This is a genomic window from Microbacterium sp. MYb45 (genome assembly GCF_002979655.1).
In the GTDB taxonomy this organism is placed as follows: domain Bacteria; phylum Actinomycetota; class Actinomycetes; order Actinomycetales; family Microbacteriaceae; genus Microbacterium.
The window spans coordinates 57,672-99,370 of record NZ_PCPG01000013.1; the positions used below are offsets into that span (position 1 = coordinate 57,672).

The 41,699-nt window shown below is 70.5% G+C and carries 39 protein-coding genes (1 of these 39 only partly in view); 16 read left to right on the forward strand and 23 right to left on the reverse strand.

All coding sequences use genetic code 11. The features are described 5' to 3' along the window. The 3 genes in view from hpaE to CQ034_RS16185 are tightly spaced (each overlapping or abutting the next) and all read right to left on the reverse strand, a layout consistent with a single transcriptional unit that may run on beyond the window. A protein-coding gene (gene hpaE, locus CQ034_RS16175; RefSeq protein ID WP_105711863.1) for a 5-carboxymethyl-2-hydroxymuconate semialdehyde dehydrogenase crosses the window boundary here: on the reverse strand, positions 1–962 show its 5' portion. Its footprint begins 535 nt before the window's first position; only the first 962 of its 1,497 coding nucleotides appear in the window; its start codon is at positions 960–962; its stop codon lies beyond the left edge, outside the window. Next, positions 959–1,642 carry a GntR family transcriptional regulator gene (locus CQ034_RS16180; RefSeq protein ID WP_029262336.1) on the reverse strand — a complete coding sequence of 228 codons (684 nt, stop codon included), beginning with the start codon at positions 1,640–1,642 and terminating at the stop codon, positions 959–961. Before CQ034_RS16180 ends, hpaE begins: the two co-directional genes overlap by 4 nt. Further along, positions 1,639–3,159, reverse strand: coding sequence for a fumarylacetoacetate hydrolase family protein (locus CQ034_RS16185; RefSeq protein WP_105711864.1), 1,521 nt, complete (start codon positions 3,157–3,159; stop codon positions 1,639–1,641). The genes CQ034_RS16180 and CQ034_RS16185 overlap by 4 nt, the downstream gene beginning before the upstream one ends. A 155-nt stretch (positions 3,160–3,314) precedes the next feature. Between CQ034_RS16185 and CQ034_RS16190 the strand changes: the two genes are divergently transcribed. Beyond that, positions 3,315–4,694 (forward strand): MFS transporter, encoded by a 1,380-nt coding sequence (locus tag CQ034_RS16190; protein WP_105711865.1) that lies wholly within the window; start codon positions 3,315–3,317, stop codon positions 4,692–4,694. Between the two features lie 88 nt (positions 4,695–4,782). On the opposite strand, the gene CQ034_RS16195 is transcribed toward CQ034_RS16190, so the two are convergent. Continuing rightward, positions 4,783–5,493: an IclR family transcriptional regulator gene (locus tag CQ034_RS16195; RefSeq protein WP_105711866.1), complete on the reverse strand. Its 711-nt coding sequence runs from the start codon at positions 5,491–5,493 to the stop codon at positions 4,783–4,785. A gap of 145 nt (positions 5,494–5,638) precedes the next feature. On the opposite strand from CQ034_RS16195, the gene CQ034_RS16200 reads away from it, so the two are divergent. From CQ034_RS16200 to CQ034_RS16220, 5 genes are all read left to right on the forward strand, one after another. After that, positions 5,639–7,510, forward strand: a complete 1,872-nt coding sequence (locus tag CQ034_RS16200; protein WP_105711867.1) for an FAD-dependent monooxygenase — start codon at positions 5,639–5,641, stop codon at positions 7,508–7,510. Positions 7,511–7,593: 83 nt separating this feature from the next. Then, on the forward strand, positions 7,594–8,568 hold the full coding sequence (locus tag CQ034_RS16205) for an ABC transporter ATP-binding protein (RefSeq protein ID WP_105711868.1): 975 nt from the start codon (positions 7,594–7,596) through the stop codon (positions 8,566–8,568). A gap of 1 nt (position 8,569) precedes the next feature. Then, complete coding sequence (locus CQ034_RS16210; RefSeq protein ID WP_105711869.1) at positions 8,570–9,325, forward strand: ABC transporter permease; 756 nt, start codon at positions 8,570–8,572, stop codon at positions 9,323–9,325. Positions 9,326–9,364: 39 nt separating this feature from the next. Further along, positions 9,365–10,579, forward strand: a complete 1,215-nt coding sequence (locus CQ034_RS16215; protein WP_105711870.1) for a sensor histidine kinase — start codon at positions 9,365–9,367, stop codon at positions 10,577–10,579. After that, complete coding sequence (locus tag CQ034_RS16220; protein WP_105711871.1) at positions 10,576–11,205, forward strand: response regulator transcription factor; 630 nt, start codon at positions 10,576–10,578, stop codon at positions 11,203–11,205. Before CQ034_RS16215 ends, CQ034_RS16220 begins: the two co-directional genes overlap by 4 nt. Positions 11,206–11,208: 3 nt before the next feature. Here the strand turns inward: CQ034_RS16220 and CQ034_RS16225 are convergent, their stop codons facing one another. Then, positions 11,209–12,396 (reverse strand): hypothetical protein, encoded by a 1,188-nt coding sequence (locus tag CQ034_RS16225; RefSeq protein WP_105711872.1) that lies wholly within the window; start codon positions 12,394–12,396, stop codon positions 11,209–11,211. 125 nt (positions 12,397–12,521) lie between these two features. On the opposite strand from CQ034_RS16225, the gene CQ034_RS16230 reads away from it, so the two are divergent. Then, positions 12,522–12,902 (forward strand): VOC family protein, encoded by a 381-nt coding sequence (locus tag CQ034_RS16230; RefSeq protein ID WP_105711873.1) that lies wholly within the window; start codon positions 12,522–12,524, stop codon positions 12,900–12,902. On the opposite strand, the gene CQ034_RS16235 is transcribed toward CQ034_RS16230, so the two are convergent. Then, positions 12,899–13,315, reverse strand: a complete 417-nt coding sequence (locus tag CQ034_RS16235; RefSeq protein ID WP_105711874.1) for a VOC family protein — start codon at positions 13,313–13,315, stop codon at positions 12,899–12,901. The two genes, CQ034_RS16230 and CQ034_RS16235, sit on opposite strands and share 4 nt — an antisense overlap. Before the next feature lie 21 nt (positions 13,316–13,336). Beyond that, entirely contained in the window at positions 13,337–14,986 is a 1,650-nt protein-coding gene (locus CQ034_RS16240) for a thiamine pyrophosphate-binding protein (RefSeq protein WP_105711875.1), read from the reverse strand. 163 nt (positions 14,987–15,149) lie between these two features. Here CQ034_RS16240 and CQ034_RS16245 point away from each other — a divergent pair, with 163 nt between their 5' ends. After that, the gene (locus CQ034_RS16245; protein ID WP_105711876.1) at positions 15,150–15,659 is read left to right on the forward strand and encodes a phosphoribosyltransferase; all 510 of its coding nucleotides are present in this window, start codon (positions 15,150–15,152) and stop codon (positions 15,657–15,659) included. 17 nt (positions 15,660–15,676) lie between these two features. Here the strand turns inward: CQ034_RS16245 and CQ034_RS16250 are convergent, their stop codons facing one another. The 8 genes from CQ034_RS16250 to CQ034_RS16285 form a co-directional block, all read right to left on the reverse strand. Continuing rightward, positions 15,677–17,200 (reverse strand): ATP-dependent DNA ligase, encoded by a 1,524-nt coding sequence (locus CQ034_RS16250; RefSeq protein WP_105711877.1) that lies wholly within the window; start codon positions 17,198–17,200, stop codon positions 15,677–15,679. A gap of 46 nt (positions 17,201–17,246) precedes the next feature. Further along, positions 17,247–18,017, reverse strand: a complete 771-nt coding sequence (locus CQ034_RS16255; protein WP_105711878.1) for an enoyl-CoA hydratase/isomerase family protein — start codon at positions 18,015–18,017, stop codon at positions 17,247–17,249. Between the two features lie 12 nt (positions 18,018–18,029). Then, entirely contained in the window at positions 18,030–19,193 is a 1,164-nt protein-coding gene (paaE, locus tag CQ034_RS16260) for a 1,2-phenylacetyl-CoA epoxidase subunit PaaE (RefSeq protein ID WP_105711879.1), read from the reverse strand. 1 nt (position 19,194) lies between these two features. Then, positions 19,195–19,689, reverse strand: coding sequence for a 1,2-phenylacetyl-CoA epoxidase subunit PaaD (gene paaD / locus CQ034_RS16265; RefSeq protein WP_105711880.1), 495 nt, complete (start codon positions 19,687–19,689; stop codon positions 19,195–19,197). Continuing rightward, the gene (gene paaC / locus CQ034_RS16270; protein ID WP_105711881.1) at positions 19,683–20,534 is read right to left on the reverse strand and encodes a 1,2-phenylacetyl-CoA epoxidase subunit PaaC; all 852 of its coding nucleotides are present in this window, start codon (positions 20,532–20,534) and stop codon (positions 19,683–19,685) included. The genes paaD and paaC overlap by 7 nt, the downstream gene beginning before the upstream one ends. Continuing rightward, entirely contained in the window at positions 20,531–20,836 is a 306-nt protein-coding gene (gene paaB, locus CQ034_RS16275) for a 1,2-phenylacetyl-CoA epoxidase subunit PaaB (protein WP_029262355.1), read from the reverse strand. The genes paaC and paaB overlap by 4 nt, the downstream gene beginning before the upstream one ends. Further along, a complete protein-coding gene (gene paaA / locus CQ034_RS16280) occupies positions 20,836–21,810 on the reverse strand; it encodes a 1,2-phenylacetyl-CoA epoxidase subunit PaaA (RefSeq protein WP_105711897.1) in 975 nt (324 codons plus the stop codon). The genes paaB and paaA overlap by 1 nt, the downstream gene beginning before the upstream one ends. A 95-nt stretch (positions 21,811–21,905) precedes the next feature. Then, positions 21,906–22,325, reverse strand: coding sequence for a pilus assembly protein CpaE (locus tag CQ034_RS16285; RefSeq protein WP_105711882.1), 420 nt, complete (start codon positions 22,323–22,325; stop codon positions 21,906–21,908). A 93-nt stretch (positions 22,326–22,418) separates the two neighbouring features. Between CQ034_RS16285 and CQ034_RS16290 the strand changes: the two genes are divergently transcribed. Further along, positions 22,419–24,539, forward strand: coding sequence for a RecQ family ATP-dependent DNA helicase (locus tag CQ034_RS16290; protein WP_105711883.1), 2,121 nt, complete (start codon positions 22,419–22,421; stop codon positions 24,537–24,539). A 25-nt stretch (positions 24,540–24,564) separates the two neighbouring features. Here the strand turns inward: CQ034_RS16290 and CQ034_RS16295 are convergent, their stop codons facing one another. Continuing rightward, entirely contained in the window at positions 24,565–25,332 is a 768-nt protein-coding gene (locus CQ034_RS16295) for an IclR family transcriptional regulator (protein ID WP_091034617.1), read from the reverse strand. Between the two features lie 156 nt (positions 25,333–25,488). Between CQ034_RS16295 and dhaK the strand changes: the two genes are divergently transcribed. The 6 genes from dhaK (at position 25,489) to CQ034_RS16325 (ending at position 32,308) form a co-directional block, all read left to right on the forward strand. Beyond that, positions 25,489–26,481, forward strand: a complete 993-nt coding sequence (gene dhaK / locus CQ034_RS16300; RefSeq protein ID WP_029262361.1) for a dihydroxyacetone kinase subunit DhaK — start codon at positions 25,489–25,491, stop codon at positions 26,479–26,481. Continuing rightward, positions 26,481–27,125, forward strand: a complete 645-nt coding sequence (gene dhaL, locus CQ034_RS16305) for a dihydroxyacetone kinase subunit DhaL (protein ID WP_105711884.1) — start codon at positions 26,481–26,483, stop codon at positions 27,123–27,125. The genes dhaK and dhaL overlap by 1 nt, the downstream gene beginning before the upstream one ends. After that, positions 27,122–29,626, forward strand: coding sequence for a phosphoenolpyruvate--protein phosphotransferase (gene ptsP / locus CQ034_RS16310; RefSeq protein WP_105711885.1), 2,505 nt, complete (start codon positions 27,122–27,124; stop codon positions 29,624–29,626). Before dhaL ends, ptsP begins: the two co-directional genes overlap by 4 nt. A 148-nt stretch (positions 29,627–29,774) precedes the next feature. Continuing rightward, positions 29,775–31,070, forward strand: coding sequence for a sensor domain-containing protein (locus tag CQ034_RS16315; RefSeq protein WP_105711886.1), 1,296 nt, complete (start codon positions 29,775–29,777; stop codon positions 31,068–31,070). 112 nt (positions 31,071–31,182) lie between these two features. After that, the gene (gene paaI, locus CQ034_RS16320) at positions 31,183–31,611 is read left to right on the forward strand and encodes a hydroxyphenylacetyl-CoA thioesterase PaaI (RefSeq protein WP_105711887.1); all 429 of its coding nucleotides are present in this window, start codon (positions 31,183–31,185) and stop codon (positions 31,609–31,611) included. 52 nt (positions 31,612–31,663) lie between these two features. Next, a complete protein-coding gene (locus tag CQ034_RS16325) occupies positions 31,664–32,308 on the forward strand; it encodes a TetR/AcrR family transcriptional regulator (RefSeq protein WP_029262366.1) in 645 nt (214 codons plus the stop codon). A gap of 19 nt (positions 32,309–32,327) precedes the next feature. Here CQ034_RS16325 and paaZ read toward each other — a convergent pair whose 3' ends face one another. The 7 genes from paaZ to CQ034_RS16360 form a co-directional block, all read right to left on the reverse strand. Beyond that, entirely contained in the window at positions 32,328–34,412 is a 2,085-nt protein-coding gene (gene paaZ / locus CQ034_RS16330) for a phenylacetic acid degradation bifunctional protein PaaZ (RefSeq protein WP_105711888.1), read from the reverse strand. 11 nt (positions 34,413–34,423) lie between these two features. After that, positions 34,424–35,293 carry a 3-hydroxyacyl-CoA dehydrogenase family protein gene (locus CQ034_RS16335; protein WP_105711889.1) on the reverse strand — a complete coding sequence of 290 codons (870 nt, stop codon included), beginning with the start codon at positions 35,291–35,293 and terminating at the stop codon, positions 34,424–34,426. After that, entirely contained in the window at positions 35,290–36,045 is a 756-nt protein-coding gene (locus CQ034_RS16340) for an enoyl-CoA hydratase/isomerase family protein (RefSeq protein WP_105711890.1), read from the reverse strand. Before CQ034_RS16340 ends, CQ034_RS16335 begins: the two co-directional genes overlap by 4 nt. Beyond that, positions 36,045–37,235 (reverse strand): acetyl-CoA C-acyltransferase, encoded by a 1,191-nt coding sequence (locus tag CQ034_RS16345; RefSeq protein ID WP_105711891.1) that lies wholly within the window; start codon positions 37,233–37,235, stop codon positions 36,045–36,047. The genes CQ034_RS16340 and CQ034_RS16345 overlap by 1 nt, the downstream gene beginning before the upstream one ends. Positions 37,236–37,361: 126 nt before the next feature. Beyond that, positions 37,362–38,816, reverse strand: coding sequence for a dihydrolipoamide acetyltransferase family protein (locus tag CQ034_RS16350; RefSeq protein WP_105711892.1), 1,455 nt, complete (start codon positions 38,814–38,816; stop codon positions 37,362–37,364). Then, positions 38,813–39,841, reverse strand: coding sequence for an alpha-ketoacid dehydrogenase subunit beta (locus CQ034_RS16355; RefSeq protein WP_105711893.1), 1,029 nt, complete (start codon positions 39,839–39,841; stop codon positions 38,813–38,815). Before CQ034_RS16355 ends, CQ034_RS16350 begins: the two co-directional genes overlap by 4 nt. Continuing rightward, the gene (locus tag CQ034_RS16360; protein ID WP_105711894.1) at positions 39,838–40,962 is read right to left on the reverse strand and encodes a thiamine pyrophosphate-dependent enzyme; all 1,125 of its coding nucleotides are present in this window, start codon (positions 40,960–40,962) and stop codon (positions 39,838–39,840) included. Before CQ034_RS16360 ends, CQ034_RS16355 begins: the two co-directional genes overlap by 4 nt. 151 nt (positions 40,963–41,113) lie before the next feature. On the opposite strand from CQ034_RS16360, the gene CQ034_RS16365 reads away from it, so the two are divergent. After that, positions 41,114–41,551, forward strand: a complete 438-nt coding sequence (locus tag CQ034_RS16365) for an Lrp/AsnC family transcriptional regulator (protein ID WP_029262374.1) — start codon at positions 41,114–41,116, stop codon at positions 41,549–41,551. Positions 41,552–41,699: the final 148 nt, after the last annotated feature.

The following is a 41,699-nucleotide window of genomic DNA, read 5'->3' on the forward strand; positions in this document are numbered from 1 at the left end:
TTGACGCGCTTCGCCTGCGCCGCGTAGCGCTCGACGAACTCCTCGTAGATCGAACGCTCGACGAGGATGCGCGATCCGGCCGTGCAGCGCTCGCCGTTGAGGGAGAAGACGCCGAAGATCGTGGCATCGACCGCGGCTTCGAGATCGGCATCGGCGAAGACGACGGCGGGGGACTTGCCGCCGAGCTCCATCGACAGGCCCTTGAGGAAGGGCGCGGCGTTGCCGAAGATCAGCTGGCCGGTCGAACTCTCGCCCGTGAAGGAGATGAGCGGCACGTCGGGGTGCTTCACGAGAGCGTCGCCCGCGTCTTCGCCGAGGCCGTTCACGAGGTTGAAGACACCCTGGGGGAGACCTGCCTCTTCGAAGATGCCGGCCCAGAGCGAGGCCGAGAGCGGCGTGAATTCGGCGGGCTTGAGCACGACCGTGTTGCCGGTCGCCAGTGCGGGGCCGAGCTTCCAGGACTCGAGCATGAAGGGGGTGTTCCACGGGGTGATGAGCCCGGCGACGCCGATCGGCTTGCGGTTGACGTAGTTCATCTGGCGCCCGGGCACCTTGAAGGCGTCGTCGGACTGCGCGACGATCAGGTCGGCGAAGAAGCGGAAGTTCTCCGCGGCACGGCGGGCCTGACCGAGCGCCTGCGTGATCGGAAGACCGGAGTCGTAGGACTCGAGCTCAGCGAGGCGCGCGTCGCGGGACTCGACGAGGTCGGCGATGCGGTGCAGCACGCGCGAGCGCTCGCGGGGGAGCATCCGCGGCCAGGGTCCTTCATCGAAGGCGCGCTTGGCGGCGGCGACGGCGAGCGCGATATCGGCCTTCTTGCCGGCGGCGGCCGTCGTGTAGGTCTGGTTGGTGACCGGGTCGAGCACGTCGAAGGTGTCGCCGTCGACGGAATCGACGAACGCGCCGTCGATGTAGTGCTGGATGTGGTCGGGGAGGTCGGCGGGGATGCGCGAATCGGTCATGAGTGTTCTCCGGTCGTCTGGGCGGAACGGGTGTGCAGGGCGTCGAGGAACGCGTCCATCGTGCGCCAGCGGTGGTTGCGGGCGGCGAGTTCGATCTCGAGCGGGTCGGCGCCCGCGCGGATGAGCTCGAGGATCTGGGTGTGCTCCTCGACAGAGTGCTGGGCGCGTCCGGGGACCGACGCGAAGGTCGTGTCGCGGATGCCGGAGAGCCGAGACCAGCCGCGGTGCACCAGATCGAGCAGATGAGGGTTGGGGCACGGCTCGAACAGCACCGAGTGGAACTGGCGGTTGAGCTCGGTGAAGGCGTGGGCGTCGAGGTGGTCGAGCATCTGCGCCATGCGCTCGTTGATGCGGGCGGCCTCTTCGAGGGCCGACTCGTCGAGCAGGGGAGCGGAGAGCGCGGTGGCGCACCCCTCGACGAGGCCGAGCGTCTGCATCGTGTGTGCGTATTCGCTCTCGTCGACCAGGGTCACCCGCGCTCCGACATTGCGCTCGAACGTGACGAGCCCTTCGGCTTCGAGGCGGCGGATCGCCTCGCGCACGGGGACGACGCTCATCTTGAGGTCTTCGGCGATCGAGCCCAGCACCAGCCGGTAGCCGGGGCTGAACATGTGTCCCGTGATGCGCGAGCGGATCCATTCGTACGCGACCTCGGACTTGCTGGCCGTCGTCATCGTCATCGGGTGCTCCGATGGGCTGTGGCCTCCTCATAGCGGGCACGCCACTCGGCGTTGAGCGGGAACAGGCCGTCGACCGGGTGACCGGCGGCGACCTGCTCGGCGATCCAGGCGTCTTCGACCTCCTGCGCCACGGCGTCGGCCGCGACCTCGGCCGCCAGGGACGGCGGGATGACGATCACGCCGTCACCGTCGCCGACGATGATGTCGCCGGGCTGCACGGTCGCGCCGCCGCAGGAGATGGTGACGTCCACGTCCCACGGCACGTGCTTGCGGCCGAGGACCGAGGGGTGCGCGCCCTGCGAGAACACGGGGAGTCCGATCTCGGCGACCGCGTCGAAGTCACGGACCCCGCCGTCGGTCACGACGCCGGCAGCGCCGCGGGCCTTCGCGCGAAGGGCGAGGATGTCGCCCAGCGTGCCCGTGGTGGCGTCGCCGCGGGCCTCGATCACGATGATCTCGCCGTCATCCACGGCGTCGAACGCCCGCTTCTGGGCGTTGTACCCGCCGCCGTGGGCCTTGAACAGGTCTTCGCGGAACGGCACGAACCGCAGGGTCTTCGCGGTGCCGACGATCTTGCTGCCGGGGATGTTCACCGACACCCCGTCGATGAAGCAGGAGTGGTGTCCGCGCTTGCGGAGCTGGGCGGAGAGCCCCGCCGTCGGAGCTTCGAGGAGCAGGGCTCGCAGTTCGGGGGAGAGGCGTGAAGGGTCAGGAATCGCCGCGTCGGCAGGGGCGGGCGCGGCATTCTGCGACCCCTCACCGGTGGGGGGTGCGAGCCCGGCAGCCTCGGCCGAGCCCCACGCCTCGGTGCGCTGCAGGTCGTCGACGGCGGGAAGTGAGCCGAGGTCGCCGTCGAACGGGACATCGCCCTGGGTCACGGTGGTGACCAGACGGCCGGAGGTCGGTGCGCCGGGAGCATCGGGAGCATCCACCTCGACCTCGACGACGTCGCCGGGGACGATGACCGAGGAGCCGGCAGGGGTGCCCGTGAGGATCACATCGCCCGGTTCGAGCGTGAAGTGCTGGGAGAGGTCGGCGACGAGTTGCGCGAGCGGGAAGATGAGCCCGGCCGTGGTGTCGTCCTGGCGGAGTTCGCCGTTGACCCAGGCGCGCACGCGGAGAGCCGCGGGGTCGACGGTGCGGGCATCGATCAGCTCGGGGCCGAGAGGGGTGTAGCCGTCGCCGCCCTTGGAGCGGACGTTCGAGCCCTTGTCGTTCGCGCGGAGGTCGTACAGTCCGAGATCGTTCGACGCGGTGAGCCACCCCACATGCGCCCAGGCCTCGTCGAGCGAGACGCGGCGGGCTGCCGTGCCGATCACGAGGGCGATCTCTCCCTCGAAGGCGAGCAGCTCGGTGCCGGCGGGGCGTTCGACCGAACCGCCCGAGACGCCGACGGAGCTGGCCGGCTTGAAGAAATAGGAGGGGGAAGCGGGACGCCGGCCGCGTTGATCGGCGCGGGAGGCATAGCTCAAATGAATCGCGATGATCTTGCCGGGGCGGTCGATGGTATCCGTCACGGGGCGCCTCCTCGCGCTCGTCTGCGTGGTCGTGCAGGACGCCTTGTGCGTCGTATTCGAAATCATATATCATCGGTTCACCCCTCGGCAAGCACTCCGGATCCGCATCCGCTGCACGCCGTGACAATGCGGTCACAACCAAAGGAGACACCCCCATGAGCGGGCAGTCACAGGATGGGTTCACACCCACCGGAACCATCGCGACAGCGGCCGATCGGCGCCGCGTCGTGTTCGCCACCGTCGTCGGCACCACGGTCGAGTGGTACGACTTCTTCATCTACGCCACGGCCGTCGGACTCGTGTTCGGCCAGCTGTTCTTCGAGCCGCTCGGTGCGGACAGTGCACTCATCGCCTTCGCCACCGTCGGCGTGAGCTTCCTCTTCCGCCCGCTCGGCGCGTTCCTCGCCGGACACTACGGCGACAAGCTCGGACGCAAGACCGTGCTCATGTGGACGCTGATCCTGATGGGTGCGGCGACCGCCCTCATCGGCCTGCTCCCGACATACGAGACGATCGGCATCATGGCGCCGATCCTGCTGGTGCTCCTGCGCATCATCCAGGGCATCTCGGCCGGTGGCGAGTGGGGCGGCGCCGTGCTGATGGCGGTCGAGCACGCTCCGCGCAAGAAGCGCGGCATCTTCGGGGCTTCGCCGCAGATCGGCGTTCCCCTCGGCCTGCTGCTCGCCTCCGGTGTGATGGCGCTGATGACGGCGATCGCCCCCGGTGACCAGTTCGCGATCTGGGGCTGGCGTGTGCCGTTCCTCCTCAGCGTGGTGCTGATCCTCGTTGGCTACTACGTACGCCGCAAGGTTGAGGAGAGCCCGGTCTTCACCGAGCTCGCCGCGCGCAAGGAGAAGGCGCGGATGCCGATCGCACAGCTGTTCCGTAAGCACTCGCTGCTCGTGATCGTCGCGGCGCTCGTGTTCGCGGGCAACAATGCGGTGGGCTACATGACCACGGGCGGGTACATCCAGGGTTACGCGACCAACCCCGACGGGCCGATCGGCCTCGAGCGCGGTCCGGTGCTCTGGGCTGTCGCCGGCTCCGCGGTCACGTGGCTGCTCACCACGCTGCTCGCGGGCTGGGTCTCCGATCGGATCGGCCGCCGCTCGACGTACCTCATCGGCTGGGTGCTGCAGCTGGTCGGAGTCTTCACGCTGTTCCCCCTCGTGAACACCGGTGAGATCGGACTCCTGTTCGCCGGCCTCGCGATCCTGACGATCGGTCTCGGTTTCACCTACGGGCCGCAGGCGGCGCTCTACACCGAGCTATTCCCGGCGAGCATCCGCTTCTCGGGCGTCTCGATCTCGTACGCGATCGGAGCGATCGCCGGCGGCGCGTTCGCTCCGTTGATCGCGACGGCCATCGTGAGCAAGACGGGGTCGACGGCAGGCGTCACCTGGTACCTGGCCGGCATGACGGTCCTGGGGCTGGTCGCGACGCTCCTGCTGCGTGACCGCTCCGGCATCCCGCTCGGCCCGGATCACGAGGATGAGCAGTCGGCCAGCCCGATCCGTGGGCTCGCGAAGGCCTGAACAGGCACGCGGAATCCGATCGAGAGCGTGCGCCCCGGTGGGCGCACGCTCTCGTCGTTCCGCCCTCGCCCTCGCCTCGACCGGGTCGTCAGCCGTCGAGCGCCTCGCGGATGACGGCGGCCGAGCGGTGCAGTCGTGCGGCGATCTGGGCGTCGTCGAGATCCGTCGCGACATGCACCACGGCGATCGCGGCCAGGCGCTGACTCCGCAGGACCAGCGGCACGGCGACGGATTGCACGGTGGGGATGACCTCGTCATGGCTGGTGGCGTAACCGCGGAGCTTCGTCGCCGCCACGTCCGCGGGCAATGACGCGGGCGCTTCGGCGGGCCATTCGGTGCTCGGCAGCTGAGCGAGAATCGCTTTGCCCGGGGCGCCGACGGTGATCGGATGCCGGGCGCCGGGGCGCTGGGCGACGCTCGCGACGGCATGCCGCGGTTCGACGCTGGCCAGCGTGATGCACTCGGCCCCGTCGAGCACGGCGAGGAAGCACGTCATCCCGAGCTCGTTGGCGATCGCGGTGAGTTCGGGGAGTGCTTCGGCCTGCAGATCGTGCGCGACGCCGGCCGCGAGTGCCGCCATCCGTGCGCCGAGGCTCACCGCCCCGGCCGCGTCCCGCGTGACGAGGCCGTGGTCCTCGAGCGTGCGCAGCAGGCGGTAGGCGATCGAGCGATGCACGCCGAGACGGGTCGCGATCTCGTCGATCGTGAGGGGGCCGCGGGCGTCGGAGAGGACTTCGAGGATGCGGATGCCGCGGCTCAGCGTCTGCGATGCGGGGGAGGTGCTCGGGGTCTCGGACATGCGTGCGCTCCCTTGCGGTCACCGGCGCGGCGGTTTAGGCTGTGTTCAATAGTAGAACAGTGTGTTCGAATATAGAACACACACCCCCCGAGCGCAAGACCCGAAGCGCAGGACCGACGAAGAAGTCCGGAAGGAATCGACGACGATGCAGTTCCACCACCACGGCTACGTCTCCGCAGACCCGCGCGTGCAGGACGCCGCCGGCGTCGGGCTCGACCGGCCGACCGACCTCCCCGATGAGATCGACGTGCTGATCGTCGGTTCCGGGCCGGCCGGGATGCTCCTCGCCGCCCAGATGTCGCAGTACCCCGGCATCTCCACCCGCATCATCGAGAAGCGCGACGGCCGCCTCCCGTTGGGACAGGCCGACGGGATCCAGCCGCGCAGTGTCGAGACCTTCCAGGCGTTCGGATTCGCCGAGCGGATCATCGCCGAGGCCTACAACATCGGCTGGATGAACTTCTGGGGCCCGAACCCCGACAAGCGCGACGAGATCGTCCGCACCTCGCGCACCGCCGACTACGCGTACGACATCTGCGAGTTCCCGCACCTGATCGTGAACCAGGCGCGCGTGCTGGACTACTTCGCCGAGGCGGCCGCGAACGGCCCCGGCCGCATCGCCCCCGACTACGGAGTCGAGTTCGTGGGGCTCACCGTGCACGAGGAAGGCGAGTACCCGGTCGAGGTCCGCATCCGCTACGTCGCGGGGGAGCGCGCAGGGGAGGAGCGGACGATCCGCACCAAGTTCGTCGCCGGGTGCGACGGCGCCCGCAGCGGCGTGCGACAGGCGATCGGGCGCACGCACGTCGGTGCCTCGGCCGCGCACGCATGGGGCGTGATGGACGTGCTCGTCAACACCGACTTCCCGGACTGGCGGACCAAGTGCGCCATCAACTCCGAGGCCGGCAACATCCTGCACATCCCGCGTGAGGGCGGCTACCTCTCCCGCATGTACATCGACCTGGGCGAAGTCGCCGCCGACGACGACCACCGGGTGCGGCAGACGCCGATCGAGGAGATCATCCGCCGCGCCAACGAGATCCTCCACCCCTACACCCTCGATGTGCGTGAGGTCGCCTGGCACAGCGTCTACGAGGTCGGCCACCGCGTCACCGACGGGTTCGACGACGTGATCGACGAGTCGGGACGCACGCCGCGCGTCTTTCTCACCGGCGACGCCTGCCACACGCACAGCGCCAAGGCAGGCCAGGGCATGAACGTCTCGATGCAGGACGGCTTCAACCTCGGCTGGAAGCTCGGCTCGGTGCTCACGGGTCGCGCTCCCGAGGCGCTCCTGGCGACGTACGGCGCCGAGCGACGTCCGGTCGCGCAGCAGCTCATCGACTTCGACCGGGAATGGTCGACCCTGATGGCGCGCAAGCCCGAGGAGATCTCCGACCCCGACGACCTCGCGACCTACTACCTCGCGACGGCCGAGTTCCCGTCGGGGTTCATGACGCAGTACACCTCGTCGATGATCACCGGCGCCGACGCCCACCAGTCGCTCGCCGTCGGCTATCCCCTCGGCAAGCGCTTCAAGTCGGCCGAGGTCATGCGCGTGGGCGACGGCAACGTCACCCACCTCGGACACCATGCGAAGGCGGACGGCCGCTGGCGCGTGTACGCCTTCGGCGACCGCACCGGGGAGGGGCTCGCCGCCTGGGCCGCCGATGCCGCCCCGTTGTTCGCGCGCTTCACTCCGGCGGATGCCGACGTCGACGCCGTGTTCGACGTGAAGGCCGTGTACCAGCAGCCCTTCGAGGAGGTGGAGGTCACCTCGGCGCCGGACCTGTTCCAGCCGAAGACCGGTCCGCTCGGCCTCACCGACTGGGAGAAGGTCTATGCGGCGGGCCCCAGCAAGTGGACCGAGACCGACATCTTCGCGGCGCGAGAGCTCTCGCGCGACGGCGTGGTGGTCGTCGTGCGACCCGACCAGTACGTAGCGGCGATCCTGCCGCTGGACGCGGTGGACGAGCTCGCCGGGTTCCTCGACGGGGCGCTGCTCCCGGCCCGCTGAATCTCCTCGGCATGACACGTGTCATGCCGAGGAGATGACACCTCCCTCCGGTGTCGTGAGGCTCCTGCCGCGAGGCTGGAGACATGAACAACTCCTCCGTGGACGGGTCGGCGACGCAGGTCACCGCGCGTCCGGCATCCGAAGCCTCGAACCATGATCCGGTCGTCCTCGAGCTGAACGGCGTCACACGCCACTTCGGCTCGGGCGACCGCCGCGTGCAGGCCGTCGGCGGGGTCGACCTGTCGATCCGCCGCGGCGAGGTCGTCGCGCTGCTCGGCCCGAACGGCGCGGGCAAGACGACGACTCTCGACATGCTCCTCGGGCTCACGCAGCCCAGCAGCGGCAGCGTCCGGGTGCTCGGCGTCACGCCGGAGCAGGCGACCTCGAGCGGAGCGATCGGCGCGGTGCTGCAGACCGGCGGCCTGCTGGGCGACCTGACCGTGGGCGAGACCGTGCGCCTCATCGCCTCGCTGTACGGAGCGGAAGCGGCCGCGCGGGTGCCCGAGGTCATGGCCCGTGCCGACCTCGAACACCTCGCCCGCCGCCGCGTTTCCAAGTGCTCGGGGGGAGAGCAGCAGCGGGTGAAGTTCGCGCTCGCGATGGTGTCCGACCCCGACATCCTGGTGCTCGACGAGCCCACGGCCGGGATGGACGTCACGGCCCGGCGGCACTTCTGGGACGTGATGCGGGCCGATGCGGATGCCGGACGCACGATCATCTTCGCCACGCACTACCTGGAGGAGGCAGAGCAGTTCGCCCGGCGGACCGTGGTGATGCACCGCGGCGCGGTCGTCGCGGATGCGCCCACGGCTCTGCTGCGAGCGAGTCTGGGGGAGCGGAGCGTGTCCGCGACGGTCGGAGAGGACGGCGCCGCGCTCGTCGCGACGCTGAGCGCGACCGATGGCGTGGTCGACGTGCGGCTCGACGGAGATCGTCTCAGCCTGCGGGCCGCGGACTCCGACGCCGCCGCCCGCATCCTGCTCGACCACGGCGCTCACGACCTGGAGATCGCCGCACCCACCCTCGAAACCGCCTTCACGGCTCTGACGGAGAACTGACATGCTCGTCTCACCCACCATGCTGCGCATCGAAGGCGTCCGCCAGCTACGCAACCCCTACACTCTCGCGTTCACCCTGGCGATGCCGGTCGCGATGTACCTGCTGTTCGGAGCCGGGATGGGCTTCGGCTCGCTCTCGGCCGGGCACGGCAACGTCTCGTTCTACGTGATGACCTCCATGGCCGCCTACGGCACGGCGGTCGCGATGAGCTCTCTGACCTCGCTCGCCGCGACCGAGGCGAAGCAGGGCTGGGGGCGCCAACTCGCCATGACGCCGCTGACGACCGCGGGCTATGCGCTGACGAAACTGCTCACCTCCGTCACCTTCGCGGCGCTGGCACTGGTGGCGGTCTTCGCCGCAGGCATGATGACCGGCGCGGAGGTCGAGGACGGCTGGCGCTGGGTGGCGACCGCGGGCATCATCCTCGGGATCGGCCTGATCTACGGCCTCTTCGGGCTCGGTGTCGGCCTGTTCTTCAGCTCCGACTCGGCCGCGGCGCTCGCCTCGATCTCGATGACGTTCTTCGCGTTCTTCGGCAACGTCTTCATGCCCCTCGACGGGGTGATGCTCGACATCGCCCGGTTCACCCCTCTCTACGGCTTCGTGGCCCTGAGCCGCTGGCCGTTGACCGACGGCACCCTCACCACCGGACAGACGGATGAGCTGTGGATGCTGTTCCTGAACGTCGCCGTGTGGCTCGCACTGTTCGTGCTGCTGGTCACCATGGGCATGAAGCGTTCCCGGGCGCGGCAATAAGACGCCGGCCGGATCGGGCGACGACAGTAGGTTGGACGGATGACGCAGCACTCGAAGCGGGCCTCCTCGGAAGCATCCGAGGAGGCCCGGCGGTTCGCCGCCCTGGGAGCCCCGCCGACTGCATGGGCAGCTCCGGGAGCGCGCCCCCCACGCGGACCGGTGGGAAAGGACCCCTGGGCGCGGTTCGGCTGGCTGATGGCCGTGATCTGGCTGGTCTTCCTCGTGTACCCGGTGATCGCACTGCTGCGCTCGGAGGCGCCGCTCGCGTGGATCGTCGTCGGCTGGATCGCGCTGGTCACGTTCGTCGTGCTGTACGTCACCGGCTTCATGCACGGCATGCGCGGCGGTGGAGGACTGGGGCGACCACCGTCGACACGGCAGTGGGTCACCTTCGCGATCCTCATCGTCTGCGCGCTGGTCTCCGTGCCGGCGGAGGGCGGATCGGCGCTCAGCTTCCTGCCGTTCGTCATGTCGTTCGCCTCGTACGGCCTGACGCGCGTCTGGCACTGGATCACGACGATCGCGGCCATGACGGTCGCGGCGCTGTGCGTCTTCCTCCTCCCCGGAGGCCTCAGCTACCTGTCGGTGCTGGCGATCATCGGCCTGCTCGGCGTGGTCAACACGGTGACGACCTGGCTCATCATCCGCTCCGCCGAGGCCGAACAGCTCGGGCTCGAGCTGGCGACGAGTGAGGGCCGCGAAGCGGTCGCCCGTGACGTGCACGACCTGATCGGCCACTCGCTGACGGTCGTCGGTCTGAAGGCGCAGCTCGTGCGACGGCTCATGGACTCCGATCCGGAGCGCGCCAAGGCCGAGCTCGCCGACATCGAGCGACTGACTGCGGAGGCGATCGCCGGGGTGCGGTCGTCGGTTGCCGGTGCACGGGCCACGACGCTCGTCGAACAGCTCGCGTCGTCGCGGGACTCTCTCCGCGCGGCCGACATCGATCTGCGCGTCGACGGGGAGCCCGCTGCTCTGTCGCCGGTGCAGGCGATCACCGCGAGCTGGATCCTGCGCGAGGCGACGACCAATGCGCTGCGTCATTCCGAGGCCCGCACGGTTCGAGTGCTGCTGGCGCCGGGGCGACTGGTCGTCGAAGACGACGGGGTCGGCATGAAGGACGGCGCGAGTGACGACTCGGGCAACGGGATCCGCGGCATGCGCGAACGCGCGGCGGAGGCGGGTGCGGGTTTCATGATCGCCGCGGCGCGTGAAGCCGAGGGCTCAGGGACCCGGGTAGAGGTGACCTGGTGACGGCCGCGGGGGAGGCCGGCGGCATCCGGCTGCTGATCGCCGACGACCAGGCGCTGGTGCGTGGCGCGTTGGGGGCGCTGCTCGATCTGGAGCCGGATCTCACCGTGATCGGCATGGCTTCCGATGGTGCAGAGGCGCTACGGCTCGCGGAGGAGCTGCGACCGGACGTGTGCCTGATGGACATCCAGATGCCGGGCATGGACGGTGTGGAGGCCACGCGCCGCATCCGCGAGGCGAGTCCGGAGACGCGCATCCTGGTCGTGACCACCTTCGCGCGCCCCGGCTACCTGCGGTCGGCGCTGGATGCCGGAGCCGGCGGATTCATCGTGAAGGACACTCCCGCCGAGCAGCTGGCGGAGGCGGTTCGTCGGGTGCATTCCGGGTTGCGCGTGCTGGATCCGGTGCTCGCGGCCGACAGCCTGTTCGACGGCGCGAACCCGCTGAGCGACCGCGAGCGTCAGGTGCTGCGCCTGGCCGCCGACGGGCGCTCGGCGGCGGCCATCGCGGCGGAGGTGTTCCTGTCGGCCGGCACCGTGCGGAACCATCTCTCCGCGGCGATCGGGAAGACGGGCGCGGCGAACCGGGCGCAGGCGGTGCGGATCGCGCTCGACAAGGGCTGGATCTGACGCTCAGCTGTCTTTTGCGGATGCGGACTGCGCCTGCTGTGCGGCGGCCTGCTTCTGCCGTGCGAGCCAGGTGTGCCCGGCGATCGCGGCCCTGACCTCGGCGGAGTAGTCCCTTCCCCCGTCCGGGTGACGGAAGAGGTTCCTCCGGTGGAAGGGAGACGCCTCCCGATGCGGCCCACTGCGGTCGATGCGCCGGGCGAGTTCGGTGAGGCTGTCGCGGCCGGCTTCGTGGTACTCCTGGCGCTCGGCCTCATCCAGGCGGATCAGGCACGAGTCGTCGGCCATCGAGGAGATCGTGTACCGGGAGTCGAGGTACAGGTCGCCGTGCTGTTCGACCAGGAACCACAGGCCCGGCTCGTGGTCGACGTAGCGCATCGCATCGCGCACCTCGGCGATGCGATCGGCGTCACCCCACTCCTCGACGGGAGGGATGGCTTCGAGGGGCCGTCGCATCGCGGCATCCAGCGGGTGATACCCGAATGTCGGAGGGGCGTCGCGATACAGGGTGAGGCAGGCGACCCGGCCGCATGCGGTGCACGTGACCTGGCTCTCCACCCGCTCCATGAGGGCGGAGGCGTGCAGCAGTCGGAGGTCGGCGAGGCTCACGGCTCCGCTGGACTCCTTGAGGACTCCTGCTTCGACCCCCGCCACGAGAGTGTCGACCGTGCCGTCCAGATCGAAGGACCCGTCGCCGGTGCGCACGATCAGTTCGCGGCACACCGGGCAGCCCTCGTCGGCCGGGCGGCATGTCTCCTTCGGATCGTCCACGGTGAACGCCACCCGCTGCAGGTCGCCGGCTCGACGGCCCCCGTGCTTCACGAACTCCGGGCGCAGATACGCTGCCTCGAGGACGAAGTAGCGGTCCCCGTCGGCGAACCTCCAGGGGACGTCGAACGTCGCCTTGAAGTCGGCGAAGGTCGCATCGTTGTCGACCCCCGGGAGCCACTCCGCGGCGTCGAGGCCGCGCGGAGCGGACGGCGTCGGCGCGAGGTGCAGGATCACGGCGACGACCGCGTCATCGTGCAGCACGATCTCGCCGCCGGACCCGAACAGCAGATGCTGCGAGAGCACGGCCGGTTCACCGATCCGGCGCTCCGTCGTCTCCACGGGTTCGGTGCCCAAGGCATCGATCAGGCGACGCACGGGGGCGTCGTCACGTGCCAGGCAGAGGGCGTCGAGAATCAGGGGCATCCGGTCATGCTCTCGACGTCGCGTCACCCGACCAGTATCGGTCACCGACCGCTCTGGTGCGATGTCGGTGGCCGCGCGTACCGTGGACGCCGATGGGCGACGGCGCCCGACAGGAGGAGTGCGTGATGGATTGGAAGATCGAACTCATCTTCGTCCCGGTCTCGGATGTCGACCGGTCGAAGGCCTTCTACGAGAAGATCGGCTTCCACGCCGACCACGACCAGACCCCCGTCGAGGGGCTGCGGTTCGTGCAGATGACTCCACCGGGTTCGGCCTGCTCGATCGCCTTCGGCACGGGCCTCGGGAACGATCTGGAGCCGGGGCAGCAGAACTCGATCCAGGTCGTGGTGCCCGATGCCGATGAGGCGCTGGCGCACCTGCGAGGTCTCGGCGTCGACGCACGAGGCGTCGAGGACATGGACTGGGGGCGTTTCGTTTCTTTCGACGACCCCGACGGCAACAGCTGGACGCTGCAGGAGCTGCCTGACTACGGCGCCCAGGCCTAGGCGGTGGTGGTCGCCGGCGTCGACGTGGTGTCGGCGACCACCTCGACCTTGAAGCCCGCGGCATTCTCGAGCCAGCCCGCGTAGTGCTGCTCGCCGCCGGCGTGCGGGTAACGCTCGGCGTAGAGCGGGTGCCAGCCGTGCGCCGGGGCCTCGGACATGAGCGCATCCACGGAAGCGGGGTCGCCACCGTGGAACGCCAGATGATTGAGCCCGGCGCGCCGGCGGTCGTGCGCGCCATCCGACAGATTCGGAGAGGTCGTGAAGGTGAGGTAGGTCCCGCCCGCAGCCCAGGACTCGCCGTCGGCCCACTCGCTGTCGAGGGTGAAGCCCAGACGATCGAGGATCCAGCGCCATTCCGTGCGCACGGCATCGAGGTCGGCGACCCACAGTTCGACGTGATGGAGACCCGGCATCATCCGAGTCTGCCAGTCGCGTCAGGAGTTCACGCGGATGATCTCCTGCTGGTACGGCGCGATGACGTCCCCGGAGATGCGCAGGTCGAGGAGCAGGAAGCGGCGGGTGGAGGGATCCTCGGCGGTCCAGCTCTCGAGGCGGTCGAGGTCGGCGAGCGTGCGCACGACGACGCCCTCGGCTCCGACGGCCGCGCCGAAGGCGGCGAAGTCCACCTCGGGGATGCGCATCGGGCCCTCGGCGAGGCCCTTGAGCCCGTACAGGTTCACTTCGGCGCCGTATGCCGCGTCGTTCCAGACGACGGCCATGCCCCGGCCTCCGGCCGCGCGGACAGCGGATTCGAGGTCGGCGATTGCCATCAGTCCGCCGCCGTCGCCGGAGGTGAGCACCACGGTCGATTCGCGCCGAGCCAGAGCGGCCCCGACGACGCTCGGCCAGCCCTGCCCGATGGACTGGAACGCGGTGCCGATCATCATCATGCGATCGGGCGCGGCGACCGGCCAGTACATGTTCGCCCAGCCGATGAAGTGGCCGCCGTCGGACACCACGACACGATCCTCGGGGAGCAGTTCCGCGATACGACGGGCGGCCGATCGCGGGTCGAGGCGTCCGTCGGCGGCGAGGTCGTCACCGGCGTCGTACGCTCGGGCCGCGGCGACGTCGACGCTCTCCCGCCACGGGCTCGACGACAGGGAACCACCGAGCCGGGACACGAGAGCCTCGGCGGCCAGGCGGGCGTCCGCGCGTACGAAGCCGCCGACGTGGGCATGGGTGGCGGCGGGGGCGATGTCGACCTGGAAGACCCGCGTCCCCGGCGCGAAGAGTTCGCCGAACCGCATCGTGAACTGGTTCAGGGAGGCGCCGAACACCACGGCGACATCGGCGGTGCGCACGAGGTCCATCGCGCCGTCCGCACCGAAGCCGCCGGTGACGCCCAGGTCGTACTGCGTTTCGGGGAAGATGCCCCGGCCGAGAGCCGAGGACGCCGTCAATGCGCCGGTCGCCGCGGCGAGCTCGCCCAGCGCGGCGCCGGCACCGGAGAGCCACGCGCCGCGACCTGCCAGGAGGAAGGGTCGCCGGGCGGTGCGCAGAGCATCAGCGATCTCGTCGAGCATCCCGTCGGCGAACTCCCCGCGGGGCGCGAGCGGAGCGGGCACCCGCGGTGACGGGGCCGCCGGAACCTCGCCGGCTTCGAGCGCCGCGACGTCGTAGGGGATGGCGAGGACGACCGGGACGCGATAGGTCAGCGCGTGCTCGATGGCGATGATCGTCGTGGCCGCGGCATCCGCTCGGCCGACCGTATAGGTGCGGGCGCCGACGGCCGAGGCGAGGGCGATCTGGTCGACGTCCCACGGGCGCGGGCCGGACGTGGGCTCGTCACCGACCACGAGCACGAGCGGGACGTGCGCCTGCACGGCCTCGGCGAGGGCGGTCAGGGTGTTGGTGAATCCGGCGCCGTACGTCGAGGTGCCGGCGGCGATGCGCCCGGACGCGCGGAAGTGGGCGTCGGCGGCGACCACGGCCCCCTGCTCGTGACGGACGGCGGTGAAGGAGGCATCCGTCTGCGTCTCGATGGCGTCGAGGAAGTAGGCGTTGCCGTTGCCCATCACGCCGAAGACGGAGTCGATGTGCTGGGCGAGGGTGAGGGCGACGTGTGCGGAGACGGTGGGCATGCGAAAGCCTTTCGAGACAGGGACGGAGGAACTGTGGGATCCGTATGTGTCTCGCCTCCGCGTCTTCGCGAAGTGCTTCGTGCCTCTTTTTCAGGCACCGGCCGGGCCGGACCCGCTCAGTCTACCGGCGAGAGTGCATACCGGGATGCGGGAGAATGCAGAGATGACGGATGCGGCGCTCGAGCGCGAGACACTGACCTGGGACGGCTTCGGAGCGGCGACACGGGAGCTGGCGCGGAACATCCTCGCCACCGGCTTCGAACCGGAGGTGGTGGTGGCGATCGCCCGCGGCGGGTTGCTCCCGGCCGGTGCCATCGCCTACGGGCTCGGTGCCAAGAACTGCGGCGCGATCAACGTCGAGTTCTACACCGGCATCGGCACGGTGCTCGATGCGCCCGAGGTGCTTCCGCCCGAGCTCGACATGGCGTATCTCGACGGCCGCCGGGTGCTGCTCGTCGACGATGTGGCCGACTCCGGGCGCACGCTCGCGCTGGCCGTGCAGCTGCTGCAGGAGAAGGGCGCCGACGTGCGGTCGGTCACGATCTACACCAAGCCTTCGACGATCATCCAGCCCGACTTCGCCTGGAAGGGCACCGACCTGTGGATCAACTTCCCGTGGTCGTTCCAGGGCACGGTGCGCGAAGAAGATCTGGGCCTCGCGCCCTCGGCCTGAACCGCGGCTCCCTCGGGTCAACCCCGCAGCAGCGACCGCAGCGTCTGGATCGTGTCGGCTTCGGCCGCGGTCTTGTCCGGACGGTAGCCCTTCACCCGGGCGAAGCGCAGCGCGATGCCGCCCGGATACCGCGGAGAGCGCTGCACACCGTCGATCGCGATCTCGACGACGATATCGGGGCGCACGAAAACGGTGGATGCCGTGCGGTGCGACTCGTGCTCGGGGAACTCGGCGGTCTGCCACCGCAGCAGCTCGTCGGTGAGTCCCTTGAAGGTCTTGCCCACCATGACGAACCCTCCAGGGTCGCCGAACTCGCCGTCGGGGTCGCGCGCGCCGAGGTGCAGGTTCGAGAGCCAGCCCCGACGACGCCCGGAGCCCCACTCCGCGCCCAGGACCACCAGGTCGAAGGTCAGCACCGGCTTGACCTTGACCCACGACTTGCCGCGGCGCCCGGCGGCGTAGGGGGCGTCGATCGCCTTGACCACGACCCCCTCGTGCCCGGCGGCGAGGGCATCGTGCGACAGCTGCTCGGCGGCATCGGCATCGGCCGTGACGATGCCCGGCATCCGCCATTCGCCGGCCACGCGTTCCAGCTCGGCCAGCCGTGTCGAGAGCGGCTCGTCGAGCAGGTCGCGTCCGTCGACATGCAGCACGTCGAAGAACCAGGGCCGCAGCACGAGCTCCCGCGAGACCTCGGCCCCGAACCGCGACATGGTCTCCTGGAACGGTCGCGGCCCGCCGTCTTCGTCGAGCGACAGCGTCTCGCCGTCAAGGATGACGTCGTGCACCGGCAGTGACCGCACGATTTCCACGATCTCGGGCACCCGGTGGGTGATGTCGGCGAGGCTCCGCGTGTAGACACCGACCTCGTCGCCGTGGCGATGCACCTGGATGCGGGCACCGTCGAGCTTGTATTCGACGGATGCCTCGCCGGTGACCTGCAGCGCCTCCGATGCGCTCGCCGCGGTCGATGCCAGCATCGGCAGCACCGGACGCCCCACCTGAAGCCCGACCGCCTCGAGGTCGCCGGGGGCGCCTGTGAGGGCGATGCGCGCGGTCTCGCCGAGGTCGCCCGACAGCATCGCCGCGCGTCGGACGACGGCCGCCGGACGGTCGGACGCCCGGGCGATCGCGTCGAGGAGCACGCCCGACAGAGCGCCGGTGCGGAGCTCACCGAGCATCGCGCGCACCAGGAAGTCCCACTCGGCGGCGGTCGCTCGCGAGCCGAGATCGACGAGGATGCCGGTGCGGCCCGCCGCCGAGCCCGAACCGGACGTCGAGGCGAGGGCATCGAGCGAGTCATCGACATCGCCGACCGTCAGGGTGGATTCGTCGGCGTGGGCGATCTCGATGGCCGAGAGCCCGCGCCAGCCGACGCCCAGCCTGCCCTGGCGCGGTGACGCGAGGAGGAGACCCATGACGATCGGGAGCTCGGACGTCTCGGCGCGCGCGAGAAGTTCGGCGAGGGCATCGATCTTGGCGAGCCGGGACGACGTGGCGCCGACGCGGTCGGTCGTGGTGACGAGCTCAGCGAGCATCATCCGAGCATTCTCGCACCGGCCTCCGACATGGGGTCGGTGCCGGGTCTCAGCGGCCGCGGAACTCGGGCTTCCGCTTCTCCTGGAACGCGGCGAACCCTTCGCGGTAGTCATCCGTGTCGCACAGGGCGGCCTGCGCCGCGTTCTCGATGCCGACCGCACCCCACAGCGCGAGTCGCTCGTCGCGGATGCGCGCGATCAGCTCCTTGCTCGCGAGGAAGGCCGCCGTGGCGCCGCGGGCGGCCGTCGCGGCGGCGTCCGTCGTCGCCTGGACGACCTCGTCGTCGGGGAAGACCCGCGAGAAGAGGCCCGAGGACACGGCCTCGGCCCCGCTCATCAGGCGTCCGGTGTAGATGAGGTCGAGCGTCTTGTGGGCCCCGAGGCGGTCGAGGAATAGCGCATGACCGCCGGAGTCGAGCGTCGCACCGAGCGCGGCGAACGGGGAGCCGATCTTCGCGGACTCGGCGACGTAGACGACATCGGTCGCGATCAGCAGTCCGAGCCCGACCCCGAGGCAAGCGCCGTGCGCGACCGCGAAGGTCGGCGCAGGGAACCGCGCCATCCGCTGCAGCAGCGGGGTGACGAGCCCGCCGAGGTACCCGAGCACATCGTCGTTCCGCGGGTCGACGCCCGAGATGTCCCGGCCGGCGCAGAACGCACGCCCCTCACCGCGGAGCACCAGCGCGCGCACGCCCGCGACCTCCGCGGCCTCGTAGGCGGCATCCAACTCGGCCAGCGCCCGCTCGTCGAGAGCATTGAGCTTCGCCGGCGCATTCAGCGCGATCGTCGCGACGTCGTCGGCGACGGTGAGGTCGATCATGGGGGCTCCTGGTCAGACGTCGTAGTCGACGACCACATGGTCGCTGGTCGGGTGGGACTGGCACGTGAGGACGAATCCGCGTTCGAGCTCGTCGGGCTCCAGCGCGTAGTTCTCGGTCATGGTGACGCTGCCCTCGAGTACCCGCGCGCGACAGGTGCCGCAGACCCCGCCTGCACAGGCGAAGGGCGCATCGGGGCGTACACGCAGGGCGGCGTTCAGTACCGACTCGTGCGCATCGACCGGGCTCTCGACCGTCGATGAGACACCGTCGAGGGTGACCTCGATCCGCACGGTCTTCTCGCCGGCGCGCACCTGCACCGGTCGGGCCGCGCGAGCGGGCTCGTCGCCGGTCGTGAAGAGCTCGAAGCGGATGTGCGACCGGTCGACGCCGACGTCGGCGAGCACCTCGCGACAGAGGTCGACCAGGGCGAGCGGTCCACAGAGGAACCACTCGTCGACGGTCGCGGGCGGGATGAGCGTGCCGAGGATCGTGCGCAGCTTCGCGTCGTCGATCCGCCCCGACAGCACCGGGGCCGCCCGCTGCTCGCGGGAGAGCACGTGGTGCAGCACGAGCCGCGTCGGGTATCGATCCTTGAGGTCGGCGAGGTCCTCGAGGAACATCACGTCGAGCGTCGCCCGGTTCGTGTAGAGCAGCGTGAACTGCGCCGTGTCCGACCGGGTGAGCACCGTGTGCGCGAGCGCCATCAGCGGCGTGATGCCGGAGCCGGCGGCGATCCCGACCACGTGCCGGTCGTCGAGGTCGGGAAGCGCCGAGGTGAACGTGCCCTGCGGGCTCATCACGTCGATCTCGAATCCGGCGTGCAGACCGGTCTGCGCCCACGTCGAGAACAGTCCGCCCTCGTCGCGCTTCACCGCGACGCTGAGGCGCGTGTCCTGCCCGTCGTCGCGGTGCTCCGGCGCGCGGCACAGCGAGTAGGAACGCCGCACCTCGACCCCGTCGAGGGTCGTGCGCAGGGCGACGTACTGGCCGGGCAGATGGTCGTACTCGGCGGCCAGGGCAGCGGGCACCGTGAACGTGACCTCGACCGCGTCGTCGGTGAGCGGACGCACGTCCTCGACCGTGAGCGTGTGGAAGCGGGCGCGCTTTCGAGGAGCGGTCTCGCGGGAGGTCGTCGCGCGGGGGACGGATGCCGGCGCGGACGTGAAGAGCGACATGTCAGTGCACCTTGAAGTGGTCGAAGGGTTCGAGGCAGGCGCGGCATTCGAACAGCGCCTTGCACGAGGTGGAGCCGAAGTGGGAGACCTCGCGGGTGTCGAGGGAGCCGCACCGCGGGCAGCGCACGCTCAGCGCGAGCCGGATGGGACCGGTCGACACCGCGGCGCGGCCGGACGGCGGAGCGATGCCGTACGCCGCGAGCTTGGCCTTGCCAGCATCCGACATCCAGTCCGTCGTCCAGGCAGGCGAGAGGACGAGCCGCACCTCGACCTCGTCGAACCCGGCGGCGGTGAGCGCGAGGATGACGTCGTCGCGGATCGTGTCCATCGCCGGGCAGCCGCTGTAGGTCGGGGTGATGTCGACCCGCACGCGATCGCCGTCGGCCTCGACCGCGCGGAGCACACCGAGGTCCTCGATCGTGAGGACGGGCACCTCGGGGTCGGGGACCGCAGCGGCGATGCGCCAGGCATCCTGGGTCGGAGTGAGGGTCACCATGACGCCCCCGGATGCCGCCGTGCGAGCACCTGCATCTCGGCGAGGATGTGGCCGAGCGGCGTCGCGTGGGCACCGTGTCGTCCGCCGGCGGAGGATGCCGCGACCGCCGGGACCGACAGCTCCGCCTCGGCGAAGACCGTGTCGACCACGCCGTCGAATCCGGCGCGGAGGCTCGAGGGGCGCGCCGCCGCGTCACCGAGGCGGTCGATCAGGTCGTCGTCGCGGAACAGCTCGTCGACATACGGCCAGACGTCGCCGATCGCGCGGACGATCCGGGTGCGGGACTCCTCGGTGCCTCCGGCGAGGCGCAGCATCCACTGCACCGCGTGGTCGCGGTGGTAGTCGACCTCTTTGAGGGACTTCTCCGCGATCGCCGCGAACGTCTCGTCGCTGCTCGCCCGGAGGGCCGAGTACAACTCGAACATGTAGGTCGCCACCACGAACTGCCGGGCGATCGTCTGGGCGAAGTCGCCGTTGGGCTGCTGCACGATCCAGGCGCAGCGGAACCCGGGCTCGTCGCGGAAGAAGGCCAGGTCGTCTTCGCTGCGCCCGTCGTACGACCCCGCGTAGTGCAAGAAGGAGCGCGCGTGCCCGAGCAGGTCGAGGGCGATGTTCCCGAGGGCGACGTCTTCTTCGAGCTCGGGGGCCCGCGAGATCCAGGCGCCCAATTGCTGGGAGAGGATGAGCGCGTCGTCACCGAGGCGCAGCGCGTACTCCGCGATGTCGGCCGATGCCGCGACCGCGCCGGTGCCCGAGAGCTCCTGCGAGAGGCGGAGCTCATCGACCGAGACGTCACCGTGGACGTCGATGTCCTCGTGCGCGGTGTTCGGGTGTGCGGTGCTCACAGGTGCGGCACCCCCTCGGAGGCCGTGTAGTACACGGCATGGCGGTAGTTCTTGCCGGCGGGACTCTCGAAGTAGGCGCCCTTGGCATCCGGATCGCTCGTCGTGATCGCCTCTGCCGGCGCGACCCAGATCGACACGCCCTCGCCGCGACGCGTGTAGAGGTCGCGCGCGTTGCGGATCGCCATCTCGGCATCCGGGGCGTGCAGTGAACCGACGTGCACATGGCTCAGTCCGCGGTTCGCGCGGACGAACACCTCCCACAGCGGCCAGGGTTCGCGTTCGTCGGCTCCCGGAGTCGCCATCACGCCACCGCCTTCGTCTTCAGGGACTGCTTGCGTGCATACTCGGCCGCGGCCTCCCGCACCCAGGTGCCCTCTTCATGCGCGGTGCGACGACGCTCCAGCCGCTCGGCGTTGCACGGACCGTTGCCGCGCAGTACTTCGAAGAACTCGTCCCAGTCGATCTCGCCGATCACGTACTGCCCGGTCGCCTCGTCGAAACGCAGGTCGGGATCGGGCAGGGTCACGCCGAGGATCTCGGCCTGCGGCACGAGCATCCCGACGAAGCGCTGACGCAGCTCGTCGTTCGTGAAGCGCTTGATCTTCCACTTCATCGACTGCGCGGAGTTCGGGGACTGGTCGTCGGGCGGCCCGAACATCGCCAGGCTCGGCCAGTACCAGCGGTTCACGGCATCCTGTGCCATCTCGCGCTGCTCGTCGGTACCGCGCATGAGGGAGAGCAGGATCTCGAAGCCCTGGCGCTGGTGGAACGATTCCTCCTTGCAGACCCGCACCATCGCGCGTCCGTAGGGGCCGTACGACGCCCGGCACAGCGGGACCTGGTTGCAGATCGCCGCCCCGTCGACGAGCCAGCCGATGGCGCCCATGTCGGCCCAGGTGGGGGTCGGGTAGTTGAAGATCGACGAGTACTTGGCCTTGCCGCTGATGAGCTGGTCCATCATCTCGTCGCGAGTGGTGCCCAGGGTCTGCGCGGCGGAGTAGAGGTAGAGGCCGTGGCCCGCTTCGTCCTGCACCTTGGCCATCAGGATCGCCTTGCGCTTGAGGCTCGGGGCGCGCGTGATCCAGTTGCCCTCCGGCTGCATGCCGATGATCTCGGAGTGCGCGTGCTGGGAGATCTGGCGCACCAGGGTCTTGCGGTACGCATCGGGCATCCAGTCGCGCGGCTCGATGCGCTGCTCGTTCGCGATGAGCTCGTCGAAGAGACGTTCCTCATCGGAGATCTCGCCCACGAGGGACAGGTCTGCGGGACTGGTCATCATCGACTCCTCGGCATCAGGTCATCTTTACTGACCGATCGTTAGGTAATTCTGACACAGCGGATGGCCGGTTTCAAGACGGCCCTGAGGGCGGCTCAGTGCGAGCGGGAGATCAACTCCAGCAGAGCGCGCCCATATGCTTCGGACGGATCAGGATGCTCGAAGACCGAAGTGGCGTCCGCGATCTCGATCTCGACCCGGAAGGTGTCCTCGACGCGCGACAGCGAGCGGAACGTGCCGCGCAGCAGCTCGCGCAGCTGATCCTCCCGCGGCAGCCACACCGCGTCGGCGAGCGTCACCGCGTCGAGCGCCCACTCGGTCGTGCCGTTGAAGGCGAGGTCGGTGCCGCTCGGGGTCTGTCTGGCCTCGATCGTCATCTCGCTGACCGTGAAGATCTCGGCCTCGGCCTCGAGCTCGACCTCATCGGGGAGATCGAGCTGGAAGCGGTCGCCCTCCGCCGGGTGCCAGACGAGTCCGGCCTCTCGAAGGGTGACGGCGAGCTCGCGAGTGATCATCCCTTCACGCTAGACGACGGAGGATCGCCCGGGATGCGAGCGGGCTGGGGATGAGGGGCCGGTCGTGTCGGCGGGGTGAGGCAGAGTGGGGGGATGACCTCCCTCGCTCCTGCCGACACCCGGGGCGCCGCGCTCGCCGCTCTGCGCGAGCTCGTCGGGCGCCCGGATGCCGACTTCCACGACGGCCAGTACGAGGCGATCGAGGCGCTGGTCGAAGGGCGCCGGCGTGCGCTCGTGGTGCAGCGCACGGGATGGGGCAAGTCCGCGGTGTACTTCGTCGCGACGCTGCTGCTGCGACGTCAGGGCGCGGGACCGACCGTGCTCGTCTCGCCGTTGCTGGCGCTCATGCGCGACCAGATCGCCGCCGCCGAGCGGGCGGGAGTGCGTGCGGTCGCGATCAACTCGACCAACGCGCATGAGTGGTCCGACGTGCTCGCGCAGCTCGATCGCGACGAGGTCGACGTGCTGCTGGTGTCTCCCGAGCGGCTCAACAACCCTGCCTTCCGCGAGCAGCAGCTGCCGGCGCTCGTGCGTCGCATCGGGATGCTCGTGGTCGACGAGGCGCACTGCATCAGCGACTGGGGCCACGACTTCCGCCCCGACTACCGGCGGCTGCGTGATCTGATCGCGCAGATGCCGGCGGACGTGCCGGTGCTCGCGACCACCGCGACCGCGAACAGTCGGGTCGTGGCCGATGTCGCCGAGCAGCTCGGCAGCCTCCAGGCGGGCGAGGGCGACGCGGCGCCCGTGCTCACGATCCGCGGGCCGCTCGCGCGGACCTCGCTGCGTCTCGGCGTGCTACGGCTGCGCGACTCGGCGAGCCGCCTGGCCTGGCTGTTGAGTCACCTCGACGACCTGCCGGGGTCCGGCATCATCTACACGCTGACCGTCGCCGCGGCGGTCGACACGGCCCGGCTGCTGCGTGATCACGGGCACGACGTCCGCGCGTACACCGGGCAGACCGACACCGACGAGCGCGCGGAGTCCGAGGGGATGCTCAAGCGCAACGAGGTCAAGGCGCTGGTCGCGACCAGCGCCTTGGGCATGGGGTTCGACAAGCCCGATCTGGGTTTCGTCCTGCACCTCGGTGCCCCATCCTCGCCTGTGGCCTATTACCAGCAGGTCGGCCGTGCCGGTCGAGCGAGCGAGAGCGCCGACGTGCTGCTGCTCCCCGGCGTCGAGGACCGCGACATCTGGCACTACTTCGCCACCGCGTCGATGCCCGACCGGGAGCGGGCGGAGCGGGTGATCGGCGCGCTCGGCGATGCGCCGATCTCGACGCCGGCACTCGAGGCGATGGTCGACATCCGGCGGACGCCGCTCGAGCTGCTGCTCAAGGTGCTCGACGTCGACGGTGCGGTGCGACGCGTACAGGGCGGCTGGGTCTCGACGGGCGAGCCCTGGACGTACGACGAGGAGCGCTACGAGCGCATCGCCGCCGAGCGCCTCGCCGAGCAGCAGCACATGATCGAGTACGAGCAGACCGACGGATGCCGCATGGAGTTCCTGCAGCGCTCGCTCGATGATGACACGGCCGCTCCCTGCGGGCGATGCGACAACTGCGCGGGCGGATGGTTCCCCCGCGAGATCGGGGAGTCGGCGACCACCCAGGCCGCGGAGTCGCTCGACCGGGTCGGTGTCCCGATCGAACCTCGTCGTGCTTGGCCCACCGGTGCCGATCGGTTGGAGGTGCCGGTCAAAGGCCGCATCCCCGCCGACGAGCAGGCGGGCGAGGGGAGGGCGCTGGCCCGACTCACGGATCTCGGGTGGGGAGGGGCGCTGCGCGAGCTCTTCGCCGCGGGGGCGACGGATACCCCGGTGACGCCGCAGCTGCTGCAAGCCTGCATCCGGGTGCTCGCCGGGTGGGGCTGGGACGAGCGGCCGGTGGCCGTGGTCGCCCTGCCGTCGCGGTCGCATCCGCTACTCGTCGACTCGCTCGCGCGCGGCCTCGCCGACGTCGGACGACTGCCCTATCTGGGGGCGCTCGAACCGGTCGGCGGCGGCCCGACCGGCCAGCCGGGCGGGAACAGCGTGTTCCGCCTCGGCGGCCTCTGGGATCGGTTCAGTGCCGAGCACCTCGACGTTCCGGCGGGGCCGGTGCTTCTCGTGGACGACCTGGTCGACAGCCGGTGGACGATGACGGTCGCCGCCCGGGTGCTACGGCAGGCCGGCGCGACGCAGGTGCTGCCGTTCGCGCTGGCATTGCGCGGCTGAGTCAGGGCCGGACCGGCGATCGGCGTCAGTCGTCGGCGGGCGCGATGCGGGGCGGCCACGAGGTCGCTCCGAGTTCCCGCGAGATGTTCCTGGCGGTCTCGCGCAACGCGTTCATGATCGCGTCGGAGGCCGGCGTCTGCGATGTCGGCAGCACGACCGCTACCGCCGCGACGATGTCGTTCGAGGCGTCGGCGACGGGGGCGGCGAGCGAGGACTCGCCCAGCACCGCTTCATCGAACTCGCCCGCGGTGCCGCGCTCCGCGATCGCCGGCAGCTCCAAGGTCAGGCGGGCGACGTCGGTGATCGTGTCGCCCGTGAGGCTGCGTAGCGGCTGCTCGAAGACGCTCTGCTGGAATCCCTGGTCGTAGGCGAGCAGCACCTTGCCCATCGCGGAGGCGTGCGCGGGGATGGCGACGCCGGTCTCGAGCATCTGCTGGCTGTCGTCGGGACGAAGGTTGTGGTGGATGACGAGCACGTCGGTGAAGTGGGGGGCGCCGAGCCGCACGGAGAGGTCGGTGCGACGAGCGAGCTCCTGCGTCCAGCGCATGGCCCGCGCGCGCACGTCGAGGGTGTCGAGGTACACGTTGCTCAGGCGCAGCAGCGTCGGCCCGAGCATGTAGCGCTGGCCACCGCGCTCCTTCGCGACGAGGCCGTGCGAGCGCAGCGACTTCACGATCCCGTGCACGGTCGACGGCGGCAGGCTGAGGGCTGCGGCGAGGTCGGTGATGCCGAGGTGGCGTGCTCCCTGGAGCAGTTCGAGGATCTTCGCCGCGCGGTCGATCGCCTGGATCACGGGGGAGCCTCCTTCCGGTGCGTCGTCGAGCCGGTGCGTGTGCCGCCGGTCTTCAAGATGATCTTGACAACCCGGCAGGCTCCGAGCATATTCGACATTAACGAATTGCTTTCGGATTGCGCGAAAGAAATCCCGAGGATCAAAGGAGATCGAACGATGAAGAAGCTCATCAACGCCCCCGAGGACGTTCTCGTCGAATCCCTGAAGGGGGTCGCGCTCGCTCACCCCGAGCTCTCCGTCGACCTGGAGAACCACGTCATCACGCGGGCGACGCCCAAGGCGCAGGGCAAGGTCGCGATCGTGTCCGGCGGCGGTTCGGGCCACGAGCCCCTGCACGGCGGCTTCGTCGGCACCGGGATGTTGGATGCCGCCGTGGCCGGCGAGGTCTTCACCTCCCCGACGCCGGACCGTGTCCAGGTCGCCACCAAGGCCGTCGACCGCGGGGCCGGCGTGCTCCACATCGTGAAGAACTACACCGGCGACGTGCTGAACTTCGAGATGGCCGCCGAGCTCGCCTCCATGGAGGGGATCGAGGTGGGCAGCATCACGGTAGACGATGACGTCGCCGTGCAGGATTCCCTGTACACGGCAGGTCGCCGCGGCGTGGGTCTGACTGTGCTGCTCGAGAAGATCGTCGGTGCCGCCGCGGAAGAGGGCCGCGACCTCGCCGCTGTCGTGGAACTCGCCAAGAAGGTCAACGGCCAGGGTCGCTCGATGGGCATGGCGCTCACCAGCTGCACGGTTCCCGCCGCGGGCAAGCCCACCTTCGACCTCCCCGACGACCAGATGGAGATCGGCATCGGCATCCACGGTGAGCCCGGTCGTCATCGCGAACCGCTCGCTCCGGCATCCGACATCGCCCGGCAGCTGGTGGAGCCGATCCTCGCCGACATCGATGCCGCGGGCCCCGCGATCGTGATGCTCAACGGCATGGGCGCGACACCGCTGATCGAGCTGTACCTGATGTACGCCGAGGTCGCGGCGATCCTCGAGAAGTCCGGGGTGCAGATCGCGCGGAACCTGGTCGGCAACTACATCACCTCGCTCGACATGGCGGGCTGCTCGGTCACGGTGCTCAAGGCGGATGACGAGCTGCTGCGCCTGTGGGACGCCCCGGTGAACACCCCCGGCCTGCGGTGGGGTGCGTGATGGCGGCTGTCGACACCGCTGTGCTCGCCGACTGGGTCTCCCGTTTCGGCGCGGCTGTCACGGAGAAGCGTGACTGGCTCACCGAACTCGACTCGGCGATCGGCGACGCCGACCACGGCGCGAACATGGCCCGCGGGATGAGCGCGGTGAGCGAGAAGCTCGGGGCGAGCACTCCGGCCACGGTCGATGAGCTGCTGAAAACCGTGGGCATGACGCTGGTGAGCTCCGTGGGCGGGGCGAGCGGACCGCTCTACGGCACGTTCTTCCTGCGGATGGGGATGGCGGCCGGTGCCGTGTCGGAGCTCGACGGGCCGGCGCTCGCCGCCGCCCTGCGCGCAGGACTCGACGGCATCGTGGCGCGAGGGAAGGCCGAGGCGGGCGACAAGACGATGTTCGACGCGATGGCTCCGGCCGTCGATGCACTCGACACCGCGCTCGCCGGAGGTGCGTCTGTCGTCGATGCCGCGAGGACCGCAGCGGATGCGGCCGCGGCCGGCCGCGACGCCACGCTCCCGCTCGTCGCCCGAAAGGGCAGGGCCAGCTATCTCGGCGAACGCAGCGCCGGGCACCTCGATCCGGGAGCCGCATCGACGGCGATCCTGTTCGACACGCTCGCCGCAGCGGTGGAGGGCAGCGCCGGATGATCGGCATCGTCGCCGTCTCCCACAGTGCACGGCTCGGGGAGGCGGCCCTGGAGCTTGCCCTGCAGATGGTGCAGGGCGGCGGGGTGCGCGTGCAGGTCGCCGCCGGCGCGGGAGTGGACGGCGACGGCACGCCGATCCTCGGGACGGATGCAGTGGCGGTGGCCGCCGCGATCGACGAGCTCGCGGCGGACTGCGACGGCGTCCTGGTCCTCATGGATCTCGGATCGGCCGTGCTGAGTGCCGAGCTCGCACTCGAGCTGCGTGCGAGTGACGTGCCCGTGCGCCTCGTGCCGGCTCCGTTCGTGGAGGGGCTGCTCGCCGCGGTCGTCTCCGCCGCGGCGGGGGGCGGGCTGGACGCGGTCGCGGCGGAAGCGACCGCCGCACTCGGCGCGAAGACCGGGCAACTCGGGGTGCCTGACGACGCGGCGCCGTCGCCCGACGCCGAGCCCACATCCGGTGTCGCAGAGGATGGGGGGCCGACCGGCGAGGAGATCGTCCGACGGGTGCGGGTGCGCAATCCGCTGGGCATCCATGCGCGCCCCGCCGCGCTGATCGCCGAAGCCTCGGCGGGGGCCGATGTGCGGCTGCGTCGTCTACCCGACGGTCCCGACGCGCCGGCCGCGAGCCTCTCTCGACTGCTGATACTCGGGGCTCGGCAGGGCGACGAACTGGAGCTGGTCGCGCGCGGCCCGGAAGCCGACGCGGTGCTGGAGAAGCTGTCCGCGCTGTTCGACGACGGCTTCGGCGAGGGGACGGACGAAGCAGCACCGACGGCGGCTGCGGCGGCCTCGGGATCCACCGCCCCGCTCTCCGACGCCCCGGCGCCCGTCATCGCGTCCGGCGCGGTGTTGCGGGGCCGCGGTGTCAGTCCCGGTCGCGTGGCCGCACCGCTCGTGCACCTCGCGCCGGCGGTCGGCGAACCGGAGGCGGGCGAGGTCGTCGCTTCGGCCGACCGCGACGCCGAGGTCTCGGCGATCGAGTGGGCCGCCGTGGCCGTGGCGGATCAGCTGCGCGCACGGACGTCTCAGGCGACGGGGGAGACCAGGGCGATCCTCGATGCGTCGCGCCTGCTGGCCTCCGACCCCGAGCTGGTCTCGGAGGCGACGGCGCTCGTCCGGTCGAAGGGCCGCAGTGCGGCGCGCGCGATCTGGGAGACCGCAGCGGCGCACGAGAAGGGTGTCGCCGCGCTGGGAGGCCGGATGGCGGAGCGTGTCGCCGACATCCGCGACGTGCGGGACCGGATCATCGCCGAGATCCTCCAGGTCGACATGCCCGGGGTGCCCGAGCGCGATGAACCGTTCGTGCTCGTCGCGACCGACCTCGCGCCCGCCGACACCGCGGCCCTCGCCGGAGGGCACTGCGTCGCGCTCGTCACCGAGCAGGGCGGGCCGACTTCGCACACCGCGATCATCGCGCGATCGCTCGGTCTTCCCGCCGTCGTCGGCGTCACCGGCGCGGTCGGCATCCCGGTCGGCTCGATGCTCCTCGTCGACGGCGGGCGCGGCACGGTCGAGGTCGATCCGCCCGCCTCCCGCGTCGCCGAAGCAGAGGCCGCCGCGACCGCCGTGGAGTTCGACGGATCCGGGCGTCTCGCCGACGGGCACCGCGTGGCCCTGCTGGCGAATGTGGGCGGTGCTCCGGATGCCGTGAACGCCGCGGCGGCACGGGCGGAGGGCGTCGGCCTGTTCCGCACCGAGTTCTGCTTCCTCGACCGGACCGAAGCGCCGACGGTCGAGGAGCAGACCGCCGCCTACCGCGGTGTCCTGGCCGCATTCCCCGATCGCAAGGTCGTCGTGCGCACGCTGGACGCGGGGAGCGACAAGCCCCTCCCGTTCGCGAACTCCGACGAGGAGGACAATCCGGCGCTCGGCGTGCGGGGACTCCGGATCGCGCGCCGCCGGCCGCAGCTGCTCGCGGACCAGCTGCGCGCGCTCGCGCTCGCCGCCACCGCGGAGTCGGCCGAGGTCGAGGTGATGGCCCCGATGGTGGCCACCGTCGAAGAGGCCAGGGAGTTCGCCGATCTCGCGCGTGCGGCGGGGATCGGCCGCGTCGGCATCATGATCGAGACACCGTCGGCGGCACTTCTCGCCGCCGAGCTGTTCGAGGTGGTCGACTTCGTGAGCCTCGGAACCAACGACCTCGCGCAGTACACGCTCGCCGCCGATCGGCTGCTCAGCGACCTGGGTGATCTGAACGATCCGTGGCAGCCCGCGGTGCTGCGCCTGATCGGCGTGGTCGGAGCGGCGGGGCGTGCGGCGGGGAAGCCGGTGGGTGTCTGCGGAGAGGCGGGTGGGGACCCGACCCTCGCTCCGGTGCTCGTGGGGCTCGGGGCCACCTCGCTCTCGATGACCCCGAGGTCGCTCGGACGAGTCGCGGAGGCGCTCCGTGATGTGACCGAGGAGGGGTGTCGTCGCGCCGCCGAGGCCGTGCTCGAGGCCGCCACCGCGGACGAGGCCAGAGCCGTGGGCGCCGCCGCTCTGCAGCGTGCCGATGCTCGGTGATCGCACCGCATATGCGTGCTCCGGCATGTGCAGAATCTCATTCTGATCGCGACGTGGAACGAGCGCCTCAGATGCCCGGGGCGAGGCTCTAGGCTCTGCTGCACGGGGGTGCGCCGATGCCGGCGCCGAGTGTGGATCGGAGTGGGACATGTCGCGGTCGAGGACGTTCGTGCAGGGCCTGATCGGTGTGGTCGCGGTCGGGGCATTGGCGGCTCTTTCCGGGTGCGCTCCGACTCCGCAGTCCACGCCCACACCCGAGCCCACGGCCGCGCCGGAATCCCCGGCTCCCGACCCGTATGCCGGACCCATCGCCTTCGTCGGCGACGAGCTGGACTGGTTCCTGCTGAGTGCCGAGGAGATCTCCGGTCTGCTTCCCGATGTGGGTGACGTCAGCCCGGCGGTGCCCTCCCTGATCCAGGTGTCCGACGGGGGCGGCTACGAGCCGGATCCCTCCATCTGCAACGCGGTCTACGCCGAAGCCTCGCTGGGCTCCATCGGTGCACGGTCCGTCACGTGGACGACGACCGTTTCCGAAGGGCGAGACGGCTGGCTCCACGTGATGCAGTTCGCCGATGAAGCGGCCGCCACGGCGCGCATGGACCAGTACGCCCAAGCCGCGGAGCAGTGCGGTGAGTTCACCTTCGGCGGGGCGCCTTCTTCCTTCGCCTCGTCGACGGCCGAGGGCGACGGGGGCGTCCGCGCCATCGCCGGATCCCTGGTCCTCACCTACCCGGGCGGCGACGGTCACTCCCTCTACAAGACCTACTCCTCGGTCGGAAACGTGGTCGTCGAGATGTGGCAGCCCTTCGCGGGCGAGCCCGCGTTCGACACGGAGGCCGCCGCAGCGCTGCTGCGCGATCGCGCGAGCGAGGCGCGGGCGAAGCTGATCGACGAGCTGACGGAGAACCCGCCCGTTCCCGTGGACGTCCCCGCCGCCGACGCCGCGGCGCCCTGGAGCGAGTGGGAGATCACGACGGCGGGGGTCGGCCCGGTGCGCCTGGGCGTCGAGCTCGATGAGGCCATCGCCGCCGTGCCCGGAGCTCGGGTCGCGGAGCCCGAGTGGCCGGGGGCGCCGACGCGATTGATCTCGGCCGATGGGTCGGCCTCGCTGGTGCTCTGGACGCAGGACGAGTCGACCGTCGTCGCCGGGGTCTCCGTCGGCATCGCGAACGTCGCAGGGGACCTGACCCACGATGGCGCGTCGCTTCCGTCCGCCGGCGGTGTGCGAGTCGGCGATCCCCTGAGCGCCGCGGCAGCCGCCTTCCCCGAGGGGACGGCACTGCGCATCGTCTCGTCGGGCGAGTACTTCTACGAGTGGTCCAGCCGCGAGGGCGTCGTGATGCGGTTCCGCCTCGATCGTGACTCGACGGCCGACGCAGCCGCGGTGATCACCGGCATCACGGTCGACGACGCCACGCTCGCTAAGCCGCTGGTCTTCGGCTGACCCGCGTGCGGCGAAACGCCGCGGACCACCCTTCTTTACTGACCGAGCGGTCAGTTAGTATGGGCCTGTCGGGCGCTGCTGCGGTGGCATCCGCGCGACGAGGAGGTCGACGATGACGGATGCGACGCCGCAGGCCACGGACGCCGTGCGCCCCAACCGCGCCATGATGGAGCGCGATCGTGCGTCCGCCTCGCTGGGCCTCGTCGTGGAACGCGATGATCCCGGACACGCCGTGGTCTCGATGCGCGTGCGCGACGACATGACCAACGGGTTCCACATCACCCATGGCGGCTTCGTCTTCGCCCTGGCCGACACGGCCTTCGCGATCGCCTGCAACGAGGACGATCGGGTCACGGTGGCTGCGGGCGCCGACATCTCCTTCCTGAAATCCACCGTCTCCGGACAGACGCTGACCGCGACGGCCGTGCGGCGCACCCGCAGCGGCCGCTCCGGCATCTACGACGTGACGGTCGTCGACGAACTCGGCGATCCGGTCGCGGAGTTCCGTGGTCGCTCGCGCACCACCGACCAGACCTACTGACCCCGTGCTGCCGCTCCCGGCCGACAGCGCGATCCGATGCGAGACTGTGGGGATGTCCGAGATGCAGAGCACGCGACGAGGCCGCCCCGGGTACGACCAGCAGGGCATCCTCGCGGTCGCCGTCGCCGCATTCAACGAGCACGGGTACGACGCGACCTCGATCGGCATGCTGGCCGAGCGGCTCGGCCTGTCGAAGTCGGCGATCTACCATCACTTCGGATCGAAGGACGAGATGCTCGACCTCGCCCTCGACGCCGCGCTCGGGGGGCTCGAGGCCGTGGTGGACGACCCGCTCCCGGCCACCGTCGATCGTGACGATTCCCGCGCGGTCGCCCGCCTCGAGCACGTCCTCCGGGGTGCCGTCCACGTGCTGGTGGACCAGCTCCCCGCCGTGACGCTCCTGCTGCGAGTGCGCGGCAACACCGATGTCGAGCGCCGTGCGCTCACTCGTCGTCGCGCGTTCGACCGCCGGATCACCGCGCTCGTCTCGGAAGCACAGGCCGAAGGAACGCTGCGCGCCGACATCGACGCCAGCGTCGTGGCCCGCCTGGCGTTCGGAATGATCAACTCGATCGTGGAGTGGTACCGTCCGGGCGGACGCGAGGGCGCGGACCGTCTTGCCGATGACGTCGTCGCCATCGCCCTCGACGGCCTGCGCCGACGATCCGACGATCCCGCGAGCGCCCCGGTCTCCTGACCGGCGCGCCCGCCGGGGATCAGGCGGCTGCGGCCTGCTCCTTCGCGACGAGGGTGAGTACGTCGTACGTGGCGACGATCTCGTCGCTCTGGTTCTTCAGCACCGCGTCCCAGCGCACCTCGCCGTACTCGTCGGTCTCGCGGGGAGTGATCTGCTTGGCGGTGAGCTCGACGCGGATCTCGTCGCCGGGGGAGACCGGGGTCAGGAAGCGCAGGTTCTCCAAGCCCGAGTTCGCGAGGACGGGACCGGGCGCCGGGTCGACGAAGAGGCCGGCAGCCCACGACACGAGCAGGTAGCCGTGGGCGACGCGACCGGGGAAGAACGGGTTCGCCGCCGCGGAGGCCTCGTCCATGTGCGCATAGAAGGTGTCGCCGGTGAACGCCGCGAACGTCTCGATGTCCTCGAGCGTCACCGTGCGCGAGCCGCTCGCGACCTGATCGCCGATCCGCAGCTCGGCCAGCGACTTACGGAAGGGGTGCACGCCGCCGCTCTCCTGGTACGGACGCGCCACCGTGCCCTGATGCCAGACCCCGGTGAGGGCGGTCAGCATCGCGGGGGAGCCCTGCACCGCGGTGCGCTGCATGTGGTGCAGCACCGCGCGGATGCCGCCGAGCTCCTCGCCACCGCCGGCGCGGCCGGGGCCGCCGTGCACGAGGTTCGGCAGCGGCGAGCCGTGACCCGTCGAGCTGCGGGCGTCGTCGCGATCGAGGAACAGCACTCGTCCGTTGTACGCGGCCATGCCGGTGGCGAGCGCGACGGCGACCTCGGGGTCGTGCGTGGCGACACTGGTGACCAGCGAGCCGCCGCCGCGCGCGACCAGGGCGCTCGCCTCGTCGAGGGTGCGATAGCCGACGATGCTCGAGACCGGGCCGAACGCCTCGATCTCGTTGACCGCCGCGCTCTCCGGGTCGGAGAAGCGCAGCAGCATCGGCGCGAGGAAGGCGCCATCCGGAGAGGGCCCCTCCGTTCCGTCGCCGTGCCGCACGTCCGGAGCGTCGGTCGAGCCGATGACCAGCTCGCCGCCGCCGTCCTGCAGCCGTGCCACCTGGCGCAGCACCTCGTCACGCTGCGCGGTCGAGGCCAGCGGCCCCATCGTGACGCCCTCCGCCCGAGGGTTGCCGAGCACGATGCGTTCGGACAGTCGTGCCCGCACCGCGCCGATCACGTCGTCGACGGCACCGACCGGCACGATCGCGCGTCGGATCGCCGTGCACTTCTGCCCGGCCTTGCTGGTCATCTCCGCCACGAGCTGCTTCACATACGCGTCGAACTCGGGCGTGCCAGAGACGGCATCCGTCCCCAGGATCGATGCGTTGATGGAGTCGGTCTCGCTCGTGAAGCGCACGCCGCCGGTCTGTACCGCATCGTGGGCGCGCAGCCCTTCCGCGGTCGACGCCGATCCGGTGAAGGCCACCAGATCGCCCAGTCGCAGTTCGTCGAAGAGACCGGGGACACTGCCCGAGACGAGCTGCAGTGAGCCCTCGGGTAGCAGGCCGGACTCGACCATGATCCGCACCATCGCCTCGGCGAGGTACCCGGTCGGCGTCGCGGGCTTCACGACGGTCGGCACACCGGCCAGGAAAGCGGGCGCGAACTTCTCCAGCGAGCCCCAGACCGGGAAGTTGAAGGCGTTGATCTGCACCGCGACGCCGGGGAGTCGGGTGTAGATGTGGCGCCCGAGGAACGAGCCGTCCCTGGACAGGTTCTCCACCGCGCCGTCGACGTAGACCTTCGCATTCGGCAGCTCCCGCCGGCCCTTGCTGGAGTAGGCGAACAGCACCCCGATGCCGCCGTCGATGTCGACCCACGAGTCCTGTGCGGTCGCGCCCGTGCGGCTCGAGATCTCGTACAGCTCGGCCTTGCGCTCCGTGAGCGCGAGCGCGAGCTGCTTGAGCCGCACCGCGCGCTGGTGGAAGGTCAGCTCACCGAGCGAAGCCTGCCCCGCGGTGCGGGCGTAGGCGAGAGCCGCCGAGAGGTCGATGCCCTCGGTCGACACGCGGGCGACGATCTCGCCCGTCGAGGCGTCGCGCACCTCGGTCGCCTCGGCGTCGGCAGCCGGCGACCACCAGGATCCCTGCAGGTAGCTGGGGAGGATCTCGGTCATGTCAGTTCCCTTCATGAGGCGTCCCATTCGTAGAAGCCGCGTCCGCTCTTGCGCCCGAGGTGCCCCTCGGCGACGAGACGGCGCAGCAGCGCCGGTGGTTCGAAGCGTTCGCCGAGGTTCGCGGCGAGGTACTCGGAGATGCCGAGCCGCACATCGAGCCCGACGATGTCGGTGAGGCGGAGCGGCCCGACCGGATGCTTGTAGCCCAAGGTCATCGCGGCGTCGATGTCTTCGGCGGAGGCGACGCCCTCTTCGAGCATGCGGATCGCCTCCAGGCCGATCGCGACGCCGAGTCTCGACGACGCGAACCCGGGGGCATCGGCCACAATGATCGGCGTCTTGCCGAGGGCGTGCACCCAGGCCCTCGCATCGTCGACGAGCGGGGGAGCGGTGGCCGCGCCGCGCACGATCTCGACGAGGGTGGACGCGGGCACCGGGTTGAAGAAGTGCATGCCGAGAAAGCGCGACGGGCGATCCAACACTGCGGCGAGCTCATCGATCGAGATCGACGAGGTGTTCGAGGCGAGGACCGCGTCGGGCCCGAGCTGGGCTTCGACGCGGGTGAGGGCGTCGACCTTGAGGGCCAGAACCTCGGGCACGGCTTCCACGACGAGGTCGCACGGCGCGAACAGCGCGAGATCCGTGCCGGTGTCGAAGCACGCACGGTAGGCGTCTCCCGGTTCGACCGCGGTGCCGCGGGTGATCGAGGCGTCGATGGAATCGAGCACGCGGTGGGCGGCTGCCGCGGCAGCATCCGCATCGCGTTCGACGACCGTCACGCGCGAACCCGCCAGCAGGAACGCGTGGGCGATGCCGGCGCCCATGCGCCCGCCGCCGAGCACCCCGACGTGCGCGGGAGCGTGGGGCGTGGCCTCGGTCATCGGTCTCTCCGTTCCAGGAAGTCGGTCATGCGTCGGAACTTCTCCGGGCTCTCGAAGAGCTCGGCCTGGGCTTCCAGGTCGGCGGCGGGGTGGCGGTCGCGGGGCTCGCGGAACACCCGTTTCGTCGCGATGGTGGCGGCCGGGTCGTTGCGGGCGATCCGGTCGGCGATCGCCTCGGCCGCAGCCAGCAGTTCCTCGGGGTCGTGGATCGCCGAGACGAGGCCGATGCGCAGCGCCTCCTCGGCCTTCACCGTGCGCCCGGTGAGCAGCAGCTCGATCGCCCTGGCATCGCCGACGATCTCCTTCAGCCGCCAGCTCGCGCCGGCCGCGGCGAGGATGCCGAGGCCCGTCTCCGGGTTGCCGATCGCGAGCGAAGGCGTGGCGATGCGGATGTCTGCCGCGTAGGCGAGTTCGGCGCCGCCGCCCAGGGCATAGCCGTCGATCGCTGCGATGACCGGCATCGGCAGCTCGGCGACCCGGACGAAGGCGTGCGCGTTGATGCCGCGCAGCGCGTCGGCGGCCCGGCGTTCGCGCAGCTCGGCGATGTCGGCGCCGGCCGCGAAGACGCCGTCGGCGCCGACGAGGATCAGGGTGCGCGGGGTCTCCTCGAGCTCGTCGCAGAGGAGGTGCAGGGCATCGATCGTGGCCTGGTCGATCGCGTTGCGCTTGTGCGGACGGTGGAGAGTGGCGACCACACGGTCGGGGTGCCGCTCGACGAGCAACGGCTCTTCGGGATTCGCCGGGCCGGGCATCACGCCTTCTCCAGGATCACGGCCGCACCCTGACCGACGCCCACGCACATCGTCGCGAGTCCGTACCGCGAGCCCTCGCGCTCCATGCGCCCGAGCAGTGTGACCAGCAGGCGGGATCCGGACGAGCCGAGCGGATGGCCGAGGGCGATGGCCCCGCCGTCGGCATTGACGCGCTCGTCGTCGAGGCCGAGCCGACGGATGGAGGCGATCGACTGTGTGGCGAAGGCCTCGTTGAGCTCGACGGAGCCGATGTCGTCGATGGTGAGTCCGGCGCGGCGGAGCGCCTTCTGCGTCGCGGGCACCGGGCCGAGGCCCATGACCTCCGGTGCGAGACCGGCACTGGTGCCGACGACGATCCGGGCGCGGGGCACGAGACCGTGGCGCTCGACCGCCTCGCCGCTGGCCACGACGATCGCCGAGGCTCCATCGTTGAGGGCGCTGGAGTTCCCGGCCGTCACGACCTGGCCGCCGGCGACCACGGGGCGCAGTCGGGCGAGCGCCTCGAGCGTGGTCTCGGGCCGTGGCCCCTCATCGATCAGCACCTCTCCGGCTGCCGTCGGCACTCCGACGATCTCGGGGGCGAAGCGTCCGGCGGCGATCGCGGCGGCGGCGCGCTGCTGCGAGCGGAGAGCGAAGGCGTCAGCCTCGTCGCGGGTGACCCCGTCGAGACGGGCGACCTCCTCCGCGGTCTCCGGCATCGTGTAGGTCGTCTTGTCGCGGGCGACGAGGCGCGGGTTCGGGAAACGCCAGCCGATCGAGGTGTCGAAGGCCGCGCCCGGTTTGGACCAGGCCTTCTCCGGCTTGGCCTGTACCCAGGGCGCACGGGTCATGGACTCGACGCCGCCGGCGACGATGAGGTCGGCATCGCCCGCGCGGATCGCCTGCGCGGCCATGGTCACGGCCGACATGCCCGAAGCGCAGAGCCGGTTCACCGTGATGCCCGGAACGCTGTCGGGGAGCCCGGCGAGCAGCACCGCCATCCGGGCGACATTGCGGTTGTCCTCGCCGGCCTGGTTCGCCGCCCCCAGGATCACCTCGTCGATGTCGATCTGCGTCGCATCGATGCCGGCCCGGCGCACCGCTTCGGCCACCACGATCGAGGCGAGGTCGTCGGGGCGGACGGTGGCGAGCACGCCGCCGTAGCGCCCGACCGGGGTGCGCGCCCCTCCGACGAGGAATGCCTCGGTCATGCGGATCTCCTGACTTCGTCGTCTCGGCGGGGGCTCGTCGCCCTCTCGCGCGGCCAGGAATTACTGACCGATCGTATGGTAATTATGGCACACGCGCCGCGTCGGCCCGAGGGGCTTCGGGCGGTCTCAGACCCGCACGAACGCGCGCAGCGGATGCTCGATGAGCTCGGTGACGCGCCGCAGGAATCCCGCCGCGTACCCGCCGTCGCACACGCGATGGTCGAACGCGAGCGACAGCTGCACGATACGACGCGCGACGATCGCCCCGTCGACGACCCACGGCCGCTCGATGATCCGGCCGATGCCGAGGATGGCGACGTCCGGGTGGTTGATGATCGCCGCCGAGCCGTCGACGCCCAACCCGCCGTAGTTGTTGAGGGTGAAGGTCGAGCCGCGCAGGCGTTCCGGCGGCATCGTGCCTGCTCTGGCCGTGGCGGTGAGCTCGCGCAGTGCCGCATCGAGCTGCTCCACGGTGAGCGCATGCGCACGGGGGACGACGGGGACCAGGAGTCCACGTTCGGTGTCCGCGGCGATCCCGAGGTTCACACCGTCGAACGCGATCAGCTCCTCGCCGCTCTCGTCGAGTCGCGAGGCCAGCACGGGGTAGTCCTCGAGGGCGAGCAGGACGAAGCGCGCGAGCAGTGCCGTGACCGAGGGGGCCTTGCCGCCCTCCGGGGCCATCTGCGCGCGGAGGTCCCATAGGGACGTGGCATCGACGTCGACCCAGACGGTGGCCTCGGGGATCTCGGTGCGACTGCGCGTGAGCTTCGCGCTGACCGCGCGCCGCAGCGGCGACATGCGCTCGCGGGAGACGACGTCGAGCCCGTCGACGGACTCACCCGTCCCGTTCGCGGCGCGGTGATGCGCGGCGGCGCCGTCGACGGCGTTCTCGACCGCGGCCTGCAGCACGTCGGCGCGGGTGATCGCCCCGTCGGGGCCGGTCGCGGCGATCGTGTGCACATCGAGACCGAGGTCGCGGGCGAGGCGACGGACGAGAGGGGAGCGCACGGCCACGGGGCGGCGGGCGGATGCAGCGAGGGCAGGGGTCGCGTCGGGGGCAGCGACGGCGGCGGCCTTCGGTGCGGGTGCCGATGCCGGTGCCGGTGCGGCCACCGGTGCCGGTGCGGTCGGGCGGTCGACTCGGACCGACGCGGCGGCCGGCCGTCGCCGCCCCTTCGTGGTGTGCGCCGTGGTGCCGTAGCCGATCAGCACGTTCCCGGATCCGGCGCGTTCCTCCTCGCGGTACGCCTCATGCTCGGGGGTGCTCGACGCTGCAGACCCGGCAGCATCCGGAGTCGTTCCCTCCGCCGCCGATGCCGATTCCGGGTCGGCGACCTCGAGCACCGGTGCACCGACGTCGATGGTGTCCCCGGCGGTGCCGTGGAGAGCCGTGACGACGCCGGCGAACGGCGACGGCAGCTCCACCACGCTCTTCGCGGTCTCGACCTCGGCGATCGGCTGGTCGGTCGTGATGGTGTCGCCCACCGCGACGAGCCACGTCACGAGTCCCGCCTCGGTCAGGCCCTCGCCGAGGTCCGGCAGGCGGAAGATGTGCGTGGACGGCTTCAGTGGGGCGCTCATACGTCGTCCTCCCAGTGCAGGGTGTCGATCGCATCGAGCACGCGGTCGACATCGGGCAGGTACCAGTGCTCGAGCTTCGGAGGTGCGTAGGGGGTGTCGAACCCCGTGACCCGTCGGACCGGGGCCGCGAGGTACTCGAAGCAGCGCTCGAACACGCGGGCCTGGATCTCCGAGGCGACGCTCACATATCCGGGGGCCTCGGCGATGACCACGGCACGGCCGGTGGACTTCACCGCGGCGGTCACGGTCGCGTCGTCGAAGGGGGAGAGCGAGCGCACGTCGACCACCTGCACGCTGCGCCCCTCGGCGGCGGCGACATCGGCGACCTCGAGTGCGAGCGGCACGGAGGCGCCGTAGGCCAGGAGCGTCACATCCGTGCCCTCGCGGGCGATACGGGCGGTGCCGAGTTCCGTGGTGATCGAGGTGTCGACTTCGCCCTTCGACCAGTACAGCTTCTTCGGCTCGAGGAAGATCACCGGATCCGGCGAGGCGATCGCCGCGCGCAGCAGCGAGTAGGCATCCTGCGGCGTCGACGGACTGACGACCGTGAGGCCGGGGGTGTGCGCGTAGTAGGCCTCGGACGAGTCGCAGTGGTGCTCCACGCCGCCGATGCCGCCACCGAACGGGATGCGGATCACCAGCGGCATCCGCATCCCACCGCGTGTGCGGTTGCCGAGCTTGGCGACATGGCTGACGACCTGCTCGAACGCCGGAAGTGCGAACGCGTCGAACTGCATCTCCACCACGGGGCGCATCCCGTTCATGGCCATGCCGACCGCGGTGCCGACGATGCCGGACTCGGCCAGGGGTGTGTCGAAGCAGCGCTCCTCGCCGAACCGCGCAGTGAGGCCGTCGGTGATGCGGAAGACGCCCCCGAGCGCCCCGACGTCCTCACCGAAGACGACCACATCCGGGTCGGACTCGATGGCGTCGGCGAGTGCTCTGTTCAACGCGGCGGCCATGGTCATGGTGGTTGCCGTGGGGGACTCGACCTCGGTGCGGGTGTCGTCGTGTGCGATCGTCATCGGTGGCCTCCGTTCGGGGTGATCTCTGCACTCGCATCGGCGAGGCGCGAGCGCTCGATCTCGTCCCGTAGCAGGTGCCATTGCTCGTCGAGCTGTGGCGAGCGTGTCGTGGTGACGAAGCGGAACAGGTCTTCGGGGTCGAGATCCGCGTCGGTGTTCAGCGCGGTCCGCATGGCCGCGGCGATCTCCTCGGCTCCGGCGGCGAACCGCTCCTCGGCCTCGGCGTCGAGGGCTCCGGTACCCGTGAGATGGGTCCGCAGGCGGAGCAGCGGGTCGCGGGCGGTCCAGGCCTGCACCTCATCGCGTTCCCGGTAGCGGGTGTCGTCGTCGGCGTTGGTGTGCGCCTGCATCCGGTAGGTGTGCGCCTCGACGAGCGAGGGGCCGCCGCCGGCGCGGGCGCGGTTCACCGCCTCGCCGAGCACGGCGAGCACGGCGGCGACGTCGTTCCCGTCGACGCGCTGTCCCGGCATCCCGTACCCGATCGCCTTGTGGGCGAGGGACGGCGCCGCGGTCTGCCGCGAGAGCGGGACCGAGATCGCGAACCCGTTGTTCTGCACGAAGAAGACGACCGGCACCTGGAAGACGGCGGCGAAGTTCATCGCCTCGTGGAAGTCGCCCTCGCTGGTGGCGCCGTCGCCGCACAGCGCGAGCACGACCGTGTCCTCGCCGCGGTGCTTGGCGGCCTGCGCGAAGCCGACCGCGTGCAGCAGCTGGGTGGCGAGCGGAGTGGCCTGCGGCGCGACCCGGTGGGCGCGCACGTCGTAGCCCGAGTGCCAGTCGCCCTTGAGGAGCACCATCGCGTCGGCGGGTTCGACTCCGCGGGCGATCACCGCGACCGAGTCGCGATAGGTGGGGAACAGCCAGTCCGTGCCTCCGAGCACCATCGCGGCGGCGATCTGGCACGCTTCCTGCCCGTGCGAGGACGGGTAGACGGCGAGGCGTCCCTGACGCACGAGCGCGCCGGCCTGGTCGTTGATGCGCCGGCCCTCGACGAGGCCGCGATAGGCGGCCAGCAGGGTGTCGCCGTCGGGGAGCGCGTAGTGCTCGTCCGCGACAGGCTGTCCGTCCGCATCGATCAGTTGCACCGCGGTGTCTCGCGGAAGCATGTCGGTGTGCAGCATGCGCTCGTCCTCCTTGGCGAACTCGGTGGGGACAGCTTGCCTCTGTGGGCGACAGTCATCCAAGATCATCCGCGAAATACTGGATGGAAGAGCGGCAGATGCGGCATTCTTGATCGAAGTGTCAGATTTTCTGGCCTGAGGAAGGGGTGTCATGATCGCGCTGGACGACACGGACCGAGCGATCCTCGAGGAGCTGCGTCGCGACGCGCGCTCGTCGATGACGGCGATCGCGGATGCCGTGCACATCTCGCGCGCCGGTGCGCACGCGAGGATCAAGCGCCTCACGGACGCCGGTGTCATCACGGGATACACGGTCCGCACGGATCCCGTCCTGCTCGGGCACCATGCGAGCGCCTACGTGACCCTTGCCATCGAGCAGGCGACGTGGCAGGCGGTGAGCGACCGGCTGCGCGCGATCCCCGAGATCGAGCACATGGCGCTCGTCGGCGGTGACTTCGACGTGATCCTGTTGGTGCGCGCCAACGACGCCCGCGACCTGCGTCGAATCGTGCTCGAGGACATCCAGGCGATCCCTTCGATCCGCTCGACCCGGACCACGCTGATCTTCGAGGACTACACGCGGGAGTAACGGGGACGCGGGCGCGTTCTGCGGTGCGGGTGGGTTCTGGGGCGTGGTCTGCGGCGGCGGGGTCTGCGGCGAGTGTGGACAAGTGTTGAGTCGGTGTTTCTGTGGAGGGCGTGTCGGTGTTTCGCGTGTTTCGGAATATTGCTCTGAA

Coding starts and splice junctions, on each gene's coding strand:
- CQ034_RS16225 (WP_105711872.1), bottom strand. CDS start 12,396: ATGCCCCTGATTCTCGACGCCCTCTGCCTGGCACGTGACGACGCCCCC.
- paaZ (WP_105711888.1), bottom strand. CDS start 34,412: ATGACCGAGATCCTCCCCAGCTACCTGCAGGGATCCTGGTGGTCGCCG.
- CQ034_RS16180 (WP_029262336.1), bottom strand. CDS start 1,642: ATGACGATGACGACGGCCAGCAAGTCCGAGGTCGCGTACGAATGGATC.
- CQ034_RS16230 (WP_105711873.1), top strand. CDS start 12,522: ATGGATTGGAAGATCGAACTCATCTTCGTCCCGGTCTCGGATGTCGAC.
- ptsP (WP_105711885.1), top strand. CDS start 27,122: ATGATCGGCATCGTCGCCGTCTCCCACAGTGCACGGCTCGGGGAGGCG.
- CQ034_RS16355 (WP_105711893.1), bottom strand. CDS start 39,841: ATGACGATCGCACACGACGACACCCGCACCGAGGTCGAGTCCCCCACG.
- CQ034_RS16195 (WP_105711866.1), bottom strand. CDS start 5,493: ATGTCCGAGACCCCGAGCACCTCCCCCGCATCGCAGACGCTGAGCCGC.
- CQ034_RS16190 (WP_105711865.1), top strand. CDS start 3,315: ATGAGCGGGCAGTCACAGGATGGGTTCACACCCACCGGAACCATCGCG.
- paaE (WP_105711879.1), bottom strand. CDS start 19,193: ATGTCGCTCTTCACGTCCGCGCCGGCATCCGTCCCCCGCGCGACGACC.
- CQ034_RS16250 (WP_105711877.1), bottom strand. CDS start 17,200: ATGATGCTCGCTGAGCTCGTCACCACGACCGACCGCGTCGGCGCCACG.
- CQ034_RS16285 (WP_105711882.1), bottom strand. CDS start 22,325: ATGATCACTCGCGAGCTCGCCGTCACCCTTCGAGAGGCCGGACTCGTC.
- CQ034_RS16340 (WP_105711890.1), bottom strand. CDS start 36,045: ATGCCCGGCCCGGCGAATCCCGAAGAGCCGTTGCTCGTCGAGCGGCAC.
- CQ034_RS16200 (WP_105711867.1), top strand. CDS start 5,639: ATGCAGTTCCACCACCACGGCTACGTCTCCGCAGACCCGCGCGTGCAG.
- CQ034_RS16205 (WP_105711868.1), top strand. CDS start 7,594: ATGAACAACTCCTCCGTGGACGGGTCGGCGACGCAGGTCACCGCGCGT.
- dhaL (WP_105711884.1), top strand. CDS start 26,481: ATGGCGGCTGTCGACACCGCTGTGCTCGCCGACTGGGTCTCCCGTTTC.
- CQ034_RS16360 (WP_105711894.1), bottom strand. CDS start 40,962: ATGCTGCACACCGACATGCTTCCGCGAGACACCGCGGTGCAACTGATC.
- paaB (WP_029262355.1), bottom strand. CDS start 20,836: ATGGCGACTCCGGGAGCCGACGAACGCGAACCCTGGCCGCTGTGGGAG.
- CQ034_RS16335 (WP_105711889.1), bottom strand. CDS start 35,293: ATGACCGAGGCCACGCCCCACGCTCCCGCGCACGTCGGGGTGCTCGGC.
- CQ034_RS16325 (WP_029262366.1), top strand. CDS start 31,664: ATGTCCGAGATGCAGAGCACGCGACGAGGCCGCCCCGGGTACGACCAG.
- CQ034_RS16255 (WP_105711878.1), bottom strand. CDS start 18,017: ATGATCGACCTCACCGTCGCCGACGACGTCGCGACGATCGCGCTGAAT.
- CQ034_RS16365 (WP_029262374.1), top strand. CDS start 41,114: ATGATCGCGCTGGACGACACGGACCGAGCGATCCTCGAGGAGCTGCGT.
- CQ034_RS16210 (WP_105711869.1), top strand. CDS start 8,570: ATGCTCGTCTCACCCACCATGCTGCGCATCGAAGGCGTCCGCCAGCTA.
- paaI (WP_105711887.1), top strand. CDS start 31,183: ATGACGGATGCGACGCCGCAGGCCACGGACGCCGTGCGCCCCAACCGC.
- paaD (WP_105711880.1), bottom strand. CDS start 19,689: ATGGTGACCCTCACTCCGACCCAGGATGCCTGGCGCATCGCCGCTGCG.
- CQ034_RS16215 (WP_105711870.1), top strand. CDS start 9,365: ATGACGCAGCACTCGAAGCGGGCCTCCTCGGAAGCATCCGAGGAGGCC.
- CQ034_RS16290 (WP_105711883.1), top strand. CDS start 22,419: ATGACCTCCCTCGCTCCTGCCGACACCCGGGGCGCCGCGCTCGCCGCT.
- CQ034_RS16235 (WP_105711874.1), bottom strand. CDS start 13,315: ATGCCGGGTCTCCATCACGTCGAACTGTGGGTCGCCGACCTCGATGCC.
- CQ034_RS16245 (WP_105711876.1), top strand. CDS start 15,150: ATGACGGATGCGGCGCTCGAGCGCGAGACACTGACCTGGGACGGCTTC.
- CQ034_RS16350 (WP_105711892.1), bottom strand. CDS start 38,816: ATGAGCGCCCCACTGAAGCCGTCCACGCACATCTTCCGCCTGCCGGAC.
- paaA (WP_105711897.1), bottom strand. CDS start 21,810: ATGACCAGTCCCGCAGACCTGTCCCTCGTGGGCGAGATCTCCGATGAG.
- CQ034_RS16240 (WP_105711875.1), bottom strand. CDS start 14,986: ATGCCCACCGTCTCCGCACACGTCGCCCTCACCCTCGCCCAGCACATC.
- dhaK (WP_029262361.1), top strand. CDS start 25,489: ATGAAGAAGCTCATCAACGCCCCCGAGGACGTTCTCGTCGAATCCCTG.
- CQ034_RS16345 (WP_105711891.1), bottom strand. CDS start 37,235: ATGACCGAGGCATTCCTCGTCGGAGGGGCGCGCACCCCGGTCGGGCGC.
- CQ034_RS16315 (WP_105711886.1), top strand. CDS start 29,775: ATGTCGCGGTCGAGGACGTTCGTGCAGGGCCTGATCGGTGTGGTCGCG.